The organism is Streptomyces sp. NPDC088350, assembly GCF_044753545.1.
Classification (GTDB): domain Bacteria; phylum Actinomycetota; class Actinomycetes; order Streptomycetales; family Streptomycetaceae; genus Streptomyces.
Window position 1 is genome coordinate 1 of sequence record NZ_JBIVNL010000013.1, and the last position, 54,500, is coordinate 54,500.

Below are 54,500 nucleotides of genomic sequence, written 5' to 3' on the forward strand. Positions count from 1 at the left end.
CTGCAGGGGGGACCCTGTGGGAGAGTAGGACGCCGCCGAACAAATATTGCGAAAACCCCTGTACCGTTTATTCGGTACAGGGGTTTTCTGCGTTTCGGCTACGGTGGCTACCGTGGCTGACATGAACTACAAGATTCGTTCGATACGCGCCGACGAGTGGGCCGCGGCAAAGGAGCTGCGGCTCGTTGCCCTGCAGGATCCCGTCGCGCATCTCGCCTTCCTGGAGACCTACGACACGGCGATCGTCCGGCCGGACTCCTTCTATCAGGAGCGGGCCGTAGGAGCCGCCGAAGGCGCTGAAGGGGCCCAGCAGATCATTGCCGAGGGGCCGGACGGGGAGTGGGTCGGGACGGTGACCGTGCTTCTTGAGGAGGCCGGGACCGTCGACTGGGCCGGCCTCGCGGTCGAGCGGAAGCAGGGGCACATCGTCGGGGTGTTCGTGCGGCCGGAGGTCCGGGGCATCGGACTGACCGAGGTGCTCTTCGACGCGGCGCTGGAGTGGGCCTGGGGGCGCGGTGTCGAGCGGGTGCGGCTCATCGTGCACGAGGACAACGAGCGGGCGCGACGGTTCTACGGCAAGGTCGGCTTCATACCCACGGGGGTCACTGTGCCGCTGGGCGGGAACCCGGACGAGCGTGAGTGGGAGATGGCGGTCGAGCGGCCGTAGCCGTAGCGCCCGTAAGTCCCGTTGCTACACCGGTAGTTCGTGGTGTGGCCACCGGGCCCTTGCCTGTTCTCTGGAGCGGAGGAGGGCCAGGGTCGGCAGGCCTCGGTCTGCTCCCGTGGCGAGGAGTTCCGGGAGCTGGGGGAGCGGGGCCACGGCGGCGACGTCGTCCAGGACAAGCGTCATTGGTGGGTCGAGGCGACCGGCCGATGACCGTTCGGCCATGTGCCGGCCGCGCTCGACCACGCTTGATGCGAGGGCGGTGAGGAGAGGCATCGCGCCCGGGTTCGTACGGGGGTCCTCGATGGATTCACCTACCAGATACAGCGTGCCCCCTTCGTTCGCGAAGGAATCCAAGGAGAGCGCGTCAGTTCTGTTGGGTGTGCAGGCTTCGCGGATGTTGACCGTGAAGAGGGAGGACAGCGCTCGGCTCGTCAACTCCTGCGCGATGTCCCGGCGTTCGGGGTGAGATGTGAGTGCCGCCTCCAGTTCGCCCGCTGCGCCGGGGGCTGCCTTGGGGTTGGTGCGGAGGGTGCGTACCGCGTCCTGGATCTGGGTGCCCTGGGACCAGCGGTGGACGTGGCGGATGGTGCGGCCGTCGATCGCGGCGGCGTGCAGGTAGCTCCGCAGGAGCGTTTCGGCGGTGTCTGCGGTTGCCTGGTCGATCTTTGCTGTGGGTCTTACCGGGGCGAGGAGGGCGGTGGCTCTCTTCACCGCCGTCTGTTTGTCCTCGCAGCCGGTGGTGGGGGACCAGTGCAGGCGGGCCGGGGTGTCGCAGAGGTGGGTGGGGTCGTAGAGGAGGACCGGGCCGAGTTTGGCTCTGGCGTCCTTGGTGTCCTGCCAGATGGCGCGGTTTGACGTGACGACGAGGGCTGGGCCTTCCGCGTCCCGTATGGCCTGGGTTGCGGTTGCTTGGCGGCTTTCCGGCGGTGCCACGAAAATCTTTTCCCACCCACCCGCCCGTTCACCGTTCATCGGAGAAGCAGAGACAGAGGCAGAAGCGAGCAGCGGTGCGCTCGGCGGCTGTTCGAAGACGGCCGTTGGCTGCGGCTGGGGCTGTGGTTCCGGTCTCTGGGCCGGAACCTCGTGAACTTCCGGTGTCTGCTGTTCTGTTCGGGCCCGGGCCCGTACCGCCCGCCATCTCGCCACCGTGCCCATCGTGAACACGGTGAGGACGAAAAGGACCATCAGCTGGCCGATGAACAGGCCCCAGAAGAGGCCGTAGCCGGAGAGTTGGGTGGGTGGGGTTTCCGGCCAGGCGCCGGTGATGTCGTGCGGTTGGCCGATCAGGTGGCGCATGGCCAGCGGGGTGCGGGCGAAGGTGACGCCCGTGGGCCAGGCGCCCTTGGAGAACAGGGCCGCCAGGCCCGCGGCCGACCACACCAGCAGGGTCATGCCGAGGAGGAACGCGAGCAGGCCGATCAACAGGCCGTCGGGGATGCCTCCTCGGCGCTCCCGTTCGTCGTTCGGTCTCATCTCACCTCTTCGCCTCTCACGCCACCGTGGACTCGGAGGAACCGTCGAGATCGCTCAGGTGCTGTTCCATGAAGGCCGCCGCGCGTTCCTCCGCCTCCAACTCGGCGGCGCGCAGGGCGTCGTCGGTCAGTTCGCGGTCGTGGTCGCGGGAGGACTGGGTCATCGCGCGGTCGGTGAAGACGAGCGGGCGTTCCGTCTCGGTGATCAGGTGTTTGACCACCTGGACGTTGCCGTTGACGTCCCAGACCGCGATGCCGGGGGTGAGGGTCGGGATGATCTCCACCGCCCAGCGGGGCAATCCCAACACCCGCCCGGTTGCCCGGGCTTCGTCCGCCTTCTGGGCGTAGATCGTTCGTGTCGAGGCCATTTTGAGGATCGCCGCCGCTTCCTTTGCGGCAGCCCCGTCAACTACGTCCGACAGGTGGTGGACCACCGCCACGAACGACAGGCCCAGGCGGCGGCCGAACTTCAGCAGGCGCTGGAAGAGTTGGGCCACGAAGGGGCTGTTGATGATGTGCCAGGCCTCCTCGACGAGGAAGATGCGCTTCTTCCGGTCGGGGCGGATCCAGGTGTGTTCCAGCCAGACGCCGACGATGGCCATCAGGATGGGCATGGCGATGGAGTTGCGGTCGATGTGGGACAGATCGAAGACGATGAGCGGGGCGTCCAGGTCGATGCCTACCGTCGTCGGGCCGTCGAACATGCCCCGGAGGTCGCCGTCGACCAGGCGGTCGATGACGAGTGCCACGTCCAGGCCCCATGCCCGTACGTCGTCTATGGCGACGTTCATGGCCTCGGCCGACTCCGGTTCGGGGTGGCGTAGTTGCTCGACGATGTCCATGAGGACCGGCTGGCGTTCGACGATCGTCTCGTTGACGTAGGCGTGCGCCACCTTCAGCGCGAAGCCGGAGCGCTCGTCGAGGCCGTGGCCCATCGCCACCTCGATGATCGTGCGGAGCAGGGCGAGTTGGCCGGTCGTCGTGATCGCCGGGTCCAGGGGGTTGAGGCGGATTCCCATGTCCAGGGCGGCGGTTGGGTCCAGGCGGATGGGGGTTATCCCCAACTCCTCCGCGATGAGGTTCCATTCGCCGACGCCGTCCTCGCCCTGTGCGTCCAGGACGACCACCTGGCGGTCGCGGAAGCGCAGTTGGCGTAGGACGTACGTCTTCTCCAGGGCCGACTTGCCGTTGCCGGACTCGCCGAGCACCAGCCAGTGGGGGGCGGGGAGTTGCTGGCCGTAGAGCTGGAAGGGGTCGTAGATGTAGCCCTTGCCGGAGTAGACCTCGCGGCCGATGATGACGCCCGAGTCGCCCAACCCGGGGGCGGCCGTGGGGAGATAGACCGCCTGGGCCTGGCCCGTCGAGGTGCGGACCGGGAGGCGGGTGGACTCGATCTTGCCGAAGAGGAAGGACGTGAAGGCGTCGGTGAGGACGGACAGCGGATCCCGCATCTGAGTCCCTACCTCCGGATGCCGGTGGCGAACGGCAGTGTGTTCACAAACGCGCGGTGGTGCTCGCGGTCGCACCACTCCAGCTTCAGATACGACTTGCCGGCGGATGCCCTTATCGTGCGCTTGTCGCGCGCGAGGGCCTCGGGGTTGCGGGAGGAGACGGTGATGTAGCCGACGAGGTTCACGCCGGCCGCGCCGCTCGCGAGGTCCTCGCCGCGCTGGTCCATGCGGCCGTGGGCGGCCACGTCACGGGGGTCGACGGTGCGGTTCATCTTGGCGGCGCGGGAGGCGTCGGCCTCGTCGTTGGTCTTCTCGGTCAGCATGCGTTCGATGGCGACCTCGGTGGGTTCGAGGTCCATCGTGACGGCGACCGTGCGGATGACGTCCGGGGTGTGGACGAGGAGGGGCGCCAGGAAGTTGACTCCCACCGGGGTCATCGGCCACTCCTTCACCCAGGCCGTGGCGTGGCACCACGGTTCGCGGGTGGACGACTCGCGGGTCTTCGCCTGGAGGAACGTCGGTTCCATGGCGTCGAGTTCGGCCGGCCAGGCGTTGCGCTTCGTCATCGCCTGGAGGTGGTCGATGGGGTGGTCCGGGTCGTACATGGAGTGGATCAGCGAGGCGAGCCGGCCCTGGCCGAGCGGTTGCCGTACGCGGATGTCCGCCTCCTGCAACCGCGAGCAGATGTCGGTGAGTTCGCGTGCCATGACGACCGCGAGGCCGGCGTCCCGGTCGAGCTTGCGGCCCGCCTGGGGGCGCGAGGCGCGGGCCATCGCGTGGGCCTCGGCGGAGAGTTCGCGGGTGAAGTGCATGCAGGCGACGAGGTAGGCGCGGTGCTGCTCGCTGCTCGTGGACACCATCGACTGCAGTTGGTCGTACGACTGCTGGAGCCAGGTCAGTGCCTTCTCGTCGCCGCGCTGGGCGACGTCCTTGGCGTGGGCGTCCGGGTCGGCGGGGAGGGTGCGGGCGAGCATCTGGAGGCGGGTGACGAAGCCGTCGCCGTTCGCCACGTGCTTGAGGAGCGTGCCGAAGCGGTCGACGAGGGCCTCCTGGTCCTCGCTGTCGCGCAGACCGACGCCCGGGCCCTCGATCTCGATCGCCGCGGTGACCGTACGGCGGTCGGCGTGCAGGAGGACGGCGATCTCGTCCGGGCCGAAGGGGGCGGCCAGCCAGTTGATGCGGCCGATCCCGGGCGGTGGGCCGATCTCGACCTCGCGTCCGTCGAGGTGGACGCCGGCCTCCATGACGGAGGAGCGGTACGTCGTGCCGTTGCGCAGGGTCCGCTTGTAACTGCGGTTGATCTCGAACCACTTGTAGAACGTACGGCGCTTGTACGGCACGTAGACCGCCATCAGCGCCAGCATCGGGAAGCCTGTCAGCAGCACGATGCGCAGGGAGAGGACGGGGACGAGGAGTCCGCTCATCATGCCGAGGAACGCGCCCAGGATGATGAGCGCGATCTCGCCGGTCTCGCGATTCTTGCCGACGATCGCGTTCGGCCGGGCTCGGCCGATGAGATATGTCCGGCGGGGCGTGATCGGATGGGACAGGTGGGACTCTGTCGTCAACGCCCTTCACCTCCCGTGCGGTTGTTGCGGGCGTTGCTGGCGTGCGGGGTGTTCGCCGGGCTCTGGCGGGGCGGGGGCGCGGCGGAGGGGACAGCTCCGCCGCCACCGCTCGACGGGCGGCTGCTGTGGGCCGCGACGCCGCCGGAGACCGGGTTGGAGGGGCGGGCGCCGCCGGAGGACTGTCCGCCGCCCCCGCCGTCGTTCGTGCGGGCGCTGTGGGTCTTGATGCCCTGGGCGACCATGGTCGCCGGGGAGCTGATGACCGCGGCGGCCTTGCCCTCGGCGCCCTGCATGATGCGGTTGTTGCGGCCGTTGGCGATGTCGTCGCCGAAGCCGGGGACGAAGCGGTAGATCATCGCGCTGGCGAAGATGGCGAGCAGGATGATGGCGAGGCCGGAGACGACGGCGGAGAAGGAGTCCGGGCCGTCGGCGGAGGACAGCGCGCCGGCCAGGCCGAGCACGATGACGATGACCGGTTTGACCAGGATCACCGCGATCATGATGCCCGCCCAGCGGCGGACGTGGCCCCACAGGTTCTTGTCGACGAGGCCCGCGTAGACGACGGTGCCGAGGAGGGCGCCTACGTAGAGGAGGGCGGCGCGGATGACGAGTTCCAGCCAGAGGACGCCGGCGGCGAGGATGCTGACCAGGGAGACGACGATCAGCATGATCGGGCCGCCGCCGATGTTGTTTCCCTTGGCCAGGGCGTTGGAGAAGTTGCCGAAGAAGGTGTCCTGGTTGCCTGTCGTCTTCGCGAGGACGTCCGTGATGCCGTCCGTGGCGGAGACGACTGTGTACAGGATCAGGGGTGTGAACGCGGAGGCGATGACCGTGAGCCAGAGGAAGCCGACGGCCTCGGAGATCGCGGTGGTGAGGGGGACGCCCCGTACCGCGCGCTTCGCCACCGCGAGGAGCCACAGGAGGAGCGTGAGGATCGTGGACGCGGCGAAGACGACGGCGTACTGCTGAAGGAACCTGTTGTTCGTGAAGTCGACGCTCGCGGTGTCCTTGACGGCGACGCTGAGCTTGTCGATCGTCCAGGAGGCGGCTTCGGCGCAGCCCTTGGCGAGGGAGGAGAGGGGGTCGAGGGTGTCGGTGGTGCTGGGGGTGGTGGTGGAGCCTGATCCGGCCTTGCCGTTCTCGCAGATGTCCTTGGCGTCGCCGACGAGGAGTTTGCACTGCTGAGCCGCCGACGCCGAGGGTGACGGGGACGGAGAAGGGGCTGCGACGGCGTGGGTGGCCAACAGCACGGCAGCGGTCTGTACGGCGGTGAAGGCGGCTGCGACCTTGAGTGCGCGATGCGAGCTACCGGGCATAGGTGAACCCTCCGTACTCCTGGACGGCCTTGGCCATGGCGTCGGCGGTCGATGCCTTGTTGTCGCCGGGAACGGGGGCTGGGCCGTCCTGCTGGGAGAAGCTGTCGGCTTTCCAGTCGTTGTCGGACCAGCGCAGGTGGAGCGTGAGGGTGAACCAGTCGCTGGTCACCGGGTTGGTCGAGGCCGTGCCCGCTGTGCCGTAGAGCCCGGTGCACCAGACCTCGGCCGTTGCCGTGGTGTCCGAGTAGCCCGTGACCTTGGTGCCGATGGGCACGGTGCGCGAGACGTAGGTGTTGCCCGCGGTCGCGTTGCCGTTCCCGTCCAGGCCGAGCTTGCTCAGGAAGTCCTTGGAGTAGGCCTGGTTGAGGCTGTTCTCCAGCGCGACCTGCTTGTCGGCCACGAAGACCTGCCGCACGATCTCGGTCCGCCTGGTCGGCTTGAGGATGTCCGCCGAGACCAGCACCGTGGCGTAGTTGGTCGCCGCGCTCTCCGCGCCCTGCTGGTCGTGTGCGAACCCGGCCGGAATCCCGCCCGCCTTCGACTCCACCGGCTTCGTCCCGCTCGCTGCCGTGGACGCGGCATCCGGCTTGGAACCGCTCGCCGTACTGCCGTCCGTCGACGTGGAGTTGTCGCCTCCGCGGTTGGCGAAGGCGATCGCGGCGATGAGGAGGACGACGACTCCGACGACCGTCACCAGGCTTTTGGAGGAGGAGCGGCCGGTTCTGCGGGCGCCTCCGTAGATGTCGCCGCCGGTGCCCTGCGGCAGGCGGGTCCGGGTCTGGCCGGTGCCGCCGTAACCGCCGGAGGTCTCGTGCTCGTCTCCGGGACTCATGCCGGGTACGCCCCTTCGCCGTCGTCCAGAAACATCTGGAAGTACGACGGTAGCCGTGCTGGTTCCCGCGTGGGCGCGGTGTGGTGACTCGACATCAGGGAAACGCAACCTCAGCCGGTGGGCACGACGGGCGGGTGGGGTGGGGAGAGGGGGACCTACCGGGCTTGGCTATACGGCCATGCCGTACACGATGGTGAAGAGGGTGCCCAGGGAGCCGATGATGAACACCCCGGTGAGACCGGCGACGATGAGGCCCTTGCCCTGTTCCGCGCTGAAGGTGTCGCGGAGCGCCGTCGCGCCGATGCGCTGTTTGGCCGCACCCCATACGGCGATCCCGAGGCAGAGCAGGATGGCGACCGCCATGACGACCTCGATCATCACCTTCGCCTCGTTGCCCAGGCTGCCGAAGGGGCCCCAGTCCGGAGCGATCCCGCCGATGATGGTGTTGATGTCTCCCTTGCCGGCCGCAGAGAGCATGTAAGTCACCGCCCCTGATGGGTAGTTCCGCATCCCCTGCAGGTGCGCAGAGGTCAGGCATCATTGTCGCCGACAAAGACGCCGTCGGATGTCGACTTGGCGTCATTGGTTGGCGGGTTTCGTACGAATACCCCGTACGGTCACTCTGTGTATCACGGTAGGTAACGCCGGGCAATGAGGCCTGAGCGGAACCTGTGCGTGGTTTGGTCGTTAGCCCCTGATTACTGGATTCGGTTCGCGTTGATGTTCTCATGATGAACGGGCCGCGGCTGGATGCCGCGGCCCGTTCTCCCGTGCCAGGTGTGGCCCCCACGACCCACTCCGGCACGTCGTGTGACTGAGGATCAGTTCAGGGTGGGGGCCAGGTCGTCGTCAGTTGGCGAAGGCCGAGATGCCCTCCGGGGTGCCCCAGCCGGTCGGGCCGTCGTAGCCGGTGGTGGCGGTGCAGAAGTACGACGTGGTGCAGGTGCCGTTGTTGCCGCTCGTCACGTCGTTGAGGGACGAGGTGCCCGCGTAGTCGTAGGGGTACTGCGCCGGGTAGGTGCCGCTGGCCGGGGTGCCGGCGAGGGCGTAGACGCCGGCGATGATCGGGGCGGAGACGCTGGTGCCGCCGAAGGTGTACCAGCCGGCGGTGACGCCGTAGGAGTCGTAGACCGAGACGCCGGTGGCGGGGTCGGCGACGGCGGAGACGTCGGACTCCATGCGCTTGGTGCAGCCGGTGTCGGTCTGCCAGCTGGGCTTGGCGTCGTAGGAGGAGCAGCCGGAGCCGGTGCCCTCGGTGCTGGACGTCTTCCAGACGGTCTCGGTCCAGCCGCGGGTGGTGGAGGAGGTGGAGAGCTTGGTGCCGCCGACCGCGGTGACATACCGGGAGGTCGCCGGGTACTCGGCGCCGTAGGCGCTGTCACCGGAGGAGACGGTGATGGCGACGCCCGCGTGGTTGTAGTACGAGGTGTCGTACGACGTCTGCGAGGAGGACTCGGAGCCGCCGTAGGAGTTGGAGACGAACTTGGCGCCGAGGGTGACGGCCTCGTTCTCGGCGGTGCCGAGGTTGGCGTAGCTGGCGCTGGTGGCCTCGACGAGGGTGATGTTGCACAGCGGGCAGATCGCGCTCGCCATGTCGAGGTCGAGGGAGATCTCCTCGGACCAGCCGGCGTCGGACGAGGGCAGCGAGGTCGTCGAGCCGGTCTGGCTGACCTTCTTGAAGCAGCCGTTGGCCGTCGTGCAGGCCGAAAGGCCGTAGTACGAACGGTAGGTGGCGAGGTCGGCCTCGGCGTTCGGGTCGTTGTACGCGTCGACGATCGCGATCGTCTCACCGGAGCCGTTGGAGGCGGCGGCGGAGGTCAGGCCGTACGCGGACCGGAGGTTGGTGGGGCTGTAGCCGGAGGGGGTCGACGCGTCGGCCGCCTTGGGGGTGATGCCGGTCTTCGCGGCCTGCATCTTCTGGTAGGCGGTGAGGCCGCCGGTGACGCGGTAGGACTTGCAGGTGAGATCGCCGGTGTGCTTGGGGGTCGCACAGGGGGTGGCGGCGTAGGTCACCTTGGTGGAGGTGGTGGCGCTCTGTACGGCGTCGGCCTGTACGGCGGTGCCGAGGCCGGTGAAGACGAGTGCGGCTGTGGCTATCGCGACGGATCCCATGCGGCGCCATCTACCGTGCGTGTGGGGGGAGTTGGGGGTCGTGGTACGCAAGGTGCAGCCTCCTGAGTCGGTGGAACAGGGGCGGTGCGGGTGCGTCTCGCCGGTACGGGTTCCCCGGCCGTGGGGGGCGGCTCGCGATGACCATCTCTTGTTGAGTACGCGACAACAAGAGGCTTCCGGAATCCTGACTTCAGGCTTACCGAACAGGGTCTGGCTCTTTACCAAACTCACAGGTTTTTCATGGGAGTTGGGGCCCCGGACATGGCGAACGGGCCGCGGCTGGTTGCCGCGGCCCGTTGCCACTTGCTCCGCCGAGGGGACCCCACGTCCCCCTCTTGCCGGCGGCTCCCCGTGACCCGACGGGGAGGTACTGCGGGGGGTGTCAGCCGGTGAAGGCGGACACGCCCTCCGGGGTGCCCCAGCCGGTCGGGCCGTCGTAGCCCGACTTGGCGGTGCAGAAGTAACTCGTCGAGCAGGTGCCGTTGTTGCCGCTCGTCACGTCGTTCAGGGCGGAGGTGCCGGCCGAGGCGTAGGGGAAGCTGGCCGGGTAGGAGCTGCTGGACGGGGTGCCGGCGAGGGCGTAGACCGAGGCGATGATCGGGGACGAGGCGCTGGTGCCGCCGTAGGTGCCCCAGCCGACGCCGTCGGAGCCGTAGGTGTCGTAGACGGAGACACCCGTGGCCGGGTCGGCGACCGCGGAGACGTCGGAGATCATGCGCTTGGTGCAGCCCGTGTCGGTCTGCCAGGTGGGCTTCGCGTCGTACGCGGAGCAGCCGGAGCCGGTGCCCTCGGTGCTGCTGGTCTTCCAGACGCTCTCGGTCCAGCCGCGGGAGTTGGAGGACGTGGAGAGCTTGGTGCCGCCGACGGCGGTGACGTAGCGGGAGCCGGCCGGGTACTCGGCGCCGTAGGCCTCGTCGCCCGCGCTCGCGGTGATGGCGACGCCCGCGTGCTTGTAGTACTTGGTGTCGTACGTCGTGTCGGAGGAGGACTCCGAGCCGCCGTAGGAGTTCGAGACGTACTTCGCGCCCAGGGCGACGGCCTCGTTCACCGCGGTGCCCAGGTTGGCGTCGCTCGCCGACTTGGCCTCGACCAGGAGGATGTTGCAGTTCGGGCAGGTCGCGCTGACCATGTCGAGGTCGAGGGACTCCTCACCGGCCCAGCCGCTGTCGGCGGAGGGGAGGGAGGTCGTCGAGCCGGTCTGGCTGACCTTGGTGAAGCAGCCGTTGTCCGTGGTGCAGTCCGAGAGGCCGTAGTACGACCGGTAGGTCGCGAGGTCGGCCTCGGCGTTCGGGTCGTCGTAGGCGTCGACGATGGCGACGGTCTCGCCCGAGCCGTTCGAGGAGGCGGCGGAGGCCAGGCCGTAGGCGGACTGGATGTCCGTGGGGCCGTAGCCGGTGGGGTCGTCGGTGGCGGCCTTCGGGGAGATGGTCTTGGGCGCGACGCCCTTCAGCGCGGCCTGCTTCTCCATGAAGGCGGTGGTGCCGCCGGTGACACGGAGGGCGTTACAGGCGGCGAAGCCCTTCTTCGGGGTGGCGCCGCAGCCGGCCTTCTCGTACCGCACATGGGCCTTGGCGACCTGTGCGGCGATGGCCTTGGCGCTGACCTTCTTGGTGCTCGCGGTGGTGTCCGCGGCGGCGCTCGCGTGGGCCGCGGTGCCGAGTCCGGCGATCAGGAGCGCGGCGGTCGCGGCAGCGGCAGAACCGATTCTGCGCCAGTTGCCGCGTATGTGGGGGGAGTTGGGCGATGACGTACGCAACGTACAGCCTCCAGGGAGAGGTTGGCAGAGGCCTGCGGGTGGGGGCTCCACCGGTGAGGTTCCCGGTGGGGGCGGCGGCCCGCGACGACCATCTCTTGTTGAGTACGTGACAACAAGGAGGATTCCGGAACTCTGACTTCCGCGTTACCCAAGGGGGTTCCGGGATTGCTGATCAATGGCGCCGGGATGGCGTGGGGATGGCCCGGACTTGACTCTCTCCACGGGAACTCCACAGCGTGACGCGCGTTGACAGGCGTCACCGGGCGGGTGACTAGCGGGGCCTGAGGCCGTTCAGCAGGTGGTGTATCAGGTCCGGGGTGCCGTCGACCGCGGCCTCCGGGGTGAGGGTGCCCTGAGCCGCGAAGGAGGCCGTGCCGTGGATGGCGGCGCCGATGACGAGGGCGATGGTCCAGGGGGCGCCGGGGATCATCTCGCCGCGCTCCTGGGCGTCGGAGACGACCCGGACGAAGTGGGCCGTCGTGGCGTCCACGGCCGCCCGCAGCTGCTCGGAGATGTCCGGGTCGTGCTTGCGGGAGTACATGACCTCGAGCAGCTCGGCGTTCGAGACCGCGAAGTGCACGTAGGTCCTGGCCAGTTCGGTGAGGCGGGCTTCGAGCGGCAGCTCGGGGCTGTCCGCGGCGTTCAGCCACTCGGCCATGCGCTCGAAGCCGGCCAGCGCCAGGGCGTCGAGCAGGGCCTGCTTGTCCTTGAAGTGGCGGCCCGGGGCCGCGTGGCTCACCCCGATGTCCCGGGCGAGTTCGCGCAGGGACAGGGCGGCCACCCCCTTCTCCAGCAGGGTGCGCTCCGCGCTCGCGAGCAGGGCGGAGCGCAGGTCTCCGTGGTGATAGGGGCGTACGGGCATGCGGACCATCGTATCCCGATGTTGGCGGCGCCAGCATTGTTGCCGCCGACATCATTGTTGTCATTGACAGCATTGTTGACGTTGCCTACATTGGGAGGCATGGACAAGACGGGCAGGACCAACAGCGGCAGCGGCAAGTGGGACGCGAGCCGGATCCCCGACCTCTCCGGCCGTACGGCGGTCGTCACGGGCGCCAACAGCGGTATCGGCCTGGCGGCAGCCGCCGAGCTGGCCCGTGCGGGCGCGCATGTCGTGTTCGCCGTACGGGACCCGGAGCGGGGGCGGGCCGCGGCGGCGAAGGTGAGCGGCAGTACCGAAGTGCGGCGGCTGGACCTCGCCGACCTCGCGTCCGTGCGGGAGTTCGCCGAAGGGTGGGAGGGGCCGCTGGACCTGCTGGTCAACAACGCGGGCGTGATGATGCTCCCCGAGCGGCGGACACGCGACGGCTTCGAGACGCAGTTCGGCACCAACCACCTGGGCCACTTCGCCCTCACGAACCTGCTGCTGCCGCACATCACCGACCGGGTGGTGACGGTCTCCTCCGGCGCGCACCGGATGGGCGACCGCGTCATCCACTTCGAGAACCTGAACCTGGACGGCGTCTACAGCCCGCAGCGCGCGTACTGCCAGTCCAAGCTGGCCAACCTGCTCTTCACGCTCGAACTGCAGCGCAGGCTCACGGAGACGGGCTCGCGCGTCCGCTCCCTCGCGGCGCACCCGGGCTGGGCGGCGACCAACCTCCAGAGCCACACGGGCAACCCCGTCGCCCACGCGCTGATGGCCGTCGGCAACAAGGTCGTGGCGCAGGACGACAAGGGGGGCGCCCTGCCGACACTGTTCGCCGCGACCCAGGATCTGCCGGGCGCGAGTTACGTCGGGCCGAGCGGGCCGATGGAGATGCGGGGCGCGCCGACGCTGGTGGGGCGGAGCGCGGCGGCGAGCGACGTGGCGGCGGCGAAGCGGTTGTGGACGGCGTCCGAGGAGCTCACCGGGGTGCGGTTCCCGGTGGGGGCGGCGGCGTAGGGGGGCCCGGCGTGAGACGAGGTTCTGAGCGGTGCTGTTGTGAGATGCGTCCCACCTGGCGGTCTGCTACGGCCTCGGGGAGCCGGCGGTCCTGATCCCCCTGCTGCTCCTCACGGTCACGTCCTGGGCACGGCGGCCCCGCTCCAGGTGCGTGCCCCGGCGCTGAAGACTGCCGGGTCGCTGTGGACCGGCAGGACGCAGAGCAGGTGGCCGCCGGGGGCGCGCAGCACTCGGCACTCCAGCCAGCGGGCGATCTGGGTCGCGCCCAGGGCGAGCAGGCGGGCGGTCTCCGCCTCCACGTCGTCCGTTTCGATGTCGAGGTGGAAGCGGGGGTTGGGGTCGTCGATGGACTGAACCGCCGTGACCAGACCGGGGATTGCCTCGTGGAGGGAGGTGAACTGCTCCTCCGCGGGGACGGGTTCCGCGGGGGCGCCGAGTGCCGCGGACCAGAAGGCCGCCGCGGCGGCGGCCTCCGGGCCGGGGGTGTCGATCAGGAGGGCGTAGACGCGGCTTCTATGCATGTGGCGTGTTTTCCGGGGCTGTCGGGTCCGCCGGATTCTCCCCGTCCGCTCCCTCCCCGTCCTTCACTCCCGCTACGTCCTCCACTCCCTCCACGAAGTGGTCGAACTCGCCCGCCTGTACGCCGAGCACGAAGGCGTCCCACTTGCGGCGGTTGGTGGTGACGACGTTCTCCGGGTCGCTGGTCTCGCGGATGTAGACCGGGGCCTCGCCGTCGTCCCCGGCACCGAAGGCGATCTCGATCCAGGGGCCAGGGCCCGTCGCGTCCGGTGGGGCCGCTCGTTCCCAGATGAGGTCGGGGGGGATGTCAGACACGGGGGTTTCCTTCGTCGAGTGCGGGAATGGGTTTGAGTATCGCGCAGGAGAGGCGGGAGGGACGGGGGACCAGTACGGTGGACTGACCGCCGAACGAAGCGCCGATTTGCGATGACCCGTGCCATCAAACGAGCTCTTCACAGCCAAATCTCAGCAAACGTCGACGTCCTTTCTCACCTTCGTGGGACAAAGTGGGGGCCGATGAAGCGCAGCTCAGGCATCTCCCGTTCCGCTCGCCTCGCGGGCAACCGTAGGTACGCGCTGTTCGTCACCGTGGTGACGCTGGCCCTGACCTCGGCTTCCGTGGCGACCGCCGACGACGGTCCGGGTCCCTTCGGGGTGACCACGGTGACCGAGGCGACCAAGGAGGGCGCACGGGTGGGGGCCCTGTTCGGCGCGGCCCATGTCACCAGCCTGGCCGGCGGGCACCACTGCACCGCGTCCGTGGTGCACAGCGCGGGACGGAACCTCATCGTCAGCGCGGCCCACTGCCTGGACGGGGACCCCGGTGACGTGTTCGTGCCGGGCTACCGGGACGGCATGGCTCCGTACGGGGTGTGGAAGATCGAGAAGCGGTTCATGCCCGACGGGTGGTCCAAGGGGCAGGCGGAGGACAGCGACATCGGCTTCGCCACCCTCGTCGAGGTGAGCGGCAAGGAGATCGAGGACGTCGTCGGGGCGAACGGGTTCGCCACCGGCATGGCGACCGGGGCCACCGCCGTGACCGTCACCGGGTACCCCTCCGCCACCGACCAGCCCATCAGCTGCACCAACAAACCCACCCAGCACAGCGGCACCCAGCAGCGCATCGACTGCCCGGGGTTCACCGGAGGCACCAGCGGCAGCCCCTGGGTGAACGGGGACCAGCAGGTCGTGGGCGTCATCGGCGGACACGAACAGGGCGGACTGACACCCGACATTTCCTACAGTGTCGTGTTCGGCAAAGAGGCGTCCGAGTTGTACAAGGACGCCACGGCTGACCCGTAACAAGGCACACCGCGAGGCTCCGCCGACTCGCTGAATACGCGTCAGATGTGGCGGAAGCACGGCGAAATGCCGCCACCCTGCCCCGAAATGGCCTTGAACAGGGCTGACATGGGGGAGGGTTGAGCCGTGCGAAAAGTATGGGTGGCCGGTGGGGTCGCGGCTGGGCTCGGGCTCAGCTTTGTGATGCTGCTCGTCGTCGGGGTGTACCTCGTCGCCGGGAACCTCGTCAGCGGGGCCGGCGGGGGGAACGTCGCGCTCGCCAAGGGCGCGGTGCCGACGGCGTATTCGGCGCTCGTGCAGAAGTGGGGCAACCTCTGCTCCGCCCTCAACCCCGCGCTGCTCGCCGCCCAGCTCTACCAGGAGAGCGGGTTCAACCCGAACGCGAAGAGCCCGGCGAAGGCCGAGGGGATAGCGCAGTTCATCCCCGGGACCTGGGCCACGCACGGCATCGACGGCAACGGCGACGGCGTACGCAACGTATGGGACCCGAACGACGCGATCCCGTCGGCCGCTACCTACGACTGCGAACTCGCCTCGTATGTGAAGGACGTGCCGGGGAACCAGACCGAGAACATGCTCGCCTCGTACAACGCGGGGGCGTACGCGGTCATCAAGTACGGGGGCGTGCCGCCGTACTCGGAGACCAGGAACTACGTGAAGACGATCACGTCGCTGGAGCAGAGCTTCGCCGCTCCCGTCAGCCGGGTCGATCCCTCCCAGCAGGCCGCCACCGCCATCAACTACGCCCAGAAGAAGCTCGGCACCCCCTACCTGTGGGGCGGGAACGGTACCGCCGACCAGAATGGGCGCTTCGACTGCTCGGGGCTGACCAAGGCCGCGTTCGAGAGCGCGGGGATCACGCTGCCGCGTGTCGCGAACGACCAGTACAACGCGGGACCGCACCCGCAGCGGTCCGAATTGCTGCCGGGAGATCTGGTGTTCTTCTCGGACGACCTCACCAATTCCCGTGCGATCCGGCATGTGGGGATTTATGTCGGCGGCGGGTACATGATCGACGCTCCCCGCACGGGCGCTGTGATCCGGTTCGACCCCATTGACACCCCCGATTACTTCGGTGCCACCCGCGTCACCGAAGATGGCGCGAAAGCACTCCCCACGACGGTGTGAACCGAGCGTGAACCCACCCCCTGAGCTGCGGCGATGTATCTCTCTTCGATAACGTCTGAGTGATCATTCGGTGGAGTGTGGAACGTATCAAGTGGGACCGTGCGTTCCTGTTTCAGTAATGCGTGCGACGAGGTGCGCCCGGAACGACGACGAAGGAGCCGCAGCACCATGGCTGTACTCGCCGAATCCGGGTCGAACCCCGACGTGGATCTGCTCTACGACATCAATGGACTCGCCAAGGACGCACCGCACTGGTTCGACCGGATCGTGGAGTTCGTCGGTGAGTACGGGCTGCTGATCGCGATGGTGCTGCTCGTGGTGTGGTGCTGGTGGTCGGTGCGGCGGCGGGGGGACGAGGATTCCGCGGCGTCCGTCGCGGGGCTGGTCTGGGCGCCGCTCGCCGCGTCACTCGCCGTCCTCGTGAACGTACCCATACGCGGGTTCGTGGAGCGGCCCCGGCCCTTCCTCGACCACACCGGGCTCGATGTCCTCATCTCCGGGAAGACCGACTACTCGTTCGTGAGCGATCACGCCACGATCACCATGGCGATGGGGGTCGCGCTGTTCGTCGCGGACCGGCGGTTCGGGCTGGTCGGGATCGGGCTCGCGCTGGTGGAGGGGTTCTGCCGGGTGTACATGGGCGTGCACTATCCGACCGACGTGATCGGCGGGTTCGCGCTGGGTACCGCCGTCGCCCTTCTTCTCTCGCCGCCGGCCATGGCCTTGCTCACGCCGGTGCTGCGGGCTGTCGAGACGTCGTCGTGGGGCGGGTGGCTGGTTCGGTCTGCCGGCGCGCGCGGGGCGGGGCGGGACGCCTTGATTCCGGGGGCGCGTACGGAGACGTCGGGCACGGAGGAACGGGACCTCGCGGCGTAAGGCTCCGCCGGGAGACCGTGTGTCGTCTGCGGGTCCGTTGTGGCTGGGCGCGCAGTTCCCCGCGCCCCTTAAGGGGCGCGTTGCTGAACCGTGGGCCTTATAGCCCCTGCGGATACGTGAAGAAGCGATTCGGGTCGTACTGCTTCTTCAAAGTTGTCAGGCGGGTCGCCGCGTCGCCGTAGTACGCCTTGCGCCAGTTGGTGAGGGTGGGGTCGGTGTAGTTCTGGTAGGCCGCGCCGGAGGCGTACGGCTTCATCGCGGTGTGGAACGACGTCAGCCAGGACTGGGCCGAGGTGCCGGCCGTGCCGGACGGCCAGGACACTATGTACTGGGCCAGCATGCGGGAGCGGCGGTGGACGAAGGCCGTCGCCGTGGGGGAGACGCGGTTGACCGCGCCGCCGAGGGCCGTCAGGGCGATGTCGCCCGAGTTGCCGCGGACCGACTTCATCTGGTTGAGCATCGTCTGGATGCCGGTGGCCGAGATCGAGCGGTCGAAGAAATCGGAGCGGGCCGTGTAGGTCTCGCGGCCGAGCGCGCCCTGCGGGGAGCGGCCCGGGGTCGAGCCCGGGAGGTGGCACTGGGCGTTGGTGGAGAAGGACGAGCAGCCCGCGTAGGCCTCCATCGACTCCTCGTACGTGTGCCGCTTGAGCGAGACGCTCGACGCGTTGCCGCCGACCAGGTGGGCCAGCTTGTCGACCGCGTTCTGGAGTTCGTTGTAGGTGCCCAGGGAGAAGGCGGCGACGGAGACCTTGGGGGTGCCGCCGGGGGTGTTCGTCAGGTGGCAGGACGACCAGATCTCGTCGGGCTGGTCAGGGCCCCACTCCTGCCAGGCCTTCACCACGGCCGCCGCCATCGACGACGGCCAGGTCAGATAGCCCGATACGGCCTGGGGGGCGGGGTGGGTCCTGAACTGGAGCTCCGTCACGACGCCGAAGTTGCCGTTGCCCGCGCCGCGCAGCGCCCAGAACAGGTCCTTGTTCTCGCTCGCGTTGGCGACCAGCTGCTTGCCGTCGGCGGTGATCAGCGTGGCCTGGGTGAGGCTGTCGCAGGTCAGGCCGTACGCCCGGGAGACCACGCCGTGGCCGCCGCCCAGGGTGAGGCCGGAGACGCCGACGGTCGGGCAGGAGCCGGCGGGTATCGTCACGCCCTTCGCGGCGAGACCCCGGTACACGTCGATCAGCTTCGAGCCGGCGCCGACGACCGCGGTGGAACCGCTCGCCCGGATCTTGTTCAGCTTCGACACGTCGAGGATGAGCCGGCCGTCGCCGGAGGACCAACCGGCGTAGGAGTGGCCGCCGTTGCGGATCGCGACGCGGATGCTGTGGGCGCGGGCGTAGGAGAGGACCGAGCGGATGTCGTCGGGGTTGGCGACGTACGCCACCGCGGCCGGCTTCAGGTTGTCGAAGCGGGTGTTGTAGAGCTGGTGGGCCGTCTTCCAGGAGGCGTCGCCGGGGCGGACCAGGGTGCCGTCCAGCTCGCGGGCGAGGGCGGCCCAGTTGGCGGCGGCGGTGGCGCTGGTGGTGCGCAGTCCCGTCGTACTCGTCGAGGTGGAGGCGTTGGCCGCCGTGGCGGACGTGTCACCGCCGCCGAGGTTCCTGCCGTTGCACGCGGTCGTCGCGACCGCCGCTATCGCGGCCATGCCGCCACCTATGAACGAACGCCGTTCCATGTCGCCTCCTGTGGGGATACGTGGAATGAGATGCGCGCTCGGCTTCATAAGTTCTCCGTGCGCATGTCACGGATTTGGTACAGGCGGATGCCCCGCCGCGTCCGTCCTGGCCTGGCTTCTCGCCCGTCTTGCCGGACCCCGCCAGCCGCAGACACAGCGGGCCACACAGAACGGTCCCTGTTCGACGGTCGTCGTGCGGTGTTCCGGGTATTCGGGGGGAGCCTCTCGGCTGTCCGGCTGAGCCACTCCGACAACGTTACCGACGTCCAGTAAAGGGTTCGTATGGCGGTCGCACGTCCTTGCGCGTGCCCCGGACCCGCGTGACGGGGCCACCTACCCGTCGTTAAGTGGAACGACAGGGGGCCCGTGACGACGTACCGGGGGTACGGCAGCTATGGAGCGGCAGCACAGGCGGACCGGTGGGGCGGTCGTCGCGGCGGGACTCGTGGTCGGGGTCTGTGTCGGAACCGGTGGATGCGGCGGTGGTGACGGGGCGGCCATGGCGGACGCGCGGGGTGCCGGGGACGCGGTCGCGGTGGTGCGGCGCGCGGCCGACACCCTTGTGGCGGCGGGGAGTTCACAGGCCCGTACGTCCATGGAGATGGCGACCGGCGGCACCCGCGTGACCATCCGCGGCGAGGGCGTCTACGACTTCCGCCGCCGACTCGGCCAACTGAAGGTGCAGTTGCCGCAGGACCCCGCCGGCGCCAGCGAGCACCGGCCGATCACCGAACTCCTCGCGCCCGGCGCCCTGTTCATGAAGAACCGGGGCGCCGGAGTGCCCGCCGACAAATGGGTACGGGTCGACACCGGGACGCTGTCCGACGGGAACCTCGTGACCGGCGGGGCCACCGACCCCTACGCCGCCGCCGAGTTGCTGCGCGGGACGACCACGGCGACGTATCTGGGAAAGACGGAGGTGGCCGGGGCCTTTGTGCGTCACTATCGGGGGGTCGCCGATCTCTCCGTCGCCGCGAGGAGCGCGTCGGCGGGGAACGAGGCGGCCCTGAGGTCGGCGGCGAAAGGGTTCGCCACCGCCCGGGTACCCTTCGACGTCTACCTCGACGACCAGGGGCGCGTCCGCAAGGTCCAGCAGCGGTTCAGCTTCGTCAACGGGCAGCGCCGCGGCACCGTGGCGGTCACCTCGACGACCTTGCTGTACGACTTCGGGGCCGCCGTGGACGTACGGCTTCCGGCGTCGAAGGACATCTACGCCGGGCAGATCGCCGAGAAGTGACCTGAACCGATCGGTGTGGGTCGGGCTGAGAACTAGCCCGTCCGTGCCATGCGCGTTGTGTAGACCGCTCCCTACTCTAGGAAGTCGGTGACGGCAGAGAAGAGGTGATGCACGTGGCTCCGGTCGGCGGTACGGCAGTTCAGGACCACGTGGCCCTCGCCGAGATCGAGCTGTGCGGAGACCTGATCATCGCGGCCTCGGCCGCCGAGGACCGGCTCAGTCTTGAGAGCATCGACGAGGTGCTGAAAGTGGCCGAGGAACGGGACGCCTCGAACAGATCCCAGGGCAGGGCCCAGGGCAGGCATGAGGGCAGGTCCTAGGTGCGGAGCATGCGGGCGATCGCCTTTGTCGCCTCGTCGACCTTGGCGTCGATCTCCGCGCCGCCCTTGACGGCCGCGTCGGCGACGCAGTGCCTCAGGTGCTCCTCCAGGAGCTGCAGCGCGAACGACTGCAGGGCCTTCGTGGAGGCGGACACCTGGGTGAGTATGTCGATGCAGTAGACGTCCTCGTCGACCATGCGCTGGAGGCCGCGGATCTGGCCCTCGATCCGGCGCAGGCGCTTGAGGTGCTCGTCCTTCTGGTGGTGGTAACCGTGCGTCACCGGTTCCTGAGCCGGTTCCTGAGCCGGTTCGGAGGGCGCTGCCGCCGCGCCGGCCTCGGTGGTCGTCATCGCGTCCATCGCGTCCTCCAGACATATACCCCTAGTGGGTATATCGTAACGAACTTTGCTGGGTATAGGGCCCTTGGTACGCCCCCGTGCGGATCACTGTGCCTGATGGGCGACACTGGGGGACGGCCCATTAGCCGTGGCCGGATGATGCACTTAGCATCAGCCTGACCGAAACCGATGCATCCCGAGGACCCCTTGTGCGCTTTCGTCTGACCCCCAGGGAGACGAGCTTCTACGACATGTTCGCCGCGTCCGCGGACAACATCGTCACGGGCTCGAAACTCCTCATGGAACTGCTCGGGGCGGACACCGCCGGCCGGGCCGAGATCGCAGAGCGTATGCGGGCCGCTGAACACGCCGGTGACGATGCCACGCACGCGATCTTCCATCAGCTGAACTCCTCGTTCATCACGCCCTTCGACCGCGAGGACATCTACAAGCTCGCTTCCTGCCTCGACGACATCATGGACTTCATGGAGGAGGCCGTCGACCTGGTCGTCCTCTACAACGTGGAGGACCTGCCCAAGGGCGTCGAGCAGCAGATCGAGGTGCTGGCGCGGGCTGCGGAGCTGACCGCGGAGGCCATGCCGAATCTGCGCACCATGGACAACCTCACCGAGTACTGGATCGAGGTCAACCGCCTGGAGAACCAGGCCGACCAGATCCACCGCAAGCTGCTCGCCATGCTCTTCAACGGCAAGTACGAGGCCATCGAGGTGCTGAAGCTCAAGCAGATCGTGGATGTGCTGGAGGAGGCGGCGGACGCGTTCGAGCACGTGGCGAACACGGTGGAGACCATCGCCGTCAAGGAGTCCTGACCTCTCCATGGACACCTTCGCTCTGGTCGTGACCATTCTGGTCGCGCTCTTTTTCACGTACACGAACGGTTTTCACGACTCCGCGAACGCCATCGCCACGTCGGTCTCGACGCGGGCGCTGACTCCGCGCGCGGCGCTGGCGATGGCCGCCGTCATGAATCTCGCCGGTGCGTTTCTCGGTTCCGGGGTCGCCAAGACGGTGAGTGAGGGGCTGATCGAGACGCCCGAGGGGTCGAAGGGGATGGGGATCCTCTTCGCCGCGCTGATCGGTGCGATCACCTGGAACCTGGTCACCTGGTACTTCGGCCTGCCGTCGTCCTCGTCGCACGCGCTGTTCGGCGGGATGGTGGGGGCCGCGCTGGCGGGCGGTACCGATGTCATCTGGCACGGGGTCGTCGACAAGATCATCGTGCCGATGTTCGTGTCACCGGTCGTCGGTCTCGTCGGCGGTTACCTGGTGATGACGGCGATCATGTGGATCTTCCGGCGGGCCAACCCGCACAAGGCGAAGCGGGGGTTCCGGATCGCTCAGACCGTCTCCGCCGCGGGGATGGCCCTCGGCCACGGTCTCCAGGACGCGCAGAAGACCATGGGCATCGTGGTGATGGCCCTGGTGATTTCCGGGCATTCGACCTACGGTGACCCGATCCCGGTCTGGGTGAAGATCGTCTGCGCGCTGATGCTGTCGCTGGGGACGTACGCGGGGGGCTGGCGGATCATGCGGACGCTGGGGCGGAAGATCATCGAGCTGGATCCTCCGCAGGGGTTCGCGGCGGAGACGACGGGCGCGGCGATCATGTTCACCACGGCGTATCTCTTCAAGGCGCCGGTGTCGACGACGCATGTCATCACCTCGGCGATCATGGGGGTGGGGGCGACGAAGCGGGTGAATGCCGTGCGGTGGGGGGTCGCCAAGAACATCGTGCTGGGCTGGTTCATCACGATGCCGGCGGCTGCGGTGGTCGCTGCCGCGAGCTTCTGGGTCGTGAACCTCGCGTTCCTCTAGGCCGCCGTACCAGGGGGCTCCGCCCCCTGGGCCCCCGGGACCTGTACCCACCAAACGAACGGGCCCGCCCCCGGGAGCCAGGGGCGGGCCCTTTTCGTCCTCGCGGTGGCACCGCCATGCAGCACCGCGAGGGGTTCGAGAAGAGGAGCTCTCGGTCAGCCGAAGCGGCCCGAGATGTAGTCCTCCGTGGCCTGGACCGACGGGTTGGAGAAGATGCGCTCCGTGTCGTCGATCTCGATCAGGCGGCCGGGCTGGCCGACCGCCGCGAGGTTGAAGAAGGCCGTACGGTCCGAGACGCGCGCCGCCTGCTGCATGTTGTGCGTCACGATGACGATCGTGAAGCGTTCCTTCAGCTCGCCGATCAGGTCCTCGATCGCGAGGGTGGAGATGGGGTCCAGGGCCGAGCAGGGCTCGTCCATGAGCAGGACCTTCGGCTCCACCGCGATCGCCCTCGCGATGCACAGGCGCTGCTGCTGACCACCCGACAGGCCCGAACCGGGCTTGTTCAGGCGGTCCTTGACCTCGTTCCAGAGGTTCGCGCCCTTCAGGGACTTCTCCACGACGTCCGACAGCTCGCTCTTCTTGTACGAGCCGTTCAGGCGCAGGCCCGCCGCCACGTTGTCGAAGATGGACATCGTGGGGAACGGGTTCGGGCGCTGGAAGACCATGCCGATCTCGCGGCGCACCGACACCGGGTCGATCCCGTGGCCGTAGAGGTCCTCGTCGTCCAGGAGCACCTTGCCCTCGACCCGGCCGCCGGTCGTCACCTCGTGCATACGGTTGAGCGTGCGCAGGAACGTCGACTTGCCGCAGCCGGAGGGGCCGATGAAGGCCGTCACCGAGCGGGGCTCGACCGTCATCGAGATGTCTTCGATTGCCTTGTGGGAGCCGTAGTAGGCGGTCAGCCCACTTACGTCGATTCGCTTGGACATGATTGCTTCACTTCCAGACTTCAGAACGGTCGCTGAGGAGGTCGCGGTCAGCGACCGGTCTTGGGGGCCTTCCAGCGGGCGATGCCGCGGGCCACCAGGTTGAGGATCATCACGAAGGCGATCAGCGTGAGGGACGCGGCCCAGGCACGGTCGTAGGCCGCACCGGAACCCGCGCTCTGCGCGAACTGCTGATAGATGTACAGCGGAAGCGACGCCTGCGCACCCTCGAACGGGTTGTTGTTGATGAACGGGTTGCCGAACACCAGCAGCAGTACGGGCGCGGTCTCACCGGCGATACGCGCCACCGACAGCATGATGCCGGTGGTGATGCCGCCGATCGCGGTCGGGAGGACCACCTTCAGGATCGTGCGCCACTTCGGGATGCCGAGCGCGAGGGACGCTTCGCGCAGCTCGTTCGGGACGAGCTTCAGCATCTCCTCGGTGGAGCGGACCACGACCGGCATCATGAGGATGGCCAGGGCCATCGAACCGGCGAAGCCGAAGGGCTGCATGTCCCACATGAGCATCAGGGACAGGATGAACAGACCCGCGACGATCGACGGGATACCGGTCATGACGTCGACGAAGAACGTGACCGCCTTGGAGAGGGCGCCCGATCCGTACTCGACGAGGTAGATCGCGGTGAGCACACCGATCGGGGCGCCGATCACGGTGGCGAGGCCGACCTGCTCCAGGCTGCCGATGATCGCGTGGTAGATACCGCCGCCGGGCTCGGTGTCGGCGACCACGCCCATCGAGTGGGTCAGGAAGAAGATGTCGAGGACCTTCACACCGCGCGCGATCGTCGTCCAGAGGAGCGAGACGAGCGGGACGACGGCGAGGAGGAAGGCGACCCAGACGAGGCTGGTCGCGATGCGGTCCTTGGCCTGGCGGGTGCCCTCGACGCGCGCGGCGATGACGTACGTACCGATGACGAAGAGGATCGCCGCGATCAGGCCCCACTGGATCTTGCTGTCGAGGCTGCCGACCAGGCCGATGAGGACGGCCAGGACGACGGAGCCGCCGGCGATAGCGTACGGCGACCAGGTGGGGAGTGTCGCACCCTGGAGGGTGCTCGCGGGCTTCTCGGCTGCGACTGCGTGGCTCATGCGTTGGCCCCCGAGTACTCCGCGCGGCGGGCGATGATGAGCCGGGCCGCGCCGTTGACCAGCAAGGTGATGACGAACAGGACCAGACCGGAGGCGATGAGCGCGTCACGGCCGTCCGGTGTCGCCTCGCTGAACTTGCTGGCGATGTTCTGGGCGAAGGTGCCGCCGCCCGGGTTGAGCAGGCTGCCGTGGATGAGGAAGTCCGGGGAGAGCACGGTGGCGACGGCCATCGTCTCGCCGAGCGCGCGGCCGAGGCCGAGCATCGAGGCGGAGATCACGCCGGAGCGGCCGAAGGGGATCACCGCCATGCGGATGACCTCCCAGCGGGTGGCGCCGAGGGCGAGGGCCGCCTCTTCGATCATCTGCGGGGCCTGGCGGAAGACCTCGCGGCTCACGTTGGTGATGATCGGCAGGATCATGATCGCGAGCAGGATGCCGACGGTGAGCATCGAGCGGGGCGCTCCGCCGTCCCAGGAGAAGATCCCGGTCCAGCCGAAGTAGTCGTTCAGCCAGCCGAAGAGGCCGACCATGTGCGGCACCAGGATGAGGGCGCCCCACAGGCCGTACACGATGGACGGTACGGCGGCCAGCAGGTCGATGACGTACGAGACCGGGCCGCGGAGCCTGCGCGGGGCGTAGTGCGTGGTGAACAGGGCGATGGCGACCGCGATCGGGACCGCGATGACCATGGCGATGACCGAGGACACCACCGTGCCGAACGCCAGGACGGCGATGCCGAACTTCGGCGGGAGCAGGCTGGTGTTCCACTCGAAGGTGGTGAGGAAGTTCGCGTGGTCCTTGCTGATCGCGAGCGAGGCGCGATAGGTGAGGAAGACCGCGATCGCGGCCATGATCACCAACAGCAGGATGCCCGACCCGCGGGAGAGACCGAGGAAGATCCGGTCACCGGGTCGGGTGGCGCCGCGGGCGGCGCTCTTCTGCACGCCCGCGGAAGGCTGTGGGGTGGGGGGCGGTGCTTCTTCGGGGTTCTTTGTCGATATATCCATCGGGTTTCTCCGGTCTGCGGGTCCGCACGTGCTGTGCGGGGTCCGTGGCGGCGGTGCACCGGACGGTGCGGCCGGGCCCCTGGATCGGGGCCCGGCCGCACACTCGGACTAGCTCAGGCCGGCGATGGTGCTGCGGACCTTGGTGATGATCGCGTCGGGGATCGGCGCGTAGGAGATGGTCGGGAGGACCTTCTGGCCCTCCTCGCTGGCGATGTAGGTCAGGAACGCCTTGGTGGCCGGCAGCGTGGCGGCCTTGTTGCCCTTGTCGCAGATGATCTCGTACGTGACCAGGGTGATCGGGTAGGCGCCGTCGGCCTTGGTGGTGTAGTTCAGCTTCAGCGCGAGGTCCGAGCCGGTGCCGACGACCTGGGCGTCGGCGATGGCCTTGGTGGCGCTGTCGGAGCTGGGCGCGACCGGGGCGGAGGCGCCGGTGTCGATGCTGACGGCCTTCAGGCCGTCGGCGACGTAGGACAGCTCGAAGTAGCCGATGGCGCCGGCGGTCTGCTTGACCCCGGCGGCCACGCCGGCGGAACCGGCCGCGGACTGGCCGCCCTTGGCCTGCCAGGCCTTGCCGCCCGAGTACTTCCAGTCGGCGGGGGCGGCGGCGATCAGGTACTTGGTGAAGTTGTCCGTGGAGCCGGACTCGTCCGAGCGGTGGAACGCCTGGATCTTGAGGTCGGGCAGCGTCGCGGACTTGTTCAGCGCCTTGATGGCCGGGTCGTTCCACTTGGTGATCTGGCCGTTGAAGATCTTGGCGATCGTCGAGGCGTTCAGGACCAGGTTGTCGGCACCCGGGACGTTGTAGCCGAGGGCGAGCGGGCCGCCGACCATCGGGAGGTCGATGCCCTGGCCGCCGGAGCAGACCTGCTTCGAGGCGGTGACCTCTTCGGGCTTCAGCGCGGAGTCGGAACCGGCGAAGGCCAGCTGACCCTGGTTGAAGGAGGTGACACCGGCGCCGGAGCCGCCGCCCTTGTAGTTGATCTGGACGCCACAGGCCTGGCTGAACGCCTTGACCCATGCGTCGATCGCGTTCTTCTGCGCGGAAGAGCCGTCGGCGAGCAGCTGACCCTTGGCGTTGTCGCACTTGATCGAGCTGGCGTTGGTCGACGAGGAGCTGCTGCTCTTGGCCGAACTGCCGTTGTCGTCCGAGCCGCACGCCGTGAGGGCCAGGGCGCCGGAGACGGCGAGAGCACCGAGGGTGAGGGCCCGCCGGTTCATGCGCTGAAGCTTCACTTGAAAGAGTTCCTTCCGAGAGCCGCCGTCCTGAATTACGGCGGCGTGCGAAGACGGGGTGACGCGGGTGGCGACCCCCAGGTCGCGGCTCGCATCGCGTAAGGCCGAAATTAGGCAGAACAGGTGAAGGCGCCTATGGGCGCAGGTGAACGGAGGGTGAACCCCTGTGGGCGGTGTGGTTAGGTCACGGAACGCTCACGTCGAGGACACGACCTGATTCCGGACTATGCCAGGCGCAGAGCGGTCAGAAGGGCGTCCACGAGCGTGCGGTCCCTCGGCTGGGTGAGGCGGTCGCGGGCGGCCGTCGGAGAGAGCCACAGGATGCGGTCCACCTCGGTGTTCGGGGTGAAACCGCCCGTGCCGGCCTCGGCCGCCCAGTACCGGACCTGCTTCGGCCGCCCGTTCGCAAGGTAACGCACGGTGGGCAGCACGGCACCGGCGGTAGCCGCGTACCCGGTCTCCTCCAGCACCTCGCGATGGGCACCGCTGAGGGGGTCCTCGCCGCGCTTCAGCTTGCCCTTGGGATGGGACCAGTCGTCGTACTTCGGACGGTGGACGAGACAGATCTCCAGCTCCCCGTCCATCGGGGAGCGGCGCCACAGGACGCAGCCGGCTGCCTGGAGGGTGGTGTCGTTCGTGGAAGTCACTGGTCGTTCACCGTCTCCTCTGCGCGGGTTGGTGCGGGGCGTCAGAGCGTGCCCACCGCCTGTTTCTGCCAGGACTGCTGGAAGGCGAAGCGGGCCGCCTCCACCTCGTGGCGCTGGTCGGCGTGCAGGACCCCGAGCGCGTACGCGGTCGCCGGGGCGATGCGCGGGGTGCGGGCCGCGGACGCCGCCGCCGCGGCGGCCTCCGAGGCGTCCCGGTGGAGGTTGAGGGCCTGGCCGGCGGCGAGGAGGCGTACGTCCGCCGGGGTGCCGGCCGGGTGGAGGACCTCGCCGGCGTAGCGGTGCAGGCGCAGCAGGAGGCGGACCTGGTGCCAGGGGCCGTCCTGGGGGTGCGGGGCCGGGTCGGGGGAGAGGCCGTGGATCAGGGCCTCCGCGTTGTACGGGTGCCCGGCGGTGACCAGGGGCAGTGCGGTGACCGCGTCGCCCAGGCGCTCCGAGGCGGCGGCGGCCAGCGGGCGCAGGTCGGTGAGGGCCGCGGCCGGGGTCAGGGGGACCTCGCTGGCCAGGACGGCGACCTTGTCGGCGACCGCGTGGAAGCGGGAGGAGCCGAGGGCCTGGAGGGCGGTGGAGTGGGCCCGGGTCCGGGCCAGGGTGAGCTGGCGTTCCAGCAGGGCGCCCGCCTTGGCCGCGCCCACGGTGAGGTTGCCGCGCTCGGCGGTGGCGGTCGGCGCCGGGACCGGTCCGGTGCCGCGGCCCGCGCCGGTGACCCGGCCCCCGACGGCCGAGGCCGCCGACTGGGCGGGGAACGCCGTCGAACCCGACAGCCGGTGCAGCGCGAGCAGCAGCCGCTCCAGCCGGGCCGCGCAGGCGTGCTCCAGGGCCAATGTGCCCGACAGCCACGCCAGTTCGGGGCGCATCTCCTCGGACCAGTCGGCGTCGAGGAGGGGACGGAAGGTGTGCAGGCTGCCGCTGATGCGGCGGGCCGAGTGGCGCAGGGCGCGCGCCGCGTCGACGGACTCCTCCGTGCCGTTCTGCCCGCTGCCGCTCTCCCGGTGCAGCCGCAGGGCGCGGAGGAACTCCGTGGCCTGGCCGCGCAGGTAGCCCGCGAGGGCGTCACCTGTCACGGCCCCGGCCGTGGGATCCGTCGGGTCAAGGTGTTGCTGTGCCACGCCGGCGCCTCCGGGCGTCTATGAGCATCTCCTGGACGTTGCGCAGGGGTTGGCCTTCCGCGTCGGTCGCGTGCCGGGTCCATTCGCCGTCCGGGCCCAGGTGCCAGGAGGAGGTGGTGTCCGACATGCCGGTTTCCAGCAACCGGCTGATCGTGGCGCGGTGGGCCGGGTCGGTGACCCTGACGAGGGCCTCGATCCTGCGGTCGAGGTTGCGGTGCATCATGTCGGCGCTGCCGATCCACACCTCGGGTTCGCCTCCGTTGCCGAAGCCGAAGACCCGGGAGTGTTCGAGGAAGCGGCCGAGGATGGACCGTACGCGGATGTTCTCGGACAGGCCGGGGACGCCGGGCCGCACGGCGCAGATGCCGCGCACCCACACGTCGACCGGGACGCCCGCCTGGGACGCGCGGTAGAGCGAGTCGATGATCGCCTCGTCCACCATCGAGTTGACCTTGATGCGGATGAACGCGGGGCGTCCGGCACGGTGGTGCTGGACCTCCTTGTTGATCCGGGCGATCAGGCCGTCGCGCAGGGACTTGGGGGCGACCAGCAGGCGGCGGTAGGTCTCGCGGCGCGAGTACCCGGACAGCCGGTTGAAGAGGTCCGAGAGGTCGGCGCCGACCTGCGGGTCCGCCGTCAGCAGCCCGAGGTCCTCGTAGAGGCGGGCCGTCTTCGGGTGGTAGTTGCCGGTGCCGACATGGCTGTAGCGGCGCAGCAGGTCGCCTTCCTGGCGGACCACGAGCGACAGCTTGCAGTGGGTCTTGAGCCCGACCAGGCCGTAGACGACATGGCAGCCCGCCTCCTCCAGCTTGCGCGCCCACTTGATGTTGGCGTGCTCGTCGAAGCGGGCCTTGATCTCGACCAGGACAAGGACCTGCTTGCCGGCCTCGGCCGCCTCTATGAGCGCGTCGACGATCGGGGAGTCGCCCGAGGTGCGGTACAGGGTCTGCTTGATGGCGAGGACGTCGTCGTCGTTGGCCGCCTGCTCCAGGAACCGCTGCACGGACGTGGAGAACGAGTCGTACGGGTGGTGCAGCAGGACGTCCCGGTTGCGCAGGGCGGCGAAGATGTCGGGCGCGGAGGCCGACTCGACCTCGGCGAGGTCGCGGTGGGTGCCCGCGATGAACTTGGGGTACTTCAGCTCGGGCCGGTCGAGCGAACCGATGCGGAAGAGACCCGTGAGGTCGAGGGGGCCCGGCAGCGGGTACACCTCGGCCTCGCTGATCTTCAGCTCGCGCACCAGCAGGTCGAGCACCTCGCGGTCGATGGACTCCTCGACCTCCAGGCGCACCGGCGGCCCGAAGCGGCGCCGCATGAGTTCCTTCTCCAGGGCCTGGAGCAGGTTCTCGGCGTCGTCCTCCTCGACTTCGAGGTCCTCGTTGCGGGTCAGCCGGAACGCGTGGTGCTCCAGGATCTCCATGCCCGGGAAGAGTTCCTCCAGGTGGGCGGCGATGACGTCCTCCAGGGGGACGTACCGGCCCGGGGAGGACTCCAGGAAGCGGGACAGCAGTGGCGGCACCTTGACGCGCGCGAAGTGGCGGTGGCCGGTGACCGGGTTGCGGACGACGACCGCGAGGTTCAGCGAGAGTCCCGAGATGTACGGGAAGGGGTGCGCGGGGTCGACGGCCAGCGGGGTCAGCACGGGGAAGATCTGGTGCCGGAACAGGGTGAAGAGGCGCGCCTGCTCCTTCTCCGTCAGCTCGTTCCAGCGGACCAGGTGGATGCCCTCCTCCGCGAGCGCGGGGGCGACGTCCTCGTGGTAGCAGGCGGCGTGCCGGGCCATCAGCTCGCGCGAGCGGGCCCAGATCATCTCCAGCACCTCGCGCGGCTGGAGGCCGGACGCGGAGCGGGTGGCGACACCGGTGGCGATACGGCGCTTGAGGCCGGCCACCCGGACCATGAAGAACTCGTCCAGGTTGCTGGCGAAGATCGCGAGGAAGTTCGCCCGTTCGAGCAGGGGCGTGTTCGGGTCCTCGGCCAGCTCCAGGACCCGCTCGTTGAACGCGAGCCAGCTGCGCTCCCGGTCCAGGAAACGGCCCTGCGGCAGCTGGGGCCCGTCGTACGGCGACTCCTCGTACTCGTCGAGGTCGGCGTCGATGTCGGGTTCCAGATCGGAGACCGCCGCCGACACGGTGTGCGGGCGGTGGGCGGCTATGGAGCCCACGGAGGGCTGCGCGTGCTGGACCTGTGCCTGGGCGTTGGGCTGACTCATGTGCCCATTGTTCCGCGCCACCTGCGATACGGGCGCGTCGGAGAGCGCCGGAGGGAGCGTGAGCGCGAGAGACGCGTCCCCGTTCCCCCCGTTCACCTCGTGAGGTGGCGAAGGCTCTGGCACGACGGGCTTCATTCGCCGAGCGTCGCAAGCTCGTCTGAACCGATGGTTACGGCGACATGGCGTGCGGGATATCGGGGGGCGGCTCCCGGGCGTCTACGGCACGGAAACGAACGTAACGGATGCCTGGGAGCGGTGGGGAGGGGGTAGCCGGTCAGGCCGTGCGGCGGCGCAGGAGGGCGAAGGCGAGGGTGAGGGTGAGGGCGGTGGCGCCGAGGACGATGCCGGTCTCCATGAGCTGGAGGGGCCAGAAGTGGGAGGCCGGGTGGTAGTCGACGTAGTAGCCGGTGACATCGAACGCCTTGGCGCATACGCGGTCGGTGAAGCACGTGTCGGAGACATGGGCGCCCGTGGCGGTGATGGTGCCCTGGTCGCCCAGGAGAACGTTCGCCGGCGCGTTGTAGCCGGCGCGCACGGAGCCGGTGCGGGTCACCCACGGCCACAGGTGCGGGCGGGCGACACCGAGGACGGTGTGCACGAGTGCCGTGGCGATCACCGCGAGGCCGAGGGCGGGGACGGCGCGGCGCAGGAGGAGGGCCGCGAGGGCGCCGAGGGCCAGCCCGAGCAGCGGGTACCCGAGGGCGATGGTGCCGTTGGCGGAGAAGGTCCGGTCATCCCACCAGTGCCAGGTGACCGGCACCCGGTGGGCGTCGTAGAGCAGCCGGTGCAGCAGGACCAGGACGGCGGTGCCGGCGGTGATCAGGGCGGCGGGCACGGCGAGGGTGATGGCCAGCCAGCGGGTCGGGGAGACGGACTGGGTCCAGGCGAGGCGGGCGGTGCCGTTCTCCAGCTCGCGGCCGATGAGCGCGCCCGCCGCGGCGGCGGCGACGGAGGGGGTGATGCCGATCAGGAACTCGGCGGCGGCACGGGCCAGGTGGTAGTTGGTGATCGGGGCGCTCCAGTCGCACCCGTGGACGGAGCACTTGGTCTTCCAGGCGGCCGCGGCGGCGCTCCCCCCGGGGCCGTAGGCCCACAGCAGGGCACCGGAGCCGGCGGTGAAGATCACGGACCAGACGATCAGCAGGCCGCGCTGCAGCCGCAGCACCGAGCGCCACGGGCGGGCGGGTCGGGGACGGGCCGCGGGGGCGGTGGCCAGGGCAGTCATACGGCGGCTCCCGTGCTGTTGGTACGGCGGCCGAGCAGCGCGAACGCGGCCACGAGGGCGAGTGCGGTGAGGACGAGGAGCAGAGCGCCCACGCCGAGCAGCACGAACGCGACCCAGACGATCAGCGCCGGCCGGTGCAGCCGCCGGGCGGCACGCTGCGGTCGGGCGGTGGGGCTCAGGGCCAGGGCGGTCATACGGCGGCTGCCTTACGCGCGGGCGCCGGACCGGTCCGGCGCTTGAGGAGTCGGAACGTGGTCAGGGCCAGGGCGGCGGTGACGGCGAGGATGATCGCGGTCGCGGTCAACTGGAGTGGCCAGTAGTGGGACGGGGGGTGGTAGTCGTTGTAGTAGCTGACGGCGTCGAGCCTCGCGTAGACGCTCCGGCAGTGCGTGTCGGTGCTGCTCCCGCACACGGAGTCGGTGATGCGGGCGCCGGTGGAGGTGAGGAGGCCCTGGCTGACGACGATGCCGGAGCCGACGGGGACGCTGTGCTGGAGGCCGCTGACCTTGGTGACGGTGGGCCAGAGGTGGGGTGTCGCGATGGCCATGGCGCTCCACAGGAACCCCGTGGCGCACAGTGAACCGACCAGCGCGCCGAGGGAGTTGCGCTTGAGCAGGCCCCAGAAGGCGCCGCTCACCAGGCCCGCCAGGGCCATCGCGGCGGTGGCCGGGCCGTTGGCGGCGTAGGTGCCGATGTCGTACCAGTGCTTGGCCGTGTCGATACGGCCCTGGCCCGTCGACCAGGCCCAGTGGTGCAGGCCGACCAGGAGGCCGGTGCCGACGGTGACCAGGACGGCCGGGACGGCGAGCTTGGCGGCGAGCCAGCGGGTGGGGGAGACGGACTGGGTCCAGGCCAGCTGCGCGGTGCCGTTCTCCAGTTCGCGGCTGACCAGGGTGGCGCCGGACCAGGCGGCGACCAGGAAGGGGGCCGCGAGGACGGCGATCGTGGTGTAGGTGTACCAGTCCTTGTAGCGGCCGATCGCGCTCGCGTCGTAGGCGCAGGTGTCCGTCGTGCAGGCGTTGTACTGCTTCCACGCCTCGGCCGACGCGTCGGTGAGCGGGCCGCCCACCCACAGCAGGAGGGCGCCGAGGACGAGGACGAAGGCGGCCCAGACCAGCAGGGCCGGCCGGTGCAGGCGGATCAGCCAGCGGAGCAGGTGCGGTGACGATCCGGGTCGGCGTGCGGTGACCGGCGGGGTGGCGAGGGCGGTCATGCAGCGCTCTCCGAGGTGTGGGGGATGGGTGCTTGCTGGAGGCTGGGAGTAGATCTAACTACCGTCATGGTGCGTGAATGGTTAGAGAAGACCCCGGCCTCCAGAGGGTGCAGGGTCGGGAGCAGGGAGGGGACGGCCGGGCGCAAGGTCGTCGGGGGTGTCGCGAGGGCGGTCACGCGACGGTCTCCGCGGTCTCGGCGCCGGATGCCTCGGGGTTGCGCAAGTAGGAGAGGACCAGCTCCTCCAGCGAGGGCTTGCTGGTGTGCCAGTCGGTGTCCAGCGGGGTCGACGGGCGGAGCAGCGCGGTGAGCTGGCGGCCGGTGGTGCGCGCCTCGACGACCGCGTGCGGGTCGAGGACCGTCTGCGCGGGCGCGGACACATGGACGTGCGCGGTGAGCAGCTCGTCGATCTCGCCGGCGAGGCGGACCCGGCCGTCGCCGATCAGGAGGAGGTGGTCGCAGGAGTCCTCCAGCTCGGCCACCACGTGCGAGGACATCACGATCGTGGTGCCGAACTCGGCGGCCTGCGCCATGAGGAGGCCCATCATCTGGTGCCGGGCCAGCGGGTCGAGGTCGGCCATCGGCTCGTCCAGGAGCAGCAGTTCGGGCCGCTTGGCCAGCGCGAGGGCGAGCGCGACACGGGTGCACTGGCCGCCGGAGAGGGCGCGGATGCTCGACTTAGGGTTCAGGTCGCCGTCGGCCACGATGCGCTCGGCGACGGAGGCGTCCCAGCGGTCGGTGTTGAGGTCGGCGCCCATGCGCAGCGTCTCGGCGACCGTGAGCTGCGGGTAGAGGGGCTTGTCCTGCGCGACGTAGGCGACCAGCTCGCGGGTGGCGCCCGGGAGCTTTCCGAGGACGGACAGCGTGCCCTCGGTGGGGGCCAGCAGCCCGGCAGCCAGGGTGAGGAGCGTGGACTTGCCCGCGCCGTTGGGCCCGACGACCGCGCAGACCCGCCCGGCGGGCAGCCGGAAGGCGCAGTCCCGCAGCGCCCACCCTCCCCGCCGGCCGAACCGCTTGCCGAGCGCGGCGGCCTCTATCGCGGCGGTGCCTGTCATGAAGGTTCTCCTTGGAAGTGCTTTTCGAGTACGGCGGTGAAGAGCGCGGCGATGTCGTCCCGGTCCCATCCGGCGGCCAGGGCCCGCTCGGCCCATGCGTCGAGTTCGGTGCGCAGGGGCGAGTCGGCGGGGGTGGTGCTGAGGCCGCGGCGGACGAAGGTGCCCAGGCCGCGGCGGGCCTCGACCAGCCCCTCGCGTTCCAGCTCGCGGTAGGCCTTGAGGACGGTGTTCGGGTTGATGGCGGTGGCCTCGACGACCTCGCGGGCCGTGGGCAGCTTGTCGCCGGGCTCCAGCATTCCCAGGCGCAGGGCCTGTTTGGTCTGCTGGACGATCTGTACGTAGGTGGCCACGCCGCTGTGCCGGTCGATGCGGAACTCGACCACTGGGGTTCCACCACCCTTTCACTAATTGAGTAGTGAAAGGGTGGTGGAAGGTGGTTCAGAAAGTCAAGACGGATCCGCATGCTGATCCGTGAACCGATCGGCGGGGCTCGTGCGATGAGGAGATGTGAGCGATACGGGAAGCGACGGGGAGCTGCTGCGGGCCATCGCGGCGGACGGCGACCGGCGCGCGTTCGAGGAGTTGTACCGGCGGTACGCGCCCTGGCTGACCGCGCGGCTGCGCGGGCGGTGCGCCGACGCCGGGATGGTCGACGACGTCGTACAGGAGACGTTTCTCGCGGTGTGGCGGGGCAGTGCCCGCTACCGGGAGGACGGCGATGTGGCCGGGTGGCTGTGGCGGATCGGGTCGCGGCGGCTGATCGACGTGCTGCGCGGCGACGGGGCGCGCGGCCGGATGCGGCAGGCGCTGGCGCGGCTGCGGCACCGGGACGAGGCGTCGGCGGAGGAACGCGTGCTCGCGGGGGTGGAGCACGGGGACCTCGCCGGCGCCCTGGTCCGGCTCTCGCCGGAGCTGCGGGCGGTCCTCCAGGCCACGGTGATCGACGGGCTGACCACCCGGGAGGCGGCCGTGCTGCTGGGCATTCCGGCCGGCACGGTCAAGACGCGGGCCATGCGGGCCCGTAAGCAACTGCGGGAGGAGCTGGCATGACCTGGCATGTGGCCGAAGACGACGTACGCGCCTATGCGCGGGGCGAGTTGGCACCGCCCATGCTCTGGTCCGCCGACACCCACCTCGCCAACTGCCCTGAGTGCAGGGCCCTGTTGGCGGCGGTCACCGACCCGGTGGCGCTCGACGCGGGCTGGGAGCGGCTCGACGCCGAACTCGACGCCCCCAAAAGGGGGTTGGTGGAGTCACTGCTCGTGCGGATCGGCGTCGCCGACCACACGGCACGGCTGCTGGCGGCGACGCCGGTACTGCGCCGCTCGTGGCTCGGCGCGGTGGCCGCGCTGCTGGTGATGACCGTGGTCGTCACCAACTCGCTGAAGCACGCCGAGTCCCCGACCCTCTTCCTGGGCCTGGCCCCGCTGCTGCCCCTGGCGGGCGTGGCCCTGTCCTACGGCCCGAGGTTCGACCCGACGTACGAGATGACGGTCGTCGCCCCGCTGCACGGCTTCCGCCTGCTGATGATCCGCACGGTCGCCGTCCTGGTCGCAGGCCTCGGCCTCAACGGCCTGGCGACACTGGCCCTGCCGGAGTACGGGCTGGACGCCCTGGCCTGGCTGCTGCCGGCGCTCGCCCTGACGGCGACCGGCCTCGCCCTCACCCCACGCCTGGGCCCGGTCCTGGCACCGTCCCTGGTCGGCGGCGGCTGGGTGGCCTTCCTCCTCGTGACCTACCACCCGCACGGCGGCACCCTCGCCCCCTTCACCCCGGCCGGCCAGGGGGTGGCCGCGGTGGTGTCCGCGCTCGCGGGCGGACTGCTCTACCTCGTGCGGGACCGCTTCGACGCGCGCCCGGTCGCCCTCGGTCCCCTCGCCTGATCCCCAGAACCCTGACTGGAGTTACGTACATGACCACCACCGTCTCCGCGGCCGGGCTCAGCCTGCGCTACGGCTCGACGCAGGCCCTCGACGACGTGTCGCTGCGGCTCGGCTCGGGCGTCACCGGGCTGCTCGGCCCCAACGGGGCTGGAAAGACCACCCTGTTGAAGGTCCTCGCCACCGCGCTGCCCGCCGACTCGGGCACCTTCTCCGTGCTCGGGCAGGACCCCGGCACGACCAGTGGGCGGCAGGAGGTGCGGCGGGTGCTCGGTTATCTGCCGCAGACTCCCGGCTTCCACCCGGACTTCACCGCCTTCGAGTTCGTCGACTACGTCGCGATCCTCAAGGAACTCACCGACCGCGCGGCCCGCCACCAGGAGGTGCGGCGCGTACTGGCGGAGGTCGACCTCTCCGACGTGCGCGGCAAGCGCATCAAGAAGCTGTCCGGCGGGATGCGGCAGCGGGTCGCGCTCGCCGCCGCCCTCGTCGGCGACCCGGGTTTCCTCGTCCTCGACGAGCCGACCGTCGGGCTCGACCCCGAACAGCGCATGCGGTTCCGGGAGTTGATCGCGAGGGCGGGCGAGGGGCGGACGGTCCTCCTCTCCACCCACCAGACCGAGGACGTCGCGATGCTCTGCAACCGGGTCGTCGTCATGGCCGGCGGCACCGTCCGCTTCGAGGGCACCCCGGCCGAACTCACCGCACGGGCCGCCGGCCGGGTCTGGAGCGGCGCGGAACGCGACCCCGGCGCGATGGCGGGCTGGCGCACCGGCCTGGGCGCCTTCCGCAACGTGGGCGACCCGCCCGCCGGCGCGGAACTCGTCGAACCGACCCTGGAGGACGGCTACTTGATCGCGCTCGACGGCATGGTCGCGGAGGTGACGGCATGAGCGCCGTACTGGAGAAGGCACCCCCGGCCGCACGCACCGAGGGCGAACGGCGGTCATGGGCCGCGGTGTTCGCACTGGCCCGCTTCGAGGCACGCAAACTCCTGCTGCGCCTCCCGGTGTTGTTCATGTTCGCCCTCTACGCCGCCTGGATCGGCTGGACCATGCGCAACGCCTGGACCGCCTTCCCGGCCCTCCAGGACGCCGACCGCGCCACCCAGACCGGCCCGCTGCTGCCCGCCCTGGCCGTGCTGCTCTGCGCCAACCAGGCCGTCCTGCGCTCCCAACGGCAGGACACCGACCGGCACTTCGGGGTGCTGGTCCTCGAACCCTGGCGCCGTACGGTCGCGTTCGCGCTGTCCGTCGTACCGGCGGCCGGACTCGCCGCGCTGTTCGTGGCCGTCCAGTTCACCTGGGCGGTGGTCGCCCCCGGTTCGGTGGGCAACGGCTCGGTGGGCGAGCTGCTCGTCGGCCCGCTGACGGTACTCCTGGCCGGTACGGCCGGGGTGCTGCTGGCCCGGGTGGTGCGGTCGGGGTTCGCGGCACCGATGCTCCTGGTGCTGCTGTTCTTCTCGACGCTCTTCCTCGGGTCGACCGGCTCCGACGACAGCGCGACGCGCTGGCTGGTGCCGGTCGTCGGCGCGGCGAGCAGCACCTCGCTCCCCTCCGACCTGCTGGGCCGCCCGGCCGGCTGGCACGCCCTGTACCTGCTCGGCCTCGCGCTGACCGCGGCCCTCGCCGCCGTGCTCGTCAACGGCGGCCGTACGAAGACGGTGGCGGCGGCCCTCGTCGTCGCCGTCGGCCTCGGGACATGGGGCGCCGTCGGCCAGGCCGGCAAGGTGCCCTCGGCGACCGTCGCCGCCCGCGAAGTGGCCACGCTCACCCCGGAGAAGGTCCAGTCCTGCACCCAGCGCGGCCGGTCGACGTACTGCGCGTTCCCCGAGTGGATGCCCCGCACCGGCACCTGGGCGAAGGTCACGGACAGCGTGCAGTCCCTGGCCGGCGGCACAGCGGCCCAGGAGCGGCTGCTCGTACGGCAGCGCGTCGACGCCCGCTACGGCCTGGACGGAGACGGCGCGATCGACCCGTCCGCCGTGCCCTACCAGGTCACCGTCGGCACCGGCTGGGGCGGCCCGCGGGTACCGGAGTTCGCCGCCGCCGTCTCCTCCGTGCTGGTCATGGGGTCCGAGAAGGCGAGCAGCGGGATCTGCGACGGCCGCATGGTCACGATCATGTGGATGGCGCTGAGCTGGCAGTCCGACCCGGTGTCCGAACTGAGCAAGGTCCGCCTGGACGACAGCGTGACCGGCTCCGCGATCGTGCTCTCGCCGACCAACCCCATGTCCATGACGGCCGGACAGACCACGGTCGTACGGGAGTTGTTCACGGCGGGCGGCAGCGCGGTCGCCCCCAAGGTGAAGGCGCACTGGGCGGAGCTGACCGCACCCAAGGTCACCACCGCGAAGGTCGCCCAGCTGCTCGGCGTCAAGGCACCGACGGGGGCGGACAAGTGCGAGTGACAACAGGGCAGTTGGGGCAGCTGCTGCGCCCGGTGCTGCGCGCCCTGCCCCGGCGGGCGATCGGCGCGGGCGCCGCCGCGGGGCTGCTGCTGGCCGCGCTCCCGCGCCTGCTGGCGGACGACCCCGACGCGTGGACGGCACTGCTCCTGCTGCGCGGCGCCGCCCTCAGCTTCGCCCTGGGCCTGACCTTCCTCCTGGACGACCCGGCCCGGCACGTCACCGCCACGGTGCCGACCCGCCGCGTGGTCCGCGCCGCCCTGCGCACCGCACTGGTCGCCCCGCTCGCCGCCCTGTGGTGGACGGCCGCCGTCCTGCTGATCCCGGCGCAGGTCCGGCCCCCGGTCGGCGACATCACCCTGGAGGCAGCCGCCGCCGCGGTCGTCGCCCTCGCCGCGTCGGCCACCGCCGTACGCCTCACGGAGGAGGCCGAACCGGGCCAACGCGTGGCCATCACCGTGCTCGCCACGTCCATGGCGGCGGCCCTGCTGTTCCCGGCGCACTGGGGACTGTTCGCCACCCCGGCGGAGGAGAAGTGGTGGGCGGCGGGACACCAGCACTGGGCGCTCATCCTGACGGGCGCGGCGGTGGTGTGGGCGATGTGCGGCCCGGAGCCGGTACGACGCAGGGGGTTCTTTTCGATGCGGTCCGCGAAGATCAGCCCGTCCGGCGTTTGAGGACGAGGCCCCTTCAGGGCCGATGGGGGGTCTGGGGGCGCAGCCCCCAGGTCCGTCCGCACAGGCGCGGCGAACCTACGACTCCGACCGGTACATCAGGTCCGTCTCGTACGTGGTGAACCCCAGCCGCTCATACACGGACACCGCCGCCTTGTTGTCGGCATCGACGTACAGCATCGCGGTCGCCAACCCCCGCCCCGCCAAATGCCGAAGGCCGATCGTCGTCAGGGCCTTGCCCAGCCCACCCCCCTGCGCACCCGGCAGCACACCCACGACGTAGACCTCGCCCAGCTGTTCCTCCGCGTGGACCTTGGTCCAGTGGAAGCCGACGAGTTCGCCGGCGCGCTCGGCGAGGAAGAAGCCCTCGGGGTCGAACCACGGCTCGGCGATCCGGTCGTCGAGGTCGCGCTGGGTGAGGGAGCCCTGCTCGGGGTGGTGGGCGAAGGCGGCGGCGTTCACGGCAAGCCAGGCCGCGTCGTCCTCCCCGGGCACGAAGGTCCGTACGGTCACCCCCTCGGAGAGAACCGGCTCCGGCAGCTCCAGGTCGGTCAACGGCCGCCGCAGCTGCCGGAGTTCACGGAACAGGGCGAGCCCGAGCACCTGGGCGAGATGGCGCGCGGCGGAGTGCCCGCCGTGCGCCCACACCCGCAGCCGCTTCCCGGACGCGGCCAGCAGCGCCGTACCGAGCGCCCGCCCGTGCCCGTGCCCCCGGTGCGCGGGACGTACGACGAGTTCGGCGGCCGGCGCCTCCACCGGATCGGTGTCCTCCAACTGGCCGTAGCCGACGAGTTCGTCGCCCAGGGTCAGCAGCAGATGCGAGACCCCGGCCCGCTCGCCCCCGCGGATCCGCAGCCGCCCCTGCTCGGACACCGCCTGCTGCCCGTCGGCCTCGGCCGCCTCGGCGATCAGCGCGAGGACGGCCGCGGCCCGGTCCGGGGAGAGCACGGCAAAGGTCTCGATGGATCGGGAGGCGGGAGCGGGCCGTTCGGTGTCGTCGCTGGTCATGGGTATGAGGGTAAGCCGATCCCCCAGCAAAGTGGCGGCAAAGAAGAAACCAGGATGTAACCAAGAACCCCCTGTCACGCTACGCGCGTTGACCCTAGGCTGCGCCGGAACGTGGTGACTTCTCAGCCGACACACAGGGGGGCTCATGCCAGCCACTTCCCAGCCGTACCGCCCGCGCGGACGCCGTACCGCAGGCCTGCTCGCCGCCGCCGCGAGCCTGGCCACGGCCGGTGCGCTGGCCGCCGCGCTGCCCGCCGACGCGCACGGCAACCCGACCGGCGGCGGTCACGGGCACAGCTCCAAGCCCAGCCGCTACCAGGACGTCCAACTCCTCTCCTTCAACGACCTGCACGGCAACCTGGAGCCGCCGTCCGGTTCCTCCGGCCGGGTCAGCGAACTCCAGGCGGACGGCACGACGAAGACGATCGACGCGGGCGGCGTCGAGTACCTCGCGACGCATCTCCGCGACGCCCGTAAGGGCAACCCGTACTCGATCACCGCGGCCGGCGGCGACATGGTCGGCGCCTCCCCGCTGATCTCGGGCCTGTTCCACGACGAACCGACCATCGAGGCCCTCAACAAGCTCGACCTGGACGTCACTTCGGTCGGCAACCACGAGTTCGACGAGGGCGCCAAGGAGTTGGCCCGCCTCCAGAACGGCGGCTGTCACCCCACCGACGGCTGCTACACGGACAAGAAGTTCAAGGGTGCCGACTTCCCCTACCTCGCGGCCAACGTCCTCGACGAGAAGACGAAGAAGCCGATCCTCAAGCCGTACTGGGTGTGGAAGAAGAACGGCGTCAAGGTCGGCTTCATCGGCGTCACACTGGAGGGCACCCCCGGCGTCGTCTCCGCCGACGGCGTCAAGGGCCTCCAGTTCAAGGACGAGGTCGAGACGATCAACAAGTACGCCAAGGAGCTCCAGAAGCAGGGCGTGCAGTCGATCGTCGCGCTGATCCACGAGGGCGGCTTCCCGGCCTCTTCCTCGTACAACTACGACTGTGACGCGTCCGGCGGCGGCTCCGGCATCTCCGGCCCGATCGTCGACATCGCGAAGAACGTCACCCCGGCGGTGGACGCCCTCGTCACCGGACACACCCACAACGCGTACGTCTGCACGATCGACGACCCAAGTGGCAAGCCCCGTATGGTCACTTCGGCCGCGTCCTTCGGCCGCCTCTACACGGACACCACGCTGACGTACGACCGCTTCACCGGCGACATCGCCCGTACGTCGGTCAAGTCGGCGAACCACGTGGTCACCCGGACCGTGCCCAAGGCCGCCGACATGACCTCCCTGATCAGCAAGTGGAACACCCTCGCGGCGCCCATCGGCAACCGCGCGATCGGCTACATCTCCGCCGACATCGGCAACACCGGCACCGAGTCCCCGATGGGCGACCTCATCGCCGACGCCCAGCTCGCCTACGGCAAGGAGCTGGACCCGGAGACCGACCTCGCGCTGATGAACCCGGGCGGGGTGCGGGCCGGGCTCACCTACGCGGCCAAGGGGAGTGAGGGCGACGGCGTGGTGACGTACGCCGAGGGCTTCACCGTGCAGCCGTTCGCCAACACGGTGAACCTCCAGGACTTCACCGGCGCGCAGGTGATCCAGGTGCTCAAGGAACAGGTGAGCGGCACGAACGCGGCGGCGCCGAAGGTGCTCCAGGTGTCGTCCGGGCTGACGTACACGCTGGACCTGACGAAGACGGGCGCGGACCGGGTGGTCACGGACTCGATCAAGCTCAACGGTTCCGCCATCGACCCGGCCGCCACCTACCGCGTCGCGACGAACAGCTTCCTCGCGGGCGGCGGTGACGGCTTCCCGACCCTGGGGCAGGGCACCGGCGACCTGGTCGGCACGGACGACCTGACCGCGCTGGCGGACTACCTGACGGCACACTCGTCGGCGGCGAGCCCGCTCGTGCCTCCGGCGGCGAACCGGATCAACATCGTGCAGTAACCGATCTTTGACGAGGGGCCCGGTGCCGGTCGGCACCGGGCCCCTTCCGTTTGCCGTTCTAAATTCTGTGTAAGGGCGGCTTCAGTTCCGCGAATTCCATAAGAATCATCCATAGCAATCGCTCAGGAAGGTCTCAGCGGAAAAGTCTTTTTCTGCGCCGGAAGTCCAGTAGTGTTTTCCATGTCGAAAGCGAACAGCGCAAACGGCAGAGGCAACAGAAGACAAAGGAGAGCACGATGAGCTTCCACAAGATCGTCCCCGTCAAGAAGCACCACAAGCCCGCCCCGGCCCCCAAGAAGGCCCCGAAGAAGCCCGCTCCGAAGCGTCGCCCGGTCGCCCACAAGGGCTGACAGGGGATTTACAGAAGTAATTCAAAGGCAATTGCAGCAGATCGGTAGAGGAACTGTTGCAGAACCGCAGCAGAGAGGGACAACGACATGAGCTTCCACAAGATCGCCCCGGTGAAGAAGGCCCCCAAGCCGACTCCGGCCCCGAAGAAGAAGCCCGCCAAGAAGCCTGCTCCGGCTCCGAGGCGCCGCCCGGTCGGTCACAAGTAAGCCGCCCCGCGCGCCGCAGAAGACCCGCGGCACCCCGCACCAGGCCACAGCGCCGAACTCCCAGGGAGGGAACCCACCATGAGCTTCCACAAGATCGTCCCCGTCAAGAAGCACCGCAAGCCGGCCCCGGCGCCCAAGAAGCCCGCGCCGAAGAAGCCCGCCCCCAAGCGCCCCGTCGGGCACAAGGGCTGAGCCAGTACCCAGTGAGGCGGGGCCGCCGGTTAGCGAGTTCGCTCGCACCGGCGGCCCCGCCTCGGCCACGTCCAGGCCGCATTCCGTAGTCCGAAGGGAGTTGTTGACCATGAGGGAAGCCCGTGAGGCCTTCCGCCGTTTCTGGCCGCTGACCCGCGGTGACCGCAAGTGGCTCGCGGTGATCATCACCTGCGTCATCGTGTCGGCGCTCGCCGAGACCGCCGCGATCCTGCTCTTCGCGGACCTCACCGACAACGCCCTCAAGGCCGGTTCGCTGTCCGCGTTCTGGGGCCCGGCCGCCGCCTGGCTCGGCGTCGCCGTACTCGGCGCGCTCGTCGGCTACTTCGGCAACTCCCTGGCCACCTGGACCGCCGAACGCTTCGTCCTGCGCCTGCGCGCGAACGTCTTCCGCCATGTCCAGGACCTCCCGCCCCACTTCTTCCAGAAGCACCGCCAGGGCGACCTGGTCGAACGTCTCACGGGAGACGTCGAGGCCATCGAGCAGATGGTCGTGTCCGGCGTGGTCGGCACGATCTCCGCGGCCTTCTCGGCCGTCTTCTACGCCTGCGCGGCCCTGTACCTCCGCTGGGACCTGGCCCTGGCCACGTTCGTCCTGGCACCGCTGTTCCTGTTGGCGGCCCGCCGCTTCTCGGGCCGCATCAAGCAGGCCTCGCAGGACGAGCGGGTCGCGGACGGCGCGATCACGTCGGTGGTGTCGGAGTCCCTCGGCAACGTAGTGCTGACCCAGGCGTACAACCGCCGCAGCGACGAGGAGAAGCGCCTCGACACCGAGGCCCGCGCATGGATGAAGGCATCGGTGCGAGGCGCCCGCCTCAGCGAGATGTACGAGCAGTTCGTAGAGGTGGTCGAGACCCTCTGCGTACTGGCGGTCATCGGCCTCGGCGTCTGGGAGATCTCCGCCGACCGCATGACCCTCGGCGCGCTCCTCGCCTTCGCCGCCTTCATCGGCTACCTCTACCCCCCGGTCCGCAACCTCGGCCAACTCGGCCTCACCCTCACCGCCGCCACGGCCGGCGCGGCCCGCATCAACGAGATCCTGGACGCCACCCCCTCCGTCGGCGACCCCGCCGAACCCGTCCAGGCCTGGCCCGTCCACGGCTGGGTCAGCTTCCACGGTGTGACTTTCCGCTACCCGGGCGCGAGCCGCGACTCGGTGAACGACGTCACGTTCAGGGCGGGCCCCGGAGAACTGATCATCGTCACGGGCGAGAGCGGAGCAGGCAAGTCCACACTCTCCAAACTCCTCACGCGCTTCTACGACCCCTCGGGCGGCGTGATCTGCCTGGACGGCGTCCCCCTCCGTGACGTACCCCTCGAATTCCTGCGCGAGAACGTGGCGTTGCTCCCCCAGCAGACCCTGATCCTCAACGGCACGATCCGCGAGAACATCGAGTGCGGCCGGCCGGGCGCGACGGACGAGGAGATCGAGCGGGCGGCGAGGGCAGCGGCGGCGCACGACTTCATCACCGCACTGCCCGAGTCCTACGACACCGAGATCGCCCCCGGCACGGCGGCGCTCTCCGGCGGCCAGCTCCAACGGATCGCGATCGCACGGGCGATGCTCCGCGAGGCGCCGGTCCTGGTCCTGGACGAACCCACGGCCGGCCTCGACTCGGTGGCGGCCCGCCAGGTGATCCAGCCCCTCCGCCGCCTGATGTCCGGCCGTACGACCATCATGATCACCCACGACCTGAGCCTCGCCCCCGACGCGGACCGCATCCTGGTCGTGGAGGGCGGACGCCTGGTGGAGACGGGAACGCACGCGGAGTTGGTGTCAAGGGGCGGCGCGTACGCGCGACTTGCGGGCCCGCTGCCGGAGATGGCGATCACGGGAACGGGCACGGGACGGCACCGTGCGGAGGACACGATGATCCTGCGCCAGGTTCCGTCACCGGCACCCGACGAGACGATGATCCTGAGGCTGCCGCTCAAGTAGCCGTCACCTGGCGGGAGTTGCCCGGAGGGTGTACCCGAGCCCCCGCACGGTGTGGATGAGCCGCGGTTCGCCGCGGCTCTCCAGTTTCCGGCGCAGATACATGACGTAGACGTCGAGGGTGTTGGACGCGGGCTCGAAGTCGAAGCCCCAGACGTGCCGGTGGAGCCGGGACCGGGTGAGCACGGTGCCCGGATGGTGGAGCAGGTACTCCAGCAACAGGAACTCGGTCCGGGTGAGTTCGAGCGGCCGGCCGCCGCGGGTGACGGTACGGCTGCGCGGATCCATGACGAGATCGTGGAACGCGAGCTGCTCGAACTCGGGGGCGGGCAGCGGCTCATCGCCCGCCCGCCGCCCACTCCTCCGCAGCAACGCCCGTACCCGCGCCAGCAGTTCGTCCACCGCGAACGGTTTGCTGAGGTAGTCGTCGGCGCCGTTGTCGAGGGCGACGATACGGTCGCCGACGGCGGTCCGCCCGGTGAGCATCAGGATCGGCACGGTGGACCCGGAGGCGCGGATACGGCGGGTGGCGGCGAGCCCGTCCAACTCGGGCATGGAGACGTCCATCAGCACGAGGTCGGGCGCGGCGCCGTCGTCCGGCACGCCGAGGAGATCGAGGGCGGTACGTCCGTCTCTCGCGAGGACGGTCTCGTACCCCTCGAATCTGAGCACCCGGCCGAGCCCTTCGCGTACGTCCGCGTCGTCGTCGGCCAGCAGGATCTTCCGCGCCAGCGCCATTCGAACACGGTGTGACCGGTGGCTGTGGCGGGGCTGGCAGAGGGCTATGTGTGGGCTGGGGCTCGGGACGCGAGCCGGCGGAGGAACGGGAGGAGAAGGGCGTAGGCGACGAGGGGAACGCAGAGGAGCAGGAGGAAGGGGTGGGGTTCGTCGCCGACGATCACCTCCCACAAGAGGTACATGAGGCCGGCGAAGAAGGCGAGGACAGCTCCGGTGCTCGCCCGCTCCTGGGCTTTGCGACGCCCTGCGCGCAGCCTGATCCGCGCCTCGACCTCGGGCCGCGGCTCCCAGGCCATGCCCCGGTGTGCGGCGGCGACGGTCCGCAGATCGTCGATCTCGGCCCGGAGATCGGGGAGTTGCCAGTCGTCGACGTTGGGGAGGAGCAGCCTGCGGCCGTCGTTGTCGTAGAGCCAGGTCCACCACCGGGCGTCCGCGCGGGCCTGCTTCGGACGTTCCTCGACGCGCAGATCGTAGATGTCGTGCCAGGCCCGTCTGCGCACGCGGAAGGCACCGCGGACGGTGACGCCGTCGGCACCGACGGAGGTGAGCCCGCGCAGCGTGGCGAGCACACCCCAGACGGCCAGCGCGGCGACGAGCGCCAGCACGAGCAGTTTGTACCGGACCGGAATGCTGTCGGGCCGCGTCATCTGAAGCACGCAGTTCCCCCCGACGATCCACGTGAAGGCGAGCCGCCCCCGGGACATCCTTCTCCACCGGCGGTACTCCCGCTCGATCCGGTTCCTGTCCCCGTCCATTTGCCTCCCCAGAGCCTGTGTTGGGGACGACCGTAGGGCGGGAAACTGTCCTCGTTCAGGGGCGGGTGTTCAGAGGGCGACCAGATTGACGACGTTGATCACGACGTGCCGGTTGGACACGACGTAGGTGATGAATCCGCCTTTGAACGCGGCCGACCAACTGTTGTCCCGGTTGCTGGTCGCGGGTGACCCGTAGGGGTTCAGGCTGAGCCGTTTCTCAAGCTCCTCCAGCGACGCGCGCTGTGGGGCGGCCATGGTGGCCTTGCGCTGAGCGGCGCGGTCGACGTACCGGATCGCGTATGCGCTCACCCGTGCCTGCCGGCGTCGATGGGGCGGTTGTCGGCGTCGTAGGCGTTCCCGTCCGCGTCGCGGAAGACCATGCCCTCGGTGTCCCCCTCGGTCATCCGCTTGACCGTCTGCTCCACCTCGTCCAAGTAGCCCGGTGTCGAGCAGGCACACGCGAAGGGGAACCACTTGTCGGTCACGGCGTCGAGCGCCGGCTGATCGAACTGCGCCGCCGCGCTCAGCCAGTCCTGTTCGAAGGCCTGAAGCCAGTCGGGACGTCGTTGCAGGGCCGCGCGGATTGCCTCTGGGGCTCTCTCGCAGGAGCGGGGATCCACCTCGTGAGCCATGATCGGTTTCTCTTCTCCGGCGGGGGCGACAGGGCGACCGGAGGTCCACGGTAGAGCGTGGTGAGGGGCGAGTGCTGGAAGACGAGACCGGTGCGGTGTCACAGTTCGCTTCCCGGGATACGTCCGCCTCGGCTGATCGCGACGCGGATCACGTCCTCCAGCGACTCGGACGCCCTGGTGAGCGCGAAACGCACGGCTCGCTCGCCGGCCTTGGGATCGGCGAGCACTGCCTTGGCTCCTACGAGTACCTGCTCCCCGGAGTCGAGTTGGGCCGCTTCGATGTCGTCGGCGAGGAGGGAGAGGCGGCTGCCGTCGTGGTCGGTGCTGAGGTAACAGGGCCTGCCGTCGGGGTTGTTCCAGGGCAGCAGCCGCAACTGCCGTTCGCCGTATGTGTTGTTGGGGGTAGTCATGCCCGCACCACCACTCCGTGGATACGGCGGGGCCCGACGTCGATGCCGTGCACGGCGAACCAGAGGGCGCGTCGTCGTTGCCGTTGGAGTCGCCGTTTGCGGCGGGCGCGGCGCTGGGAGGGGAGCAAGGCGTGCACGAGTGCCATCAGCAGTAACTCCCAGATTCCTACGACGCGTTCACTCATGTCGGCGCGCTCCTCTGTCCTTGTCCACGTCCTGACGAGCGGTGATTACCTTTCGTGCCTCGATCGTCACTGGTGCGGCGTACGCTGCGGAAGAGGGTCGGCGTTGTCTGCGGGCCCAGGCAACGGGGAGGGGTGACGTGACCGAACAGGTTGACGCGGAGGGTGAGTCGGGGCGGGCGGTGCTGGGGCGGACGCTCCGGTATCTGCGCGAGAAGGCGGGGAAGTCGCTCGGGCAGCTGGCCGAGGACACCGGCTACGACAAGAGCTATCTGAGCCGCCTGGAGTCGGGGGAACGGCTGTCCAAGGTGACGGTCATGGAAGACCTGGACGTGTATTACGAGGCCGGTGAGCTGCTGGTCAGTCACTGGAAGGTGGCCCGGCTCGACGCGTTCAAGGACCAGTACAAGCGGTTCATGGGGCTGGAGGCGACAGCGCGGGTCATGTGGAAGTTCGCGCTGGGTGTACCCGGACTTGTGCAGACCGAGGATTTCGCTCGTGAGGTGTTGTCTGGCGCCCAGACAACACCTGGTCGCGCGGAACTGGTCGAGGAACAGGTGGCGGTACGGCTCGGCCGGCAGTACCTGTTGCAGCAGGAGCCGGATCCCAACGTGCGCATCATCATGGACGAGTTCGCGTTCCGGCGCCCTGCCGCGAGTGGGAAGACCTGGGCCGACCAGTTGCTGCGCCTTGAGGCTGTTGCGATGTGGCCCAACGTGGCGCTTCAGGTCCTGCCGTTCGCCGCCGGGGTCCACCACCACATGAACGGCACCGTGACCCTGTTGTGGCAGCAGGACGGAAGCGCCGTTGCCTACACGGAGGGCAACAGCCGGGGCGAACTGATCGACGAACCGGACGAGGTTCTGCGACACCGACTGTCCTACGATCGGCTCAGGGATCTTGCGCTGTCCCCGTCGGACTCGCTCGCGTTCATCAGGGACGTACTGGAGGAACACAGATCATGAAGTCCACCCCTGACCTCAGCACAGCCGCCTGGCGCAAATCGAGCTACAGCGACGGGGGAGACAACAACTGCGTCGAGGTCGCCGACGGCTACACCGGCATCGTCCCCGTCCGCGACAGCAAGACCCCCACTGCCCGCCCGTTGATCCTCGCGGCCGTGTCCTGGGCCGTGTTCGTGGACGGGGTCAAAGCCGGCGCGGCTGTGCACACGTTCGGGTGACGCGGGTCGAATGGCCTGACATCCGCCGTTGCGCCTCCCTCATCGTTGATCTTCCGGTCGAATGGACGGCCGGGAGACCAACCACTGAGAGGGAACGGACGAGCCGGTTATGGTCGTAGACACGACGCGTCGAAGGAGGGCACCGGCCATGACTGCTCACGCTGCTGAACCCGAGCCGTCCGTCCCGCCGATGCCCGAGCGGTCGCCGAAGGCGCTGCGCAGGGCCATCGCGCAGCACACTCCCGAACTCCTCCCGGACTTCGACGCCCACTGGAAGTGGGCGATCGCCGACGCGTACGACGTAGGTCCCGTGCCCGCGTTCATGGCCCGCTGGTGGGGTGAGTACGCCCTCGCCCGTGATCCCAGGCTGGACGCGCACGTCCGCGACCTCGAACACCGAGCCGCGTACGAGTGCACCGACATCGCCGAGGCCAAGGCCCTCCTCGAAGAGGCGGCGAAGATTCACTACCGGGTCCGAGACCTGGAGCCCGGCGAGTGACCGATGGGTTCATGGGACCGCCTTGGCAGGCGGACTGGCGAACCGATGCCCTCGCCACCTTCGAGGAACTGCCCGACCACGCTCGTGAGATCGTCCTCGCGGCGCGAGCCGAACTGGTCACCGCGAAGGATCCGTACTTCCGTGGCGTCAATGCCGACGCCGGGTTACCCGAGGGCATGAGCGTCATGCCGGGCCGGTCCACCGAACCGAAGGGCCGCCACCTCTGCTTCTTCGACCGTGGGAACGGCTGGCTGAAATACACCTTCGTCCGCCGAACCGAAGACCCCCAGATCGTGGTCGAACAGGTCTTCTGGCAAGAACCTGAGCCTGTTGTTCCGCCTCCGGCGGAGCCGTAAGTTCTCGGCGATACGGACTTCCCGGCTCAACCGGACGGTGTGACCGGGGACCGTACGCCCATCCACTGCTCGGCGCCCCACTCCTCGTACCGTTGCACCTCGGTGAACCCGAGCTTCACCGCGAGCCGCATCGAGCGGGTGTTTGCGGTCTGGGTGCTGAGTACCACCGGCTCGCCGGGAAGCGCGTCGGTGAACCAGTCGAGTGCCGCCGCGCACGCTTCGGCGGCGTATCCGTGTCCCCATGCCTCCGGCAGGAAGAGATAGCCCGGTTCGGCCTCTCCGGCGTCCGGACGGACTTGGCTCCGGCGCTCCGCGTCTCGCCGGTTCAGCTCGACGATGCCGATCATCGACCCGTCGAGTTCGGCCACGAAGAACCCGGGGCGCCGCCCCGGCACCTCGGGCGCTGTGCGCTCCAGTTCGTCACGCGGCCGAGCGCCACCGACGTAGGTGCCCACCTCCGGTGAGGCGAACAGCTCGATGAACGCCGCGCGGTCCCGGGCCTCGGATTCACGGAGCACGAGCCGTTCGGTCCTGATCGGGGCGGGTGGCCAGGCCACAGGTTCGAATCCGACTCCGAGTCCGGTCATGGCGGGCAAACTGTCGCAGGCCCCGAGACAGCCATGATCGGACCCGTTCGGGTGAAGAAGGGGAAAGGAGGACTCAGGCAAGCCATGGCGGGGCTACGGTATAGCCATGGCAGAGAACACGACCATTCAGGTGTCCCGGAAGGCCCGAGACCATCTCGCCCAGGTGGCCAAGGAGCACGGGATGACCTTGGGGCAGTTCGTCGAGCAGCTGGCCGCCGCGCAGCCGACGGCGGAGCAGGTCGCGGAGAGGATTGCCGCCGACCGGCAGGTCGTCCGCGAGGTGATCGGCCTGGACATCCGCGACGAGGAGTTCGACGCGGCGCCTGACATTCTCGGCAACATCTACAAGATCGCTGCCGAGAAGGTCCGTAGGGCCCGAGGCGCGGCTGCGTGATCATTCTCGACACCGGTGCCACCCGGGCTCTCGCGGACGGGCACAAGACGTTGAACCTGCTCGCCGCGAACATGGCCCACACTCCGGGCGATCTGCTTCGGATTCCGGCGCTGTGCCTCATGCAGGCGGAGTCCGAGGACGCGGGCGCAGGGGACCGTGTGCTCGCGTTCTCCTCGGTGGTCGTCGACGACTTGACCACGGTCTCCTCAGTCACCGTCGGCACTATGATCCGCGACGGGTACGGCGGCCCGGACACCTGCCACGCGCTGTACTGTGCCCTGCCGCGAGCAGAGTTCACGGGCATGTCGATTCTCCTGACGACCCGGGAAGAGGCTTACCCGCCGGGTGTGGTCACTGTCGACATCGACTCCCCCGGAATGCTCGGCTTCCACTGAGGCCGAATGCGTCAGATCGGTCGGCCTCGTCGCCCACACCCGTCTGCCCGGGTACGGAGCCGGATGCCGAGACAGGCCGACCCTTCCCCCGCGAAGTGTGACACTTGCCATCGAAGTGTCACATTTTTTCAACTCACCTACTGGGGGCGGAACCTTCAGGCGGCGGAGCCGTAGGCGCCCCCGGAATCCGTACCGTAGCCACCGTCCCCCCACCCCGTGCGTGCGCCAAGGTGACTTCTCCGCCCGCCTGTTGGACCGTGCGGGCCACGATCGACAGGCCCAGGCCGGAGCCGGGGAGGGCGCGCGCCGACGGTGAACGCCAGAAGCGGTCGAAGACGTGCGGGAGTTCCTCGGCCGGGATGCCGGGGCCGTGGTCGCGGACCGTGAGGACACCGCGCGTGAGCTGGACCTCGATCGTGCCGCCCTCGGGGCTGAACTTCACCGCGTTGTCGAGGATGTTGACCACAGCGCGTTCCAGCGCGGAGGGCTCCGACTGGACGTACCAGGGTTGTACGTCCGCCGTGATCGTCAACTCCGGGCCGCGCAGGCGGGCTCGGCGCAGGGCCGCTTCCACGGTGTCCTGGAGCGAGACCACCTGGACGCGTTCGCCGCGCTGGCCCTCCGAACGGGACAGTTCCTGCAAGTCGCCGATCAGGGAAGCCAGTTCGGTCATCTGCGCCTTCACCGAGGCGAGCAGTGCCTTGCGGTCCGCCGGGGGGATCGGGCGGCCGGTCTCCTCGCTGCGGGTGAGGAGTTCGACGTTCGTGCGGAGGGAGGTGAGGGGGGTGCGGAGTTCGTGGCCGGCGTCGGCGATGAGTTGCTGTTGCAGCTCGCGGGAGTTGGCGAGCGAGGTCGTCATCGAGTTGAAGGAGCGGGAGAGGCGGGCCACCTCGTCGTCACTGTCCTCCTCGACCGGGATGCGGATGGCCAAGTCCTCGGTGCGGGCTACGTGTTCGACGGCTTCGGTGAGCTTGTCGATCGGGCGGAGACCAGCACGGGCGACCGCGAGACCGGCAGCTCCTGCGCCGATTACCCCGATGCCGGAGACGAGGAGGAGGATCAGAGCAAGGTCGTTGAGAGTGTTCTCGGTGCCCTTGAGAGGTACGGCCACGACGAGGGCGGCATCGGGCACGCCGGGCTGTTGGGCCTGGAGAGGCAGTGTCATCACCCGTACGTCATTGCCGTCCGCGTCGGTGCCGTTGCGGTAGATCCCCTCGCCGGTGCTCGCGTTCTTGATCACGTCCTTGTCGGCCTTGGTCACTTTGACCACGCCCACTGAACTGGGAAAGAGACAGACGGTTCCGTCGGCCTTGACCACCTGGGAGTAGGTGTTCCGGAAGTCGTTGCTGTTGTTCTGCGGGGTCTGGGTGCAGTTGAGGACCACCGCGTCGATGTTGCCGTTCTCTGGCCCCCGCATGCCGATGGCCTTCTTCAGGTCGCTGTCGACCTGCTCGTACAACTTCCCCTGCACAATGAACCAACACGTAACCGAAACCGCCGCCACCGCGAACGCCACCGCCGCCGCCACCAACATCGCCAGCCGCGACCGGATCGGCAGTGTCCGGAACCGGTGCAGGAACCGGTGGAGGACCTTCTTCACTCCGCCCCACCCTGCCGCAACACATACCCCACACCACGAACCGTGTGCACAAGCCGAGGCTCGCCCCCCGCCTCCGTCTTCCGGCGCAGGTACATCACGTACACATCAAGGGAGTTGGACGACGGCTCGAAGTCGAAGCCCCACACTGCCTTGAGGATCTGCTCGCGGGTGAGGACCTGGCGGGGGTGCGCCAGGAACATCTCCAGCAGAGTGAACTCCGTGCGGGTCAGCTCGACTTGGCGGCCGTTCCGCGTCACCTCGCGCGTCGCGAGGTCCATGCGGAGGTCGGCGAAGGTCAAGGAGTCGTCCTCGGGCGCGGCACCTGCCGCAGCCGCCGCCGCGTAGGAGCTGCGCCGCAGCAACGCCCGTACCCGGGCGAAGAGTTCGTCGAGTTCGAAGGGCTTGACGAGGTAGTCGTCGGCGCCCGCGTCGAGCCCGGTGACCCGGTCGCCGACCGTGTCGCGGGCCGTGAGCATCAGGATCGGCGTCGTCGTGCCGGCGCCCCGCATCCGACGGGCCGCCGTCAGGCCGTCCATGCGCGGCATCTGGATGTCGAGGACGACCAGGTCGGGCTGGTACGCGGTCGCCTTCTCCAACGCGTCCGCGCCGTCGACGGCGACCTCGGTGTCGTAACCCTCGAAGGCGAGGCTGCGCTGGAGTGCTTCGCGTACCGCCGGCTCGTCGTCGACGATCAGGATGCGCTGGGTGTCACGGTCGCCTTCGGCGGGGCTCATGGGCTGGATTCCTCGGGTGCGGTGGGACGGGGAGACAACGATCGGCCGGTCGCAATCAGCCTGCCATGTTTCCCGGCCGGCGAGTAAAGAGGAGGGGAGGGGACAAAAGGTGAGATCAGCCTCGCCGTCTCACTGGACGGGGCTTGGCTGTCTCACCGGACCGGCCCCGCCACCTCGCCGGGATCAGCCCCGCATCGTCTGGAGCCGGCCCAGCGGCACCTTGCGGTGGTGCGGGCGGGCGGTGCCGGTGCGCAGCCCCATCAGCTCCGGGGCCGGCGCCACTTCCGGCGCCCGCGCGGCCGGCGCGTGCAGTTCGTACGCCACCCCGAGGGCCAGGCCGAGACCGGCCGCTCCGGTGTCGGCCACCGTGTGCGAAACCTGCTTGATCATGACGTACTCCCTACTGGTTCGGGTGGCGAAGTGCCTAGTTGTCGGAACCGCCGGCCCGCAGCGAAGCCAGGTCCGCCTTGACGGTGTTGATCGGGATGGCGAAGCCGAGGCCGACGCTGCCGGCGTCGGACGACGAGGACGAGGAGGACGAACTCGCGGAGTACATCGCGGAGTTGATGCCGATGATGTTGCCGCTCGCGTCGATCAGCGCGCCGCCGGAGTTGCCCGGGTTGAGGGACGCGTCCGTCTGGAGCGCCTTGTACGTCGTGGTGGACGTACCGGTGTCGCCGTTGAACTGCTGGCCGCCGAACTGGAACGGCCACTGGCCGTCGCTGCCGCCCGAACCCTGGCTCTGGCTCTCGTCGGTCGAGACGGTCACGTCACGGGACAGGGCCGAGATGATGCCGCTGGTGACTGTGCCGGTCAGGCCTTCGGGGGAGCCGATCGCGACGACCGTGTCGCCGACCTTGACGCCGGCGGAGTTGCCGAGGGTGGCGGGCTTGAGGCCGGAGGCGTTCTCCAGCTTGAGGAGCGCGAGGTCCTTCTTGCTGTCGGTGCCGACGACCTTCGCCGTGTACGACTTGCCGTCGCTCGTCTTGACCTTGATGGAGGAGGCGCCCGCGATGACGTGGTTGTTGGTGACGATCTCGCCGCCGCTGGTGATGATCACGCCGGCGCCGGTCGACGAGCCGTTGCTCAGGGTGGCGTTGACCTCGACCACGCTCGGGCTGACCGCCGCGGCGATGCTGGCGACGTCGCCCGTCTTGCTGGACGGCACGACCGCCGTGGTGGTGCTGGAGCTGGCGACGGTGTCCTTGCCGGTCAGCTGCTGGAAGGCGTACGCGGTACCGCCGCCGACGGCCGCGGCGACGATCGCCACGGCGGCGAGCAGCGCGATCGGTCCCCGGGTCCGCTTCTTCGGCCTGGGCGCCTCGCCCTGGACGTGGGTGAGGAGAGCCGTGTCGCC

At 69.4% G+C, this 54,500-nt stretch carries 60 protein-coding genes (1 of these 60 running past the window's edge); 22 read left to right on the plus strand and 38 right to left on the minus strand.

Going from position 1 to position 54,500, the window contains the following annotated elements:
• Positions 1–121: 121 nt before the first annotated feature.
• Positions 122–667, plus strand: a complete 546-nt coding sequence (locus ACIQBL_RS37495) for a GNAT family N-acetyltransferase (protein ID WP_401950413.1) — start codon at positions 122–124, stop codon at positions 665–667.
• A 24-nt stretch (positions 668–691) separates the two neighbouring features.
• On the opposite strand, the gene ACIQBL_RS37500 is transcribed toward ACIQBL_RS37495, so the two are convergent.
• The 9 genes from ACIQBL_RS37500 to ACIQBL_RS37540 all read right to left on the minus strand — a co-directional run bounded on the left by ACIQBL_RS37500 (position 692) and on the right by ACIQBL_RS37540 (position 12,036).
• Positions 692–2,140, minus strand: coding sequence for a type IV secretory system conjugative DNA transfer family protein (locus ACIQBL_RS37500; RefSeq protein WP_401950416.1), 1,449 nt, complete (start codon positions 2,138–2,140; stop codon positions 692–694).
• 16 nt (positions 2,141–2,156) lie between these two features.
• Positions 2,157–3,590 (minus strand): ATP-binding protein, encoded by a 1,434-nt coding sequence (locus ACIQBL_RS37505; protein ID WP_043672922.1) that lies wholly within the window; start codon positions 3,588–3,590, stop codon positions 2,157–2,159.
• Positions 3,591–3,598: 8 nt separating this feature from the next.
• Positions 3,599–5,158 carry an SCO6880 family protein gene (locus ACIQBL_RS37510; protein WP_401950419.1) on the minus strand — a complete coding sequence of 520 codons (1,560 nt, stop codon included), beginning with the start codon at positions 5,156–5,158 and terminating at the stop codon, positions 3,599–3,601.
• On the minus strand, positions 5,155–6,474 hold the full coding sequence (locus ACIQBL_RS37515; RefSeq protein WP_401950422.1) for a hypothetical protein: 1,320 nt from the start codon (positions 6,472–6,474) through the stop codon (positions 5,155–5,157). The genes ACIQBL_RS37510 and ACIQBL_RS37515 overlap by 4 nt, the downstream gene beginning before the upstream one ends.
• Positions 6,464–7,306, minus strand: a complete 843-nt coding sequence (locus ACIQBL_RS37520) for a hypothetical protein (protein ID WP_401950424.1) — start codon at positions 7,304–7,306, stop codon at positions 6,464–6,466. Before ACIQBL_RS37520 ends, ACIQBL_RS37515 begins: the two co-directional genes overlap by 11 nt.
• Before the next feature lie 168 nt (positions 7,307–7,474).
• On the minus strand, positions 7,475–7,783 hold the full coding sequence (locus ACIQBL_RS37525) for a hypothetical protein (RefSeq protein WP_401950427.1): 309 nt from the start codon (positions 7,781–7,783) through the stop codon (positions 7,475–7,477).
• A gap of 372 nt (positions 7,784–8,155) precedes the next feature.
• On the minus strand, positions 8,156–9,469 hold the full coding sequence (locus tag ACIQBL_RS37530; protein WP_401950429.1) for a peptidase S8: 1,314 nt from the start codon (positions 9,467–9,469) through the stop codon (positions 8,156–8,158).
• A 331-nt stretch (positions 9,470–9,800) separates the two neighbouring features.
• Positions 9,801–11,174: a peptidase S8 gene (locus tag ACIQBL_RS37535; RefSeq protein ID WP_401950432.1), complete on the minus strand. Its 1,374-nt coding sequence runs from the start codon at positions 11,172–11,174 to the stop codon at positions 9,801–9,803.
• A gap of 271 nt (positions 11,175–11,445) precedes the next feature.
• Entirely contained in the window at positions 11,446–12,036 is a 591-nt protein-coding gene (locus ACIQBL_RS37540) for a TetR/AcrR family transcriptional regulator (protein ID WP_401950435.1), read from the minus strand.
• Between the two features lie 99 nt (positions 12,037–12,135).
• On the opposite strand from ACIQBL_RS37540, the gene ACIQBL_RS37545 reads away from it, so the two are divergent.
• Complete coding sequence (locus ACIQBL_RS37545) at positions 12,136–13,059, plus strand: oxidoreductase (protein WP_401950438.1); 924 nt, start codon at positions 12,136–12,138, stop codon at positions 13,057–13,059.
• Between the two features lie 116 nt (positions 13,060–13,175).
• On the opposite strand, the gene ACIQBL_RS37550 is transcribed toward ACIQBL_RS37545, so the two are convergent.
• Positions 13,176–13,580, minus strand: coding sequence for a VOC family protein (locus tag ACIQBL_RS37550; protein WP_401950440.1), 405 nt, complete (start codon positions 13,578–13,580; stop codon positions 13,176–13,178).
• Positions 13,573–13,893, minus strand: a complete 321-nt coding sequence (locus ACIQBL_RS37555) for a DUF397 domain-containing protein (protein ID WP_401950442.1) — start codon at positions 13,891–13,893, stop codon at positions 13,573–13,575. The genes ACIQBL_RS37550 and ACIQBL_RS37555 overlap by 8 nt, the downstream gene beginning before the upstream one ends.
• Positions 13,894–14,094: 201 nt before the next feature.
• On the opposite strand from ACIQBL_RS37555, the gene ACIQBL_RS37560 reads away from it, so the two are divergent.
• The 3 genes from ACIQBL_RS37560 (at position 14,095) to ACIQBL_RS37570 (ending at position 16,884) form a co-directional block, all read left to right on the plus strand.
• A complete protein-coding gene (locus ACIQBL_RS37560; RefSeq protein ID WP_401950445.1) occupies positions 14,095–14,880 on the plus strand; it encodes a trypsin-like serine peptidase in 786 nt (261 codons plus the stop codon).
• 183 nt (positions 14,881–15,063) lie between these two features.
• Positions 15,064–16,008, plus strand: a complete 945-nt coding sequence (locus ACIQBL_RS37565) for an NlpC/P60 family protein (protein ID WP_401951120.1) — start codon at positions 15,064–15,066, stop codon at positions 16,006–16,008.
• 168 nt (positions 16,009–16,176) lie between these two features.
• A complete protein-coding gene (locus ACIQBL_RS37570; protein WP_401950448.1) occupies positions 16,177–16,884 on the plus strand; it encodes a phosphatase PAP2 family protein in 708 nt (235 codons plus the stop codon).
• Positions 16,885–16,981: 97 nt separating this feature from the next.
• On the opposite strand, the gene ACIQBL_RS37575 is transcribed toward ACIQBL_RS37570, so the two are convergent.
• Both ACIQBL_RS37575 and ACIQBL_RS37580 read right to left on the minus strand, forming a co-directional pair.
• Positions 16,982–18,553, minus strand: a complete 1,572-nt coding sequence (locus ACIQBL_RS37575) for an FAD-binding oxidoreductase (RefSeq protein WP_401950451.1) — start codon at positions 18,551–18,553, stop codon at positions 16,982–16,984.
• A gap of 66 nt (positions 18,554–18,619) precedes the next feature.
• Positions 18,620–18,799: a hypothetical protein gene (locus ACIQBL_RS37580; protein ID WP_401950453.1), complete on the minus strand. Its 180-nt coding sequence runs from the start codon at positions 18,797–18,799 to the stop codon at positions 18,620–18,622.
• A 148-nt stretch (positions 18,800–18,947) separates the two neighbouring features.
• Here ACIQBL_RS37580 and ACIQBL_RS37585 point away from each other — a divergent pair, with 148 nt between their 5' ends.
• Both ACIQBL_RS37585 and ACIQBL_RS37590 read left to right on the plus strand, forming a co-directional pair.
• On the plus strand, positions 18,948–19,790 hold the full coding sequence (locus ACIQBL_RS37585; protein WP_401950456.1) for a hypothetical protein: 843 nt from the start codon (positions 18,948–18,950) through the stop codon (positions 19,788–19,790).
• A 107-nt stretch (positions 19,791–19,897) separates the two neighbouring features.
• Positions 19,898–20,110, plus strand: coding sequence for a hypothetical protein (locus tag ACIQBL_RS37590; RefSeq protein ID WP_401950459.1), 213 nt, complete (start codon positions 19,898–19,900; stop codon positions 20,108–20,110).
• Here ACIQBL_RS37590 and ACIQBL_RS37595 read toward each other — a convergent pair.
• Positions 20,107–20,460: a metal-sensitive transcriptional regulator gene (locus ACIQBL_RS37595; RefSeq protein ID WP_401951122.1), complete on the minus strand. Its 354-nt coding sequence runs from the start codon at positions 20,458–20,460 to the stop codon at positions 20,107–20,109. The genes ACIQBL_RS37590 and ACIQBL_RS37595 overlap by 4 nt on opposite strands.
• Positions 20,461–20,657: 197 nt before the next feature.
• Between ACIQBL_RS37595 and ACIQBL_RS37600 the strand changes: the two genes are divergently transcribed.
• A complete protein-coding gene (locus ACIQBL_RS37600; protein ID WP_401950461.1) occupies positions 20,658–21,278 on the plus strand; it encodes a DUF47 domain-containing protein in 621 nt (206 codons plus the stop codon).
• Positions 21,279–21,285: 7 nt separating this feature from the next.
• Positions 21,286–22,284 (plus strand): anion permease, encoded by a 999-nt coding sequence (locus tag ACIQBL_RS37605; protein ID WP_401950463.1) that lies wholly within the window; start codon positions 21,286–21,288, stop codon positions 22,282–22,284.
• Positions 22,285–22,439: 155 nt separating this feature from the next.
• Here ACIQBL_RS37605 and pstB read toward each other — a convergent pair whose 3' ends face one another.
• The 12 genes from pstB to ACIQBL_RS37665 form a co-directional block, all read right to left on the minus strand.
• Positions 22,440–23,216: a phosphate ABC transporter ATP-binding protein PstB gene (gene pstB, locus ACIQBL_RS37610; RefSeq protein ID WP_401950466.1), complete on the minus strand. Its 777-nt coding sequence runs from the start codon at positions 23,214–23,216 to the stop codon at positions 22,440–22,442.
• Between the two features lie 47 nt (positions 23,217–23,263).
• Positions 23,264–24,325: a phosphate ABC transporter permease PstA gene (gene pstA, locus ACIQBL_RS37615; RefSeq protein WP_401950469.1), complete on the minus strand. Its 1,062-nt coding sequence runs from the start codon at positions 24,323–24,325 to the stop codon at positions 23,264–23,266.
• Positions 24,322–25,332 (minus strand): phosphate ABC transporter permease subunit PstC, encoded by a 1,011-nt coding sequence (pstC, locus tag ACIQBL_RS37620; protein ID WP_401950472.1) that lies wholly within the window; start codon positions 25,330–25,332, stop codon positions 24,322–24,324. The genes pstA and pstC overlap by 4 nt, the downstream gene beginning before the upstream one ends.
• Before the next feature lie 108 nt (positions 25,333–25,440).
• Complete coding sequence (gene pstS, locus ACIQBL_RS37625; protein WP_401950474.1) at positions 25,441–26,565, minus strand: phosphate ABC transporter substrate-binding protein PstS; 1,125 nt, start codon at positions 26,563–26,565, stop codon at positions 25,441–25,443.
• A gap of 224 nt (positions 26,566–26,789) precedes the next feature.
• A complete protein-coding gene (locus tag ACIQBL_RS37630; RefSeq protein ID WP_401950477.1) occupies positions 26,790–27,212 on the minus strand; it encodes an NUDIX hydrolase in 423 nt (140 codons plus the stop codon).
• A 41-nt stretch (positions 27,213–27,253) separates the two neighbouring features.
• Positions 27,254–28,339, minus strand: a complete 1,086-nt coding sequence (locus ACIQBL_RS37635) for a CHAD domain-containing protein (protein ID WP_401950479.1) — start codon at positions 28,337–28,339, stop codon at positions 27,254–27,256.
• Positions 28,320–30,551, minus strand: coding sequence for an RNA degradosome polyphosphate kinase (locus ACIQBL_RS37640; RefSeq protein ID WP_401950482.1), 2,232 nt, complete (start codon positions 30,549–30,551; stop codon positions 28,320–28,322). Before ACIQBL_RS37640 ends, ACIQBL_RS37635 begins: the two co-directional genes overlap by 20 nt.
• Before the next feature lie 274 nt (positions 30,552–30,825).
• The gene (locus ACIQBL_RS37645) at positions 30,826–31,776 is read right to left on the minus strand and encodes a hypothetical protein (protein WP_401950484.1); all 951 of its coding nucleotides are present in this window, start codon (positions 31,774–31,776) and stop codon (positions 30,826–30,828) included.
• On the minus strand, positions 31,773–31,970 hold the full coding sequence (locus tag ACIQBL_RS37650) for a hypothetical protein (protein WP_401950486.1): 198 nt from the start codon (positions 31,968–31,970) through the stop codon (positions 31,773–31,775). Before ACIQBL_RS37650 ends, ACIQBL_RS37645 begins: the two co-directional genes overlap by 4 nt.
• Entirely contained in the window at positions 31,967–32,989 is a 1,023-nt protein-coding gene (locus ACIQBL_RS37655; protein ID WP_401950488.1) for an ABC transporter permease, read from the minus strand. Before ACIQBL_RS37655 ends, ACIQBL_RS37650 begins: the two co-directional genes overlap by 4 nt.
• 172 nt (positions 32,990–33,161) lie before the next feature.
• Complete coding sequence (locus ACIQBL_RS37660) at positions 33,162–34,043, minus strand: ABC transporter ATP-binding protein (RefSeq protein WP_401950491.1); 882 nt, start codon at positions 34,041–34,043, stop codon at positions 33,162–33,164.
• Positions 34,040–34,426: a GntR family transcriptional regulator gene (locus ACIQBL_RS37665; protein WP_401950493.1), complete on the minus strand. Its 387-nt coding sequence runs from the start codon at positions 34,424–34,426 to the stop codon at positions 34,040–34,042. Before ACIQBL_RS37665 ends, ACIQBL_RS37660 begins: the two co-directional genes overlap by 4 nt.
• A gap of 124 nt (positions 34,427–34,550) precedes the next feature.
• Here ACIQBL_RS37665 and ACIQBL_RS37670 point away from each other — a divergent pair, with 124 nt between their 5' ends.
• The 5 genes from ACIQBL_RS37670 to ACIQBL_RS37690 are packed head-to-tail and all read left to right on the plus strand — an operon-like array spanning position 34,551 to position 39,007.
• Positions 34,551–35,093: an RNA polymerase sigma factor gene (locus ACIQBL_RS37670; protein ID WP_019064514.1), complete on the plus strand. Its 543-nt coding sequence runs from the start codon at positions 34,551–34,553 to the stop codon at positions 35,091–35,093.
• Positions 35,090–35,926 (plus strand): zf-HC2 domain-containing protein, encoded by an 837-nt coding sequence (locus tag ACIQBL_RS37675; protein ID WP_401950496.1) that lies wholly within the window; start codon positions 35,090–35,092, stop codon positions 35,924–35,926. Before ACIQBL_RS37670 ends, ACIQBL_RS37675 begins: the two co-directional genes overlap by 4 nt.
• A gap of 29 nt (positions 35,927–35,955) precedes the next feature.
• Positions 35,956–36,816, plus strand: a complete 861-nt coding sequence (locus tag ACIQBL_RS37680; RefSeq protein WP_401950498.1) for an ABC transporter ATP-binding protein — start codon at positions 35,956–35,958, stop codon at positions 36,814–36,816.
• Positions 36,813–38,333 (plus strand): ABC transporter permease, encoded by a 1,521-nt coding sequence (locus ACIQBL_RS37685; RefSeq protein WP_401950501.1) that lies wholly within the window; start codon positions 36,813–36,815, stop codon positions 38,331–38,333. The genes ACIQBL_RS37680 and ACIQBL_RS37685 overlap by 4 nt, the downstream gene beginning before the upstream one ends.
• Positions 38,324–39,007, plus strand: a complete 684-nt coding sequence (locus ACIQBL_RS37690) for an ABC transporter (RefSeq protein ID WP_401950504.1) — start codon at positions 38,324–38,326, stop codon at positions 39,005–39,007. Before ACIQBL_RS37685 ends, ACIQBL_RS37690 begins: the two co-directional genes overlap by 10 nt.
• Before the next feature lie 75 nt (positions 39,008–39,082).
• On the opposite strand, the gene mshD is transcribed toward ACIQBL_RS37690, so the two are convergent.
• Positions 39,083–40,012, minus strand: a complete 930-nt coding sequence (gene mshD / locus ACIQBL_RS37695) for a mycothiol synthase (RefSeq protein ID WP_401950507.1) — start codon at positions 40,010–40,012, stop codon at positions 39,083–39,085.
• 145 nt (positions 40,013–40,157) lie between these two features.
• Between mshD and ACIQBL_RS37700 the strand changes: the two genes are divergently transcribed.
• A complete protein-coding gene (locus ACIQBL_RS37700) occupies positions 40,158–41,975 on the plus strand; it encodes a bifunctional metallophosphatase/5'-nucleotidase (protein ID WP_401950510.1) in 1,818 nt (605 codons plus the stop codon).
• 858 nt (positions 41,976–42,833) lie between these two features.
• Complete coding sequence (locus tag ACIQBL_RS37705; RefSeq protein ID WP_401950513.1) at positions 42,834–44,681, plus strand: ABC transporter ATP-binding protein; 1,848 nt, start codon at positions 42,834–42,836, stop codon at positions 44,679–44,681.
• A gap of 3 nt (positions 44,682–44,684) precedes the next feature.
• Here ACIQBL_RS37705 and ACIQBL_RS37710 read toward each other — a convergent pair whose 3' ends face one another.
• From ACIQBL_RS37710 to ACIQBL_RS37735, 6 genes are all read right to left on the minus strand, one after another.
• Positions 44,685–45,416, minus strand: coding sequence for a response regulator transcription factor (locus ACIQBL_RS37710; protein ID WP_401950516.1), 732 nt, complete (start codon positions 45,414–45,416; stop codon positions 44,685–44,687).
• Positions 45,417–45,460: 44 nt separating this feature from the next.
• The gene (locus ACIQBL_RS37715; RefSeq protein ID WP_401950518.1) at positions 45,461–46,171 is read right to left on the minus strand and encodes a PH domain-containing protein; all 711 of its coding nucleotides are present in this window, start codon (positions 46,169–46,171) and stop codon (positions 45,461–45,463) included.
• Between the two features lie 69 nt (positions 46,172–46,240).
• Positions 46,241–46,480, minus strand: a complete 240-nt coding sequence (locus ACIQBL_RS37720; RefSeq protein ID WP_401950520.1) for a hypothetical protein — start codon at positions 46,478–46,480, stop codon at positions 46,241–46,243.
• Positions 46,477–46,803 (minus strand): DUF6247 family protein, encoded by a 327-nt coding sequence (locus tag ACIQBL_RS37725; RefSeq protein ID WP_401950523.1) that lies wholly within the window; start codon positions 46,801–46,803, stop codon positions 46,477–46,479. The genes ACIQBL_RS37720 and ACIQBL_RS37725 overlap by 4 nt, the downstream gene beginning before the upstream one ends.
• 98 nt (positions 46,804–46,901) lie before the next feature.
• On the minus strand, positions 46,902–47,213 hold the full coding sequence (locus ACIQBL_RS37730) for a hypothetical protein (RefSeq protein WP_401950525.1): 312 nt from the start codon (positions 47,211–47,213) through the stop codon (positions 46,902–46,904).
• Positions 47,210–47,398, minus strand: coding sequence for a hypothetical protein (locus ACIQBL_RS37735; RefSeq protein ID WP_401950528.1), 189 nt, complete (start codon positions 47,396–47,398; stop codon positions 47,210–47,212). The genes ACIQBL_RS37730 and ACIQBL_RS37735 overlap by 4 nt, the downstream gene beginning before the upstream one ends.
• A gap of 137 nt (positions 47,399–47,535) precedes the next feature.
• Here ACIQBL_RS37735 and ACIQBL_RS37740 point away from each other — a divergent pair, with 137 nt between their 5' ends.
• From ACIQBL_RS37740 to ACIQBL_RS37755, 4 genes are all read left to right on the plus strand, one after another.
• Positions 47,536–48,360, plus strand: a complete 825-nt coding sequence (locus tag ACIQBL_RS37740) for a helix-turn-helix domain-containing protein (RefSeq protein ID WP_401950531.1) — start codon at positions 47,536–47,538, stop codon at positions 48,358–48,360.
• Positions 48,357–48,578, plus strand: a complete 222-nt coding sequence (locus ACIQBL_RS37745; protein WP_401950534.1) for a DUF397 domain-containing protein — start codon at positions 48,357–48,359, stop codon at positions 48,576–48,578. The genes ACIQBL_RS37740 and ACIQBL_RS37745 overlap by 4 nt, the downstream gene beginning before the upstream one ends.
• A 148-nt stretch (positions 48,579–48,726) precedes the next feature.
• Positions 48,727–49,077, plus strand: a complete 351-nt coding sequence (locus ACIQBL_RS37750; RefSeq protein ID WP_401950537.1) for a hypothetical protein — start codon at positions 48,727–48,729, stop codon at positions 49,075–49,077.
• Complete coding sequence (locus ACIQBL_RS37755; protein ID WP_401950539.1) at positions 49,074–49,433, plus strand: hypothetical protein; 360 nt, start codon at positions 49,074–49,076, stop codon at positions 49,431–49,433. The genes ACIQBL_RS37750 and ACIQBL_RS37755 overlap by 4 nt, the downstream gene beginning before the upstream one ends.
• A 26-nt stretch (positions 49,434–49,459) precedes the next feature.
• Here ACIQBL_RS37755 and ACIQBL_RS37760 read toward each other — a convergent pair whose 3' ends face one another.
• Positions 49,460–50,020, minus strand: coding sequence for a GNAT family N-acetyltransferase (locus ACIQBL_RS37760; protein ID WP_401950542.1), 561 nt, complete (start codon positions 50,018–50,020; stop codon positions 49,460–49,462).
• 106 nt (positions 50,021–50,126) lie between these two features.
• Between ACIQBL_RS37760 and ACIQBL_RS37765 the strand changes: the two genes are divergently transcribed.
• Positions 50,127–50,414, plus strand: a complete 288-nt coding sequence (locus ACIQBL_RS37765; RefSeq protein WP_401950545.1) for a hypothetical protein — start codon at positions 50,127–50,129, stop codon at positions 50,412–50,414.
• Positions 50,411–50,809: a hypothetical protein gene (locus tag ACIQBL_RS37770; RefSeq protein WP_401950548.1), complete on the plus strand. Its 399-nt coding sequence runs from the start codon at positions 50,411–50,413 to the stop codon at positions 50,807–50,809. The genes ACIQBL_RS37765 and ACIQBL_RS37770 overlap by 4 nt, the downstream gene beginning before the upstream one ends.
• A 133-nt stretch (positions 50,810–50,942) precedes the next feature.
• On the opposite strand, the gene ACIQBL_RS37775 is transcribed toward ACIQBL_RS37770, so the two are convergent.
• The 4 genes from ACIQBL_RS37775 to ACIQBL_RS37790 all read right to left on the minus strand — a co-directional run.
• Positions 50,943–52,409, minus strand: a complete 1,467-nt coding sequence (locus ACIQBL_RS37775; RefSeq protein WP_401950551.1) for a sensor histidine kinase — start codon at positions 52,407–52,409, stop codon at positions 50,943–50,945.
• Positions 52,406–53,143, minus strand: coding sequence for a response regulator transcription factor (locus tag ACIQBL_RS37780; RefSeq protein WP_200686993.1), 738 nt, complete (start codon positions 53,141–53,143; stop codon positions 52,406–52,408). The genes ACIQBL_RS37775 and ACIQBL_RS37780 overlap by 4 nt, the downstream gene beginning before the upstream one ends.
• Positions 53,144–53,326: 183 nt before the next feature.
• Positions 53,327–53,533, minus strand: coding sequence for a hypothetical protein (locus ACIQBL_RS37785; RefSeq protein ID WP_401950554.1), 207 nt, complete (start codon positions 53,531–53,533; stop codon positions 53,327–53,329).
• Between the two features lie 34 nt (positions 53,534–53,567).
• Positions 53,568–54,500, minus strand: partial view of a S1C family serine protease gene (locus ACIQBL_RS37790; RefSeq protein WP_401950557.1) — the 3' portion only. 399 nt of this gene lie beyond the right edge of the window; 933 of the gene's 1,332 nt are visible here — the last part of the coding sequence; its start codon lies beyond the right edge, outside the window; it ends in the stop codon at positions 53,568–53,570.

What these genes read in the sequence shown, in the direction of transcription:
- ACIQBL_RS37520 (WP_401950424.1), bottom strand. Translation starts at nt 7,306, where the DNA reads ATGAGTCCCGGAGACGAGCACGAGACCTCCGGCGGTTACGGCGGCACC.
- ACIQBL_RS37780 (WP_200686993.1), bottom strand. Translation starts at nt 53,143, where the DNA reads ATGAGCCCCGCCGAAGGCGACCGTGACACCCAGCGCATCCTGATCGTC.
- ACIQBL_RS37505 (WP_043672922.1), bottom strand. Translation starts at nt 3,590, where the DNA reads ATGCGGGATCCGCTGTCCGTCCTCACCGACGCCTTCACGTCCTTCCTC.
- mshD (WP_401950507.1), bottom strand. Translation starts at nt 40,012, where the DNA reads ATGACCAGCGACGACACCGAACGGCCCGCTCCCGCCTCCCGATCCATC.
- ACIQBL_RS37650 (WP_401950486.1), bottom strand. Translation starts at nt 31,970, where the DNA reads ATGACCGCCCTGGCCCTGAGCCCCACCGCCCGACCGCAGCGTGCCGCC.
- ACIQBL_RS37700 (WP_401950510.1), top strand. Translation starts at nt 40,158, where the DNA reads ATGCCAGCCACTTCCCAGCCGTACCGCCCGCGCGGACGCCGTACCGCA.
- ACIQBL_RS37680 (WP_401950498.1), top strand. Translation starts at nt 35,956, where the DNA reads ATGACCACCACCGTCTCCGCGGCCGGGCTCAGCCTGCGCTACGGCTCG.
- ACIQBL_RS37705 (WP_401950513.1), top strand. Translation starts at nt 42,834, where the DNA reads ATGAGGGAAGCCCGTGAGGCCTTCCGCCGTTTCTGGCCGCTGACCCGC.
- ACIQBL_RS37540 (WP_401950435.1), bottom strand. Translation starts at nt 12,036, where the DNA reads ATGCCCGTACGCCCCTATCACCACGGAGACCTGCGCTCCGCCCTGCTC.
- ACIQBL_RS37525 (WP_401950427.1), bottom strand. Translation starts at nt 7,783, where the DNA reads ATGCTCTCTGCGGCCGGCAAGGGAGACATCAACACCATCATCGGCGGG.
- ACIQBL_RS37730 (WP_401950525.1), bottom strand. Translation starts at nt 47,213, where the DNA reads ATGACTACCCCCAACAACACATACGGCGAACGGCAGTTGCGGCTGCTG.
- ACIQBL_RS37750 (WP_401950537.1), top strand. Translation starts at nt 48,727, where the DNA reads ATGACTGCTCACGCTGCTGAACCCGAGCCGTCCGTCCCGCCGATGCCC.
- ACIQBL_RS37655 (WP_401950488.1), bottom strand. Translation starts at nt 32,989, where the DNA reads ATGACCGCCCTCGCCACCCCGCCGGTCACCGCACGCCGACCCGGATCG.
- ACIQBL_RS37710 (WP_401950516.1), bottom strand. Translation starts at nt 45,416, where the DNA reads ATGGCGCTGGCGCGGAAGATCCTGCTGGCCGACGACGACGCGGACGTA.
- ACIQBL_RS37685 (WP_401950501.1), top strand. Translation starts at nt 36,813, where the DNA reads ATGAGCGCCGTACTGGAGAAGGCACCCCCGGCCGCACGCACCGAGGGC.
- ACIQBL_RS37660 (WP_401950491.1), bottom strand. Translation starts at nt 34,043, where the DNA reads ATGACAGGCACCGCCGCGATAGAGGCCGCCGCGCTCGGCAAGCGGTTC.
- ACIQBL_RS37575 (WP_401950451.1), bottom strand. Translation starts at nt 18,553, where the DNA reads ATGGAACGGCGTTCGTTCATAGGTGGCGGCATGGCCGCGATAGCGGCG.
- ACIQBL_RS37715 (WP_401950518.1), bottom strand. Translation starts at nt 46,171, where the DNA reads ATGGACGGGGACAGGAACCGGATCGAGCGGGAGTACCGCCGGTGGAGA.
- ACIQBL_RS37545 (WP_401950438.1), top strand. Translation starts at nt 12,136, where the DNA reads ATGGACAAGACGGGCAGGACCAACAGCGGCAGCGGCAAGTGGGACGCG.
- ACIQBL_RS37765 (WP_401950545.1), top strand. Translation starts at nt 50,127, where the DNA reads ATGGCAGAGAACACGACCATTCAGGTGTCCCGGAAGGCCCGAGACCAT.
- ACIQBL_RS37760 (WP_401950542.1), bottom strand. Translation starts at nt 50,020, where the DNA reads ATGACCGGACTCGGAGTCGGATTCGAACCTGTGGCCTGGCCACCCGCC.
- ACIQBL_RS37570 (WP_401950448.1), top strand. Translation starts at nt 16,177, where the DNA reads ATGGCTGTACTCGCCGAATCCGGGTCGAACCCCGACGTGGATCTGCTC.
- ACIQBL_RS37550 (WP_401950440.1), bottom strand. Translation starts at nt 13,580, where the DNA reads ATGCATAGAAGCCGCGTCTACGCCCTCCTGATCGACACCCCCGGCCCG.
- ACIQBL_RS37675 (WP_401950496.1), top strand. Translation starts at nt 35,090, where the DNA reads ATGACCTGGCATGTGGCCGAAGACGACGTACGCGCCTATGCGCGGGGC.
- ACIQBL_RS37745 (WP_401950534.1), top strand. Translation starts at nt 48,357, where the DNA reads ATGAAGTCCACCCCTGACCTCAGCACAGCCGCCTGGCGCAAATCGAGC.
- ACIQBL_RS37785 (WP_401950554.1), bottom strand. Translation starts at nt 53,533, where the DNA reads ATGATCAAGCAGGTTTCGCACACGGTGGCCGACACCGGAGCGGCCGGT.
- ACIQBL_RS37560 (WP_401950445.1), top strand. Translation starts at nt 14,095, where the DNA reads ATGAAGCGCAGCTCAGGCATCTCCCGTTCCGCTCGCCTCGCGGGCAAC.
- pstA (WP_401950469.1), bottom strand. Translation starts at nt 24,325, where the DNA reads ATGAGCCACGCAGTCGCAGCCGAGAAGCCCGCGAGCACCCTCCAGGGT.
- ACIQBL_RS37585 (WP_401950456.1), top strand. Translation starts at nt 18,948, where the DNA reads ATGGAGCGGCAGCACAGGCGGACCGGTGGGGCGGTCGTCGCGGCGGGA.
- pstB (WP_401950466.1), bottom strand. Translation starts at nt 23,216, where the DNA reads ATGTCCAAGCGAATCGACGTAAGTGGGCTGACCGCCTACTACGGCTCC.
- ACIQBL_RS37725 (WP_401950523.1), bottom strand. Translation starts at nt 46,803, where the DNA reads ATGGCTCACGAGGTGGATCCCCGCTCCTGCGAGAGAGCCCCAGAGGCA.
- ACIQBL_RS37735 (WP_401950528.1), bottom strand. Translation starts at nt 47,398, where the DNA reads ATGAGTGAACGCGTCGTAGGAATCTGGGAGTTACTGCTGATGGCACTC.
- ACIQBL_RS37640 (WP_401950482.1), bottom strand. Translation starts at nt 30,551, where the DNA reads ATGAGTCAGCCCAACGCCCAGGCACAGGTCCAGCACGCGCAGCCCTCC.
- ACIQBL_RS37515 (WP_401950422.1), bottom strand. Translation starts at nt 6,474, where the DNA reads ATGCCCGGTAGCTCGCATCGCGCACTCAAGGTCGCAGCCGCCTTCACC.
- ACIQBL_RS37645 (WP_401950484.1), bottom strand. Translation starts at nt 31,776, where the DNA reads ATGACTGCCCTGGCCACCGCCCCCGCGGCCCGTCCCCGACCCGCCCGC.
- ACIQBL_RS37565 (WP_401951120.1), top strand. Translation starts at nt 15,064, where the DNA reads ATGCTGCTCGTCGTCGGGGTGTACCTCGTCGCCGGGAACCTCGTCAGC.
- ACIQBL_RS37590 (WP_401950459.1), top strand. Translation starts at nt 19,898, where the DNA reads ATGCACGTGGCTCCGGTCGGCGGTACGGCAGTTCAGGACCACGTGGCC.
- ACIQBL_RS37595 (WP_401951122.1), bottom strand. Translation starts at nt 20,460, where the DNA reads ATGACGACCACCGAGGCCGGCGCGGCGGCAGCGCCCTCCGAACCGGCT.
- ACIQBL_RS37605 (WP_401950463.1), top strand. Translation starts at nt 21,286, where the DNA reads ATGGACACCTTCGCTCTGGTCGTGACCATTCTGGTCGCGCTCTTTTTC.
- ACIQBL_RS37495 (WP_401950413.1), top strand. Translation starts at nt 122, where the DNA reads ATGAACTACAAGATTCGTTCGATACGCGCCGACGAGTGGGCCGCGGCA.
- ACIQBL_RS37500 (WP_401950416.1), bottom strand. Translation starts at nt 2,140, where the DNA reads ATGAGACCGAACGACGAACGGGAGCGCCGAGGAGGCATCCCCGACGGC.
- pstC (WP_401950472.1), bottom strand. Translation starts at nt 25,332, where the DNA reads ATGGATATATCGACAAAGAACCCCGAAGAAGCACCGCCCCCCACCCCA.